Here is a 57,671-nt window from a genome sequence, read left to right as displayed (position 1 = left end):
ATAATCATGCTAAAAAAAACGTTTCGATTTCTGGCGAATATACTACTTGTGTTTTTGCCGTTTTTCCCAGTGTTAGAAAACTTTTTCTCTACGGTAAATCATGAGAATTTTCCTTCTTATCTAATGGCTTGCGGTGCGTTGGGCGTATTTATATTACTATTGTTATTTTTTCTTTATAATAGTAGTGATGAACTTAAAAACAAACATAAGTTAGATACAGCTACATGGCTATTATGCATCCTTGGTATGATGGTAATGGTGCCACTACACATGGGTCCACCAAAAGAAAGTGAAGCTTTATTAGCCTCCGCTATAGAAGAAAAATTCAGGTACATAATGCTCCTATTAGCCATTATCTTGTTTGTCGTGGCAATAGTCTTTGTCATAAAACACTATTGGTCAAAACTGACTGTACTAGAAAAGGCTATATTAATACCATTGCTTATAACAATACCTATTTCTATTTGGGATAATTATGATTCTATGATGTTCAGTACAAAGCTAAATGCTTGGATAGCCACAGGAAAACCTGCTGTCGATTTTTCCCCGAATTATGATTTTCACCATACGTGGAGGGCTGTAGGACGAATATTGTTGTATGTAGTTGCAGGATGGTTAAGTATTATATTGGTTAGGCGATTTGCTATAAAGAGATGGGTAACTGTTATACTAATTTTATTTTGTATAATAGGAATTGGTTGCTGTATTACCTTTCTTTTCCATGGATTTGCATTTTATTTCCCTTTTATGGTACCTGCTATTGCTTTGGCTCCGTCATATTGGTTGGGTTTAGCATTGTTAAATAGATTCCATGTTGAAGCTAAATAAATCTTCGCAATAATAGGGTTATATCTTAATTCTAAATGCGTTTTAATACTTCATAAATACAAAACCTATAGACAATTTCCTAATAGGTGATTACGAACATTATTGTATAAACAAAACCGCTGTATAATTCTATACAGCGGTTTTTTATTAATTTTATTGTGCTACTCAAAAAAAATGCTCATTTTTGTTTTCATTGTTTGACAATCTCAATGAAAAGGATTTGTATTATTATTGCCATTAAGACAAGTAGTTGATAATCAGCAATGTTTTTATCAGAGTGTTTGTCTTTGTATAGAGTCAAAATATACCTTAATAGTAAGCATAGTCAGCCTATTATGTTTGATTACAAATCATTCGCGCTATTATTAATATATGAATCTTAGAAAAATATATTGGCTAATGCAAATCTCAAGTTGGCTACTCATTGCCATGATGGCTTTGAAATACACCATTTTAGAGGAAGCTAGCTTTACCCTTTCATTCGAATATTTCATCTCGGTATTTGTGTATGGTCTTTTTACCACACATACTTACAAACTAGTTGTTGATAAATACCAAGTAGATGAAGCCCCCGTACAAACTTTTCTATTGTTTCCATTAATAGGCAATATCATTATAGGTTTCTTGTTTTTTATTTTAGATGTTCAGTTCACATCAGCTGATGTGATGAAAAATGAATACAAAAATTTTGGTGATTATTTTAGTTTATTCGTTGATGATATTTGGGTGACAACGCCTTGGTTTTTTTTCTTTCATATCCTTCGGTATGTAACACAGAAACAGACCATGAATGAGAAGATGATTTCGATGGAAAAAATGTTGATAAAATCGGAATTAGAAGCTTTGAAAACACAATTGCATCCTCATTTTTTTTTTAATGCTTTAAATAGTATCAAAGCATTAATGGTGATAGACCATCATGAGGCTCGTGAAGCAGTAGACCAACTTTCTGATTTATTACGTTTATCCCTTAATATTGGGGGCTCGCAATTGGTGAGGGTTGATGAAGAAATAAAGCTAACCAAAGCCTATTTGTTTTTAGAAAAAATAAGGTTTGATAAAAGACTTAAGTATCAATTTAAGGTAGATGATAAGCTAAACAATAAGATGATTATTCCTATTTCATTAAGTACGCTTATCGAAAATGCTATCAAACATGGTATTGCAAAAAATAAAAATGGAGGAGAAATTATTATTCAAATCTATGAAGAAAGAGAAAGTTTACTGATAAAAGTTAGTAATACTGGAAGTTTTATTGCGAATGATACCAAACGAACTGATGGGGGTATTGGACTGACCAATCTGAAAAAACGATTAGAATTACAATATGGAGGCGAAGGCTCATTGCATATTGAAGATATAAATGGGAATGTAGTTTCAACGATTTTAATTCCAATGTCAAAAACTAATTTTTCTTAACCTTACAACGACTAAGGTTAAATATTTTATTTTCACTCAAGAAGCACTTAAATTGCATGATACTCAACAAATTTTAAAACAAATATGAAAAAATTACTATTGTTACTATCATTTTGTAGCCTTTCGTTATTTACACAGGCACAGAAACTGACAGTCGCCCAATTGGATTCTATTTTCGTTCGTGAAAACTATGTTAAAACTCAGTACGAAATAGAAATGAGAGATGGTGTAAAGCTTTTTACCAATGTCTATACTCCCAAAGATGCCTCTTCCAATAATCAATATCCTATCTTATTAGCACGAACTTGTTATTCGGTAGCTCCATACGGGAAAAATGATTATCCATCGGTTTTATCTTATTCAAAGTATTTGATGCGTGAAAAATTCATTTTCGTTAATCAAGACGTTCGTGGACGCTGGATGTCTGAGGGCAGTTGGACCAATATGACGCCACATATCCCAAACAAGAATAGTAAGAAAGATATTGACGAAGCCACGGATACGTATGATACAATAGACTGGCTAGTGAAAAATTTACCGGGTAACAATGGTAAGGTAGGTCAATATGGTATTTCATATCCTGGTTTTTATACCATAGCTGGGGCTTTATGTGGGCATCCTGCCTTAAAAGCATCTTCTCCGCAAGCACCCGTATCTGATTTCTTTTTTGATGATTTCCATCACAATGGAGCATTCACCATGGGGTATGGCTTGACTTTCCCAGTTTTTGGTTTACAACATCCTAAACCAACTGATAAATCTTGGTATGATGAGCAGTTCCCGAAGATAAAAACATTGGATGGTTTTGAATGGTACAAAACAATGTCTCCTCTAAAAAACCTTGGAGAAAATTATACTAACAATTTCTTTTGGCAAGAACATGTAGAACATCCTAATTACGATGAATTCTGGCAGAAAAGAAGTATAGTACCACATTTGAAAAACATCAAAAATGCCCCTGCTATCATGGTTGTAGGCGGTTGGTTTGATGCAGAAGATTTGTATGGACCATTGACGATTTATAAAGCCGTTGAGAAAAACAATCCTAATATTTATAATTCAATTGTGATGGGGCCATTCGGTCATGGCGATTGGGCGCGTGAACGTGGTCACCATTTTCACTCGAATGTTTATTTTGGAGACAGTATCTCAACATACTATCAAAGAAATATTGAGCTTAAATTTTTCAAACATTTTTTGAAAGATACCGGCGATGGCAAAACAGATTTAGCTGAAGCAACACTATTTGATACGGGTAAAAAGGAGTGGAGAGAGTTTGCAGAGTATCCTGTTAAGAATGCTCAAAAAATAGATTTCTACTTGAGTCCTAATGGTAAAATTACCACTGGTACTGAGGCTAAAGGATTTGCAGAATTTATCTCTGACCCTTCAAAGCCTGTACCTTATACAGAAGACCCTAAACAGATTTTAGGATTCAGTCCAAGAAACTACATGAGCGAAGACCAACGCTTCGCAGCACGCAGAACGGATGTATTAACATTTGAGACAGATATTTTAACGGAAGATATTACTTTAGGCGGTGAGATTATGGCTAATCTTAAAATTTCGACAACGGGTACAGATGCAGATTGGTTTGTAAAATTGGTAGACGTATACCCTGGAAACGAACCTAATAGCCCATATACACCAACCCATATTACATTGGGAGGTTATCAGCAGATGGTAAGAAGCGAAATCATGCGTTCTCGTTTTAGGAATTCATTTAGCAAACCAGAGCCCTTAGTAGCAAATAAAATCACTGATGTTAATTTTCGTTTGCAAGATGTGTTGCATACTTTCAAAAAAGGACATAAAATCATGATTCAGGTGCAGTCCACAGCCTTCCCGTTGTTTGATATTAATCCTCAGAAATATGTAGATAATATCTATAAAGCCAAAGAAAGCGATTTCCAAAAAGCTACACACCGCGTATATGGCAACAGCAAAATTTCAGTAGAGGTATTGAAGTAGACTTTTGGGGGACTAGAGACTTTAGGATTAAGGACTTTAGGAATAAAGATAAAAATAAATCAAAGCGGTTGTTTCTGAGGAGGCAACCGCTTTTGTTTTTTAGTTGCTAGAAATCTGGAAGAAGTGAAAAATAATTTATTGCCAAAATAGTTTCTTTCTTAGAAAACAACAGTGCTTTTGTATCTTTGTTAGGCACGTTTATCAAATTTTACTCAAACTCATGTCCACAAAATTATACAGCTACCTATTTTTTTTCCTCCTATTGTCAAGTTGTTCAAGTAATAAAATCTCAAAGTCTTCTTCGACTTTAAAACCTACGTTTAACGTTGTAGAAGATAGCCTCAATTTATTCGATGTTTCCAGAAAGCGTTCAGTATCAGTGGCTTTGTATATGCCTAAATCAGATAAAAAAATCAAGCACTCCAAAGTCGTAATCTTTAGTCATGGTTATTACCAAAATAGAGGAGGTTCTAATAAAGCATATTCCTATATCACTGAAAAGTTAGCTTCCGAAGGCTATTTTGTTGCCAGTATTCAACATGAATTACCCACTGATGAATTGATTCCAACTAGTGGAGTTCCACAAATTGTGAGAAGACCCTTTTGGGAAAGAGGGGCTGAAAATATCCGTTTTGTAATCAATGAATTAAAAAAGACTAATCCAACCTTAGATTTCAAGCACGTAATACTTATCGGGCATTCAAATGGCGGAGATATGTCAATACTGTTTGCACACAAATATCCAAATTTGGTAGAAAAAGTAATTTCTCTGGATAATAGAAGAATGTCTTTCCCTAAGGTAAACCAACCCAGATTATACACGCTTCGTTCAAGCGACCAAGTGGCAGACGAAGGCGTTTTACCCACACCCGAAGAGCAGATAAAATATGGTATTACCATTATCAAACTGAAAAATACCATACATAATGATATGGACAACAATGCAAATACAGCACAACGAAAAGAAATTAATGATTATATTTTGAAGTTTTTAGAGTGATTTAATAATTATGATTAATACTCTTATATGTTTTCTATAGATATAAGATTAACCTTGAAATTTATGGAATCGTTATACACAGAAAATCAAATATTTATCCCTATAATATCAGATTATGGATTTAAGGCTACTTTTGGAAATGAAGCCAATACTTTGTTTCTAAGAAAAGCACTACAAGCACTTATAAAATCTAACTCACCTATCATTGAAGTTAAATTTGATAAAAATACTTTTGAAGGCATTACTCAAGATGGTAGAAGCGGTATTTTTGATTTAGCTTGTACTGATGAAAGTGGAAATCATTTTATTGTTGAAATGCAATATGGAGATGCACCTTATTTTGTACAACGAATGAAATTCTATGCACTACACAAGTTTAATTCAATGGTAAAAAAAGGTAAATATGATTATGGAACACTTCCTAGAATATACTGTGTCGCTATTTTAGCGAACAATATTCTCCCATTTTCTGATTATCATACGATTGCTAACTTAAGAAATGAAAATGGAGAACTTTTTGATGAACAAATGATGTTTGTTACAGTAGAATTAGATAAATTTGTTCTGCAAGAGTCTGATTGTCAAACTGATTTAAAAAAAATGATTTATACGATGAAAACGCTCCATACTGTTACGAAATCCACTCAATTTCCTGAGTTTTGGGATGAGGAGTGGTTAAAAGTTGCTATTGATGAATTGGATAGTCGTAAAATGAGTCCAGACGAAAAGGCTTCATTTGAAATGTTAATTGCTAGAAATGCTGAAGCTGTAAAAAATGAAAATAAGAAGATAATTGAAGCCGAAAAAAGAAAAACAACTTTTTTTGTAGAAAGTCTATTAACAAAAACCAATCATACAATTAATCAAATAGCTGACATAGCAGAAGTTTCTGTTGAATTTGTAACTAATATTCAAAAAAAGCTTTTAGAGGGCAAATAATTACTCTGGTAAAATAATATATGTTTACAAAAGACCTCTGTATCATAAGCAGAGGTCTTTTTGTATATTTGCCAATAAGTCTTTGTTACTTCATCCACCAAACCTATCACAGCAAACATGATTAATTATAATCCCAAAGAATGGTTTACATTCATTTTTAGAATCCACAAAAGCGATACGGTACGTCAGCTAACACCTATGATGATTAGTTTGTCTATTTATGTGGCGCTCATTGCTTTTTTAGAAATAGAAGTATTTAAATTAAGTGAAAATAGCCATATCAAAAATATCACCATTCTGCATGGAATGCTAGGCTTTGTAATCTCTCTTTTATTAGTTTTCAGAACGAATACTGCTTATGAACGCTGGTGGGAAGGAAGAAGAATGTGGGGAAACTTAACGAATACCTCCCGAAATCTAGCTATGAAAATCAATGCTGTTTTACCTGCGGATGATATTGCGAACAAAACATTCTTCAAAGAGCATATCGTAGAATATGCTTTTGCTTTAAAAAGACACCTCAGAGGTCACCAGAAAGATAGTGAAGTATTTACTTCTAAAATATCTCTCCATCACGATTTACATAAACCCAACCATATTGCTAAATTGATGTTTGTCCGAATAAACGACCTCTATCATCAAAAAGTAATAAGTGGTACGCAACTATTATTTTTGAACGAAGAATTTCGCACATTCACTGATATTTGTGGTGCTTGCGAGCGTATCAAGAGTACGCCGATTCCGTTCTCCTATTCAGTTTTTATCAAGAAATTTATATTTTTTTATGTTATGTCGTTGCCTTTTGGCTATGTCTTTAGCTTGGGTTATATTGCCGTGCCAATCGTTGTTTTTGTGTTTTATGTATTGGCTAGTTTAGAATTGATTGCAGAAGAAATTGAAAATCCTTTTGGGGTAGATGATAACGATTTGCCATTAACGACGATGTCTAAGAATATCCAAAAACATGTTGGCGAGATATTAAATTAGCCTAGTAATCCCTAGCAAGGTACTTAAGTACCTCGCTAGGGATTACTATTAGCTGGCGACTTAAGTCGCCAGCTAATAGTAAGAATTAGTTTTAAACTATGCTCGCTTGATTAATAACTGTTTCTTTTAAATCATCGCAACGTCCTTGTAAACCTCCTGTGTGTACAGCAACGATATTAGCATTTTCAGGAAAGTATCCTTTCTGAATTAAATCATAGATACCAAACATCATCTTGCCAGTATACACTTGTTCAAGCATGATATTAGGATTCCTTTCTTCAAAACCTTTGATGAAACTAATCAACTCAGGAGTAGTTTTGGCATAGCCGTCAAAATGATATTGTTCATTTAATTCAAACTCTTTTTCAAAAGGCAAAAGCTTTTCAATCTGCCCTTTCAATAAACCCTTACCTTTTAGCGAAGCAAAGCCTATCGCTTTAGTATTTTCTCTTAATCCACTGACGATGCCTGCTATTGTACCACCTGTGCCTACTGCACTACAAATATAGTCGGGGTTAAGTATTTCATAAATTTCATCAACCATCTCATTGACGCCCTTTATCGCCAAATCATTTGTGCCACCTTCTGGCAAAACATAAAACTTCTCTCCATACTGTCGCGTTAACCTATTCCTAAAATTATAGTCGAGTCGGGTAACAAAAATTAATTCCATACCACAATCATGAGCAAACCTTAGCGTAGCATTTGAATCAGGTGTAAGTTCGTCTCCACGAATAATGCCTACTGTTTTAAACCCAAACTCTTTACCAGCGGCGGCTGTTGCGTAGATATGGTTTGAATAGGCTCCGCCAAAGGTTAATAGCTGATCAAATCCTTGTAATTTGGCCTCAATTAAATTAAATTTTAGTTTCCTCCACTTATTTCCCGTTACTTCTGGATGAATTAAATCGTCTCTTTTTAAATAAAGTTTTACCTTAAATGAGTCAAGTATAGGATCCTTTATTAACGCTAAAGGAGACGCGGGTAATTGAAACATGGCGGTATTTGTTTAAATTTGGTTTTTAATGCCAAATATATGCAAGAAATAGAAGACGAAGAAGAAGAATTATATCAGCACCACCGATTTGAGGTTGACAAAGGACAAAGTATATTAAGGATTGATAAGTACCTTATGTCCCGATTACAGAATGCTTCTCGCAATAAAATACAAGATGCTATCGAGACTGCTGCGGTAAGAGTAAACGATGCTGTAGTAAAAGCCAATTATAAAGTAAAGCCTTTAGATGTTATCACGGTTTTATTACCAGAACCACCTCGGAATACAGAAATTATCCCACAAAATATTCCTTTGGATATTGTTTATGAAGATGATGAGTTATTAGTCGTAAACAAACCAGCAGGCATGGTTGTGCATCCTGCACATGGCAACTGGGAGGGGACTTTAGTTAATGCCTTAATTTACCATTTCCAAAATTTACCTACCCATCGTAATGGTGAAATCCGCCCAGGATTGGTACATCGTATTGATAAAGATACCTCTGGTTTATTGGTAATCGCCAAAACAGATACAGCAATGACGCATCTGGCAAAACAGTTTTACGACCATAGTATCGAGCGTACTTATAATGCCTTAATATGGGGTGAGCCTAAAGCAGATGAAGGAACAATTACGGGGCATGTGGGTAGGAGCTTAAAAGACCGTAAAGTAATGGCTGTTTTCTCGGATGGTTCAATGGGAAAAGATGCTACTACACATTATAAAGTATTGAAGAAATTACGGTATGTATCAGTAGTTCAATGTAATTTAGAAACTGGAAGAACGCATCAAATTCGGGTACATTTCAAGCATATCGGGCATCCATTGTTTAACGATGCTACTTATGGTGGCGACAGGGTATTGAGAGGAACGGTATTCTCTAAGTACGAACAGTTTGTAGCGAATTGTTTTAAAATGTGTCCTAGACAAGCATTACATGCAAAATCGCTAGGATTTATTCATCCAAAAACGGGCGAATTTTTACAATTTGATACAGAATTACCAGAAGAAATGCAACAAGTAATCCAGAAATGGGAGACTTATGTAAATAATGAATAAACAATTAATCTAACCAATTTCCAATGTCAGTCATTATCAGAAAAGGTATTCGTGAAGATGTACCAGTGATGTTTGAGCTAATCAAGGAGTTAGCGCTGTATGAAAAAGCCCCAGAGCAAGTAACGAATACCGTTGAGCAGATGTACCTTGATGGTTTTGGTCAAAACCCTATCTTCGGGTCTATTGTAGCGGAAGTGGAAGGCGAAGTAGTTGGTCTAGCTTTGTATTATTATCGATATTCTACTTGGAAGGGTAAACGATTGTATTTGGAAGATTTGATTGTTTCTGAAAAAATGAGAGGGAAGGGTTTAGGCGAAAAATTATTAGAAGCTACTATCCAACAGGGTAAAGACGATGCCTGTACGGGCGTAATGTGGCAGGTATTAGATTGGAACGAACCTGCCATTAATTTCTACAAGAAATTTGGAACAAAAATGGACGGCGAATGGATTAATGTTCATTTGGATTTTTAAAATAGAAGTAAGACTTAAGACACAAGACGCTAGACACAAGATGTAATTTATCTAATCAGTTTCCATACATTTTGTCTTTTAGCTTATTGTTTCTTTAAGCCGTTAATCTTACTTCTTAAAATCTTTTTCCCAAAGTCTTGAGTCTTAAATCTTGTGTCTTTTATCTCTAAAACAAGTGCAAAAAACCTTCAACATTTCAATAGATACTGGTGGAACTTTCACCGATTGTGTAGCATCTGATAATGATGGAAATCAATACCGCTATAAAATCCTTTCTAATAGTTCGCTTCGTGGTGAAATTATTGAACAAATCAATCTACAGACATTCAAAGTAAAATCTTCTTGGTTTTTAAAAAGAGATATTCTAGTAGGATATACTTTTAGTTTATTCAATCATAGCTTTCAAGCTCAAGTGGTGAGTTTTGATATTGAAAGTAATACATTGACTATCAATCAACCATTACCCGAATTATTGGATAGTCAAGTATTGAGTTTTGCTTTAACAGCCTTTGAAGAAGCCCCTGTACTAGGAGCAAGGTTGATAACACAAACAGGCTTGAGAGAAGCATTCCCGCCTATTCAAATTAGGATAGGTTCAACCAAAGGAACGAATGCTTTATTGGAAATGAAAGGAGCGAAGACGGCTTTTTTTGTAACAAAAGGATTTAAAGATTTATTAGTGATTGGCAATCAATCTCGTCCAGATATTTTTGCGTTGAATATTGTTCGTCTTGCGCCACTTTATAGTGAAGTAATCGAAATAAATGAACAGATTGATAAAGATGGGAATATCCTTGAATCGCTAAATGTTTCTACGCTGGAAGAACAAGCTAAACGACTTAAAAATGAAGGTATCTTGGCAATTGCAGTATGTTTGAAAAATGCTTACCGCAATAATATTCATGAAAAGCAATTAAAAGAAGTATTTTTGAAATACTTTAAATATGTAAATATCTCTACAGAACTAAGCAAGCAAATCAAGTTTTTGAACAGAGCAGAAACTACAGTTGTCAACGCTTATCTTTCTCCCATTATCAATACCTATATCAATAATATTAGCGCGCAGATTCCTGATAAGCATTTCAAGGTAATGACCAGTGCTGGGAGCTTAGTAAATGCACATCATTTCCATCCCAAAGATAGTTTACTTTCTGGTCCTGCTGGTGGCGTAGTGGGGGCAGCATATATTGCAAAAGTATCGGGATTTGAGAAAATTGTCACTTTTGACATGGGCGGAACCAGTACAGATGTAGCTCGTTATGATGGCAATTTCGATTATCAATTCTCACAAAAAATTGGCAATGGACAAATATTCAGTCCGTCGTTAGCCATTGAAACAGTTGCCGCTGGTGGAGGGTCAATTTGTTCTTTTGATGGCTTTAAATTAAGTGTAGGACCAGAAAGTGCAGGTTCTATGCCAGGGCCAGCATGTTATGGAGCTGGGGGTGAACTCACGATTACAGACGTAAATTTACTGCTAGGTCGATTAGATATTCAACAATTTAGCATTCCCGTTTTCCCTGAAAAAGCGGCTGAAAAATTACAAGAATTATGGGCTAAAATTGCTGAAAAAACGGGTGTACAACCCGAAAAAGAAGAAATTTTAGAAGGATTTAGAGCCATTGCCAATGAAAAAATGGCAGATACTGTTCGTAAAATATCCATTGCCAAAGGATATTCCATCCATGATTATGCCCTAGTAGCCTTTGGTGGGGCAGGTGGTTTACATGCCTGTGGTATTGCTAATTTATTGAATATTAGCACTATTCTTTTACCAAAAGATGCAGGTTTGCTTTCCGCTTTTGGCATTGATAAAGCACAAGTAGAAAGGTTTTCGGAAAGGTCTATTTTAGAGATTTTTAACGAAAAATTAAATGACAACCTGACTGAATTGTTTAAACAGGCTGAGGATGAGGTAGTTGCTACTTTGAAAAATGATGGCGTAGAAGCTTCAACAATTCGTTTTAAAAGTCATGCTTTGTATTTGCGTTTTAAAGGTCAAGACTCAACAATAGAAATAGCGTGGCAAAATTTCGATGCTATTTTAGCCACTTTTAAGGCTAAATATACAGCCATCTTTGGACATTGGATTGATAATAGAGCCATTGAGCTAGAAAGTATCAGGGTGAATGCTTATGAGTTTTCTGAGGAAGAACTATTGGAAGAAACAGCAACATTTGAAGAATATTTCCCACAGGCAAATCATTCAGTAGAAGCATTTTTTAATAAACAATGGCAAAATGTACCTGTTTATTTTAGAAATCAGTTAGACAACGGAGCCATCATTAAAGGCTTTGCTTTATTACTCGACCCCTTTAGCACGACTGTCATTGAACAAGGATGGACACTGAAAATTGACAATCATGGAACGGCTATTATTCAAAAAGAGGCAATAGAAGTTGTTGAAAATGAAATAGAGAATCAAGAGACACAGCTAGAGCTTTTTACCAATCGTTTTATGACGATTGCCGAGAATATGGGCTTGTTACTTCAAAGAACCGCCCTCTCTGTCAATGTCAAAGAAAGACTAGATTTCTCTTGTGCATTGCTAGATGCAGAAGGTGAATTGATAGCTAATGCTCCCCACATTCCTGTACATTTAGGAAGCTTGGGTGTATGCGTAAGAAGTGTTTTAAAGTATATCAACATCGATAAAGGCGACGTAGTAGTGACAAACCATCCAAAATTTGGAGGTTCACATTTACCTGACATTACATTGATATCTTCGGTATATTCTTTTGATAATCAATTGATTGGCTATGTGGTTAATCGTTGTCATCATTCCGAAGTTGGTGGTGTGCGTCCCGCTTCAATGCCTCCTTATTCTAAAAATTTAGCAGAAGAGGGCGTAGTAATTCCACCGATATATTTGGTAAAAAATGGAGAAATGCGTTGGGATAGTATCAAAGAATTGCTTTTATCAGGCGAGTATCCTACACGAGCCATCGAAGAAAATTTAGCAGATTTAAATGCTGCTTTGGCTGCCAATCGAAACGGAGAAGAAGCTTTACAGGCTTTGGTTCAGGAACATAGTTTATCTAAAGTTCATTTTTATATGAACCGTTTGAAAACGTATTCAGAAAGTAGGATGCGTGAAAAACTGCAACAATTTGGACAAGGAATTTATCAAGCAGAGGAATTTTTGGATAACCACGAACCTTTAAAAGTACAGGTAAATATTCAAGAAAATAGCTGTACAATTGATTTTACAGGAAGTGCCAAAACAGACTCTGGTAACTTGAATGCTAATATTGCCATCGTAAATTCTGTAGTCATTTATGTGTTAAGGTTATTATTGAACGAAAAAATACCTTTGAATGATGGCATTTTGAAGGCAGTTACATTAATAATTCCCGAAAAGTCAATCTTAAATCCTGATTATCCCGACAATCCCAAAGATTGTCCAGCCGTAGTAGGAGGGAATGTAGAATTAAGTCAAAGGCTTACGGATACTTTACTCAAAGCATTTGGCATTGTAGCTTGTTCACAAGGAACGATGAATAACTTCTTGTTCGGCAATAAAACCTTTGGATATTATGAAACCATCTGCGGAGGAAGTGGGGCAGGAGATGGTTTTGATGGTACCTCTGGTGTACATACGCACATGACCAACACAAGGATTACCGATGCTGAAATCATGGAATTACGATACCCTGTTTATCTCAATCGCTTTGAAATTCGTGAGAATTCAGGAGGGAAAGGAAAATACAAAGGGGGTAATGGTATTATACGAGAAGTTACTTTTTTAGAAGATGTTGAAGTTTCTCTACTGCGTCAGCACCTCAGTACTCAGCCTTTTGGATTAAATGGCGGAAATACAGGAGCATCAGGTAAACATTTATTAACTAGAACTGATGGAACTGTTACGGCAGATAATGAAATTACAGCACACGCAGGAGATAAACTAACCATTTGGACACCAGGTGGTGGAGGTTTCGGAACAACATAATTAAATTATGACTTGAAATAACATGATTAGTAATTGGGTATGTTGATTTTTTTGTCAACCTATTTTAGGCAAGCACAACTAATCACCAATTACTAATCACCAATCACTACATTACAATGATTTACGTTTAATAAAATATCCTTTATTCACAAACCTGCCTTTTTCTCGCGAGATAATCATTTGAGCAGCTCTTTTTCCCATCAAGGCAAAATCGTTTGAAATGACCGATACACCTTCTGCCAGAATTTCTTTGATGGGCGTATCATCATAAGACATCAGTCCAATATCACTACCAAGTTTCCAGCCTTTTTTATTCGACCAATTGATGAAGCGAACCAAATCATTTTCTCTGAAAACCAGATATGCATGGTCTTTTTGAAGGTGTTCTTCCTCTTCTAAATCAGAAATAATTTCATAAGAAATGTTGTTTTCATGACAGAATCGCTCAAAACCTTGAATAATGCCAACAGGCGTATATTGAAAACTTTTGCTACTAAGCACCAATGAAAAGGTTTGATACTTTTTGATTAGTTCTTTGGCTTCATTTAAACCTGCATAGGTATTATTCTTGAAATCTTGATACAAGATGGCATAATCTGTCCCAAAACTTGGCACATCAATATCCAATATTAATAGTTTTTCTTTAGGTATTTTTTGAAGTACGTTCGTCACATCTTGATTAAAATGTGGCATCACAATATAGAAATTGTAGGAACCCAAATGGTTGAGGATAGTATTTTCAAAAACCTTTAAGTTGTGATGATGAAAGAAAATATTAATCGTTACATTTTCTCCTAATTCTGCTACCAAGCTATCGTACAAAATCTCCTTGTAAGGTGTAAGGGCATCAAAAAGCACAAAAATATTTAGCTGACTCCTTGTGTCAGTATTTGAAACATAAAATCCTTTACCGTGGTGCGATGTAATAATTCCTTTTTCTCGAAGGTCATCATAAGCTTTGGCAACCGTCATTCTGGCCATGCCAAAATTGTGCGATACTTCATTGATAGATGGTAGTTGCTGACCTCTCACTAACTCACCTTCTTCAATTCCGTTGATAATGTATTCAATTAGCTGTTGAAATTTAGGCTTGCTAGAGTGGGCATCAATTTGAATGCTGTTTTTCATTGAATCTATTTCTTTCTATTTGAGGTAATTAAGGCAAATTAATAATATTTTTTTGGTGTATTAATAAACTATTGTCTTTTTCCTGTTTTAACTCAAATTATGGTTAAAAAATTTTGAATCGATAATTTTTTTTTTAAATTTGTAGTGGAATTAACTAGCATAGTATAGCATTGTTTTAATGTAGATTTAAACATTAAAACGAGCTTCAAGATATAAATGTTTCATTACTGCTTTTAGTGATGATTGAATTACAAGTTTTGTTTATAAAAATGGTTAATGGTGTACAGTGTCTGTCGGAGACATAACTTTGTCTCCGCAGGCAATTGTCTTCTAAACAAACTTGCTTAAAGATGCCTCCTATCTCTGAATATTTAACTTCTAAACTACTTGTTTTCAAGTAGTTTTTTTTTGTGCTTTAGCGTTAATATTGTTTTTTGGATATAAAATTTCATTTTATAATGAATTATTAATTAATATTAAAATAATATCCTTTTTTTTGATGTTAATTAATATGAATAATATAAATTGGCATCAATATCAGAAATACCAGTCCACATACTAACAGCGTTTTGATATGAAGTTTTTAAAAATCCTTTTGTTATTGTTGCTAGTTAGCTTCAAATTCATTGCTTCGCCAATGAATTCAGAAGATGCTATGCACAATCACTTCATGAAAAGGCATCTTTTAAAATCAGCTCATGACACTTCTAGAACACAACTATGTGATACTGAAATTAATGAAAGTGAAGAAAGTTCTGAAGACACCAAAGAATTCGATTTATCAAAAATTGCCTTCACTTTTAGCGAGTTTTTTACGTTTAAACTATTTGTTTTAAAGCAAACATACCTTACTTCTTGGATTTTTAAATCTAAAATTCATTCTTGCTTTCCGCTTTTTGCGTTATATCTCAATTTCCGTATTTGATCTCTTTTTTGCCAGAAGCATCATACTGATGCCTTTCCGTTTGTTTACATCATCGCTTTGTAAATCATCTGGCCATTTTTCATTACCATTTTCTTTAAAGTTTGCTCAGCTTATTCGATTATTCCGATAATGTTGTGTCATGCTTGTATTTAAACTTGATTTTAATCTTGATTGCTATAACCACTAATCAAAGATGTTGGAATTTGAGTTGCTTATATTTTGTGCTTAAAGGTTTACTTTCTAGCCAATAAAGAAATATGCTTATACGAGTTATTACAAGTTTTAATTAAATCTTAAAGTATTTGTATGAAAGCACACGATTCATCTTTTGATGAGCACGAGGTTCTTCATGAGCTAAAGCACTATTTACCTGCACAAGCTCCGTTGAAAGACTTTGTTCATCATAACACACTTCATGCGTTCCAACAGCTGAAATTTTATAAAGCCTTGAGAAAGGCATCCAAAATATTTGGATATAACGTGTTCTTGGGTTTAGACGAATTCAGAGCATTGTATCAATCTAATAGAATTAGTTTGCCAATTCTTGAAAAAGTTATTGTTGAAAGAATGGGGGAAGAGTTTTTGCTTGATTGGAAAGAGAAAGTTCTTCAAAAAACGTATGATACAACCTTAACTCCACGCATTGGTGCTTTAAGAGCAAACTGGAAATTAGTACACCATATTGATATGGATTTGTTGGTTCATCCAATTTTATTCAGAATCCTTTGTAGTTTTCTTGACCAAGGGATTTCAATCTGGAGTTTCCCTAATATTCATAAAGGGTTTTTAGCTTCCATCAGAGAAATGGAGCGAAATACCTTTACGAGTTTTTTTAAAACTGAGCGAGCAAAAAATATATTATTAAAGGGTAATTGCAAAATTGAAGACTTACTGAAGATTATTGTAGGTGACTCATCGCTGTATAAGCAATATCTTTTTGATCAGCAATTTGCACACCAAGGCTGGTCGGGAATGGTTTCTGTAGTGGAAGATATGCCACAGACATTACTTGACCTCAAGAAAATCTCAACACATGATTTAATCGTTTTTGAATTATTATTAGAGATAGATGCCCTTGATTTTAAATTTGGACAAAACTGGGTTCCTCTTGGTAGTGCTGCTAAAGAAAAAACGAAAGACATTTTTGCAGAAGTACCTGAGAGTGAATTGAATCAAGTCCTTTCAATTTGGCAAGATGCTTTTGAGTGGACTTACTACGATCAAGTATTAGCAGGTATCCAACTCGAAAAAGGAGATAAAAGAATCATTGAGCAAAAAACCTTTCAAGCAATATTTTGTATTGACGACCGCGAGTGTTCTATTCGTCGTTATCTTGAAAAACTTGATAGTAGTTGTGAAACATTTGGTACACCAGGCTTTTTTGGCGTTGAGTTTTACTATCAACCAGAACACGCTAATTCTTATACCAAACAATGTCCCGCACCTGTTACGCCCAAATTCTTGATTAAAGAAGTAGGTTCAAAAAGCAAGCAGGCGAAGGATGCACATTTTACAAAACATACGCATTCGTTATTTAGTGGCTGGTTAATTTCCCAAACACTTGGTTTCTGGTCTGCTATGCGTTTGTTTTTGAATATATTCAGACCTACCACCAGTGCCGCTGCTGTTTCTTCATTCAAACACATGGATAAAGAATCGAGCCTAACGATTGAACATAAGCATGACCACACCCATCCACGGAAAGATGAACTTCAAGTAGGTTTTACTGTGGCTGAGATGGCCCAACGTATGGAAGGTTTGTTGAAGAGCATTGGATTAGTTAAAGATTTTGCACCTGTCGTATATATCGTAGGGCATGGAGCAAGCAGTGTAAACAATACTCATTATGCTGGTTATGATTGTGGTGCTTGTTGTGGCAGACCTGGTTCTGTAAATGCCAGAGTCGCTAGCTTTATGTTGAATCATCAAGAAGTAAGAGCAATATTGGCTATCAAAGGAATCGATATTCCAGATACAACGCAGTTTGTAGGAGCTTTGCATGATACTACGCGTGATGAGATTCTATTTTTCGATGAAAATGAGCTTTCAGAAAAAAATAAAGAAGGTCATACAAAAAATGAAACGTTTTTTGTAAAAGCCCTTGATTTCAATGCTAAAGAACGTTCTAGAAGATTTGAATCAATCGATACTAAACTAACGGCTGGAGAAATTCATGAAAAAATACGCACAAGGTCGGTTTCGCTTTTCGAGCCACGACCAGAGCTAAATCATGCTACTAACGCTGTGTGTATTGTAGGACGAAGAGAATTATCGAAAGAATTATTCTTGGATAGACGGGCCTTTATGAATTCATACAATTATCAGGTTGATTTAGAAGGAAAGTTCCTATTCAATATCTTGAAAGCGGCAGCACCAGTTTGTGGAGGAATTAACTTGGAATACTATTTTTCAAGAGTCGATAATCAGAAACTAGGGGCAGGTTCAAAACTACCACACAATGTGATGGGTCTTTTTGGAGTAGCCAATGGCATCGATGGAGATTTAAGACCAGGGTTGCCAAGTCAAATGATTGAAGTACACGACCCAATTAGAATGTTATTCATTGTTGAACATTTTCCTCAAGTTGTTTTGGATACTATCAAAATATTGCCTGAAACTTATGAGTGGTTCAATAATGAATGGGTACATCTAGTGGTAGTAAACCCTGAAACCAATGAAATGTTCAGATTTCATAACGGGCATTTTGTTCCTTATCAGGCTGTTAATAAAAAAATTGATTCCGTTACCGAGATTGAACCATTGATAGAATCGCACCAAGATAATTTTCCAGTTTATTTAATAAAATAAGAATACAAGATGACTTCGATACTTCAAATTTTTATTCTTATACCAGTTATAGGTTTTATTATAAGTTTATTAATACCTGCAAAAAAAGAAGGAATTCTCTCGCGAGTGGCTTTTTTAACGGTGGGATTGCACTTAATTAGCTTTATTATATTTTCGGTTTTTTGGCTATTTCATGGTCATGAGACGCTTAATTTAAAAGAGATTGTATTGTTTAAATCGAAAGATTATGAGTTTCTAATTGATTTTTGTTTCGACGAGATTACGGTAGTGTATTTATTGGTAGGTGCATTTTTAACTTTTCTGGTGACGATATACAGTCGATATTATCTTCATAGAGAAGAAGGGTATAAACGTTTTTTTAATACTATTCTGTTTTTCTATGTAGGTTATAATGTAGCGATTCTCTCTGGAAATTTTGAAACCCTATTTATAGGATGGGAAATATTAGGAATATCATCATTCTTATTAATTGCCTTTTATAGAAACAGGTATTTGCCCGTTAAAAATGCCATCAAAGTGTTTTCAGTGTATAGAATTGGTGATATCGGATTGATACTTGCCATGTGGGCAAGTCACCATTTGTGGCATGAAAACATTACTTTCTTGAAATTGAGCAATTATGAATTAGTACACGAGCATATACTAAGTCATAGTTTCACGGGCGTATTTATTTCATTAATGATTTTGGTAGCCGCAGCCGTTAAGTCTGCTCAACTGCCTTTTTCATCATGGTTGCCAAGAGCAATGGAAGGTCCAACGCCTTCAAGTGCTATTTTCTATGGTTCACTATCGGTGCATTTGGGTGTATTCCTTTTATTAAGAACATTTCCTTTTTGGGAACACCAAATCTCTGTTAGAATATTGATTGGTCTGTTAGGGTTGACAACCAGTATCATAGCGTCATTAATTGCCAGAGTACAGTCGTCAGTTAAAAGCCAGATTGCTTACGCTTCCATCGCCCAAATTGGACTGATTTTCATTGAAGTAGCAGCAGGATTTGAAAGCTTGGCATTGTTTCACTTTGCAGGAAATGCCTTCTTAAGGACATACCAATTGCTTGTTTCACCATCAGTAGTGAGTTATATGATTCGTGAGCAGTTTTATAATTTCATTCCACGCCAACATACTATTGAAGATTCTTTCCCTAAAAAAGTAGAATATTCTATTTATGTGATGAGCTTGAAAGAATGGAATTTAGATTTATTCATGGATTACATCGTTTGGAAGCCCTTAAAAAATGTAGGTAGAAAGTTAGACTTCCTAACAATCAATAAACTATTGTTGCTGTTTATTCCTACTTATGTTGTTGGATTGGTGCTATTGTACAACCAAGAAAAGCTTGCGCTACAATTGCATGAATATTTGCCTGGTTTGTTTTCGCTAATTGGTTTTATCATGGTCTTGAAATCTTTCTCAGAAAGGAAAAGTCCTAGGATGAGTTGGCTATTAATCATCATGAACCATTTCTGGATTACCCTTGCCATTTCATTCAACGAGCATTTTAAATTAGAAGAAGCCATATTTTATTTAAGTGGCATTATCATAATGGGTGCTTTTGGATACTTCACTTTAAGTAAGTTGAAATCTATCGAGAAAACGCTCGACTTAAATCGTTTTTACGGACACGTTTACGAACATCCAAAATTTGCGATGATGTTTTTGTTGGCTTGCTTGGGGCTAACTGGCTTTCCTATCACGTCAACTTTTATTGGTGAAGATTTAATTTTCAGTCATATCCATGAAGATCAAATTTTCTTAGCATTTTTTATTTCGTCAAGTTTCATCATCGGGGGTATTTCTGTGATAAGAGTTTATGCCAGAATTTTCCTCGGCCCACATATTAAAACGTATCATGAAGTACCTTATAAGTCTTCATAAAAAAGAAATCAAATTCAATCTCAATAATTAATTAACCATTGAATCACGTCACTAAAATTCTTTAAAATATTATTTCAAAATGGAAACAAAAACAAAACTAACTGCTCCTCTTGATGGGTTAGCGGGATTAAAAGAGAACTTTTCAACCGATGCGGTCTCTGGCTTTATTGTATTTTTACTAGCCCTTCCTTTGAGTTTAGGGATTGCTAAAGCCTCAGAGTTTCCTCCTATTATGGGTTTGGTTACGGCTATCATTGGGGGTATCGTAGTAAGTTTATTAATGGGCTCTAGATTAACAATTAAAGGTCCAGCCGCTGGCTTAATCGTAATCGTAGCAGGTGCAGTAAATGAATTTGGAGGGGGCGAATCAGGTTGGCATTTAGCATTGGGTGCGATGGTAGTAGCAGGTATTGTCCAAATACTTTTTGGGGTATTTAAGTTAGGTAAACTAGCTGACTTTTTCCCACTTTCGGCTATTCATGGTATGCTTGCTGCTATTGGTTTAATTATCATTGCTAAGCAAATACCAGTATTATTAGATGTAGCACCAGCTTTGACAAAAGGAAAAGGGCCATTAGCTTTGATTGGTTCAATCCCAACATTTATTGCACATCTTGACCCTAAAGCTACTTTGATTGGCGTTGTTTGTTTAGCCATTATGTTAGGCTGGCCATTTATTAAGAATCCTATTATCAAGAAAATTCCTGCTCCATTAGTAGTGCTTATTATTGCGATTCCTGCTGAATTAGCAATGGATTTCCAAACTACTGAACCTGCTTACGCTTTGGTACACATTGGTAACTTGATGGAAAATATTAAAATCAATGTAGACTTTTCAGGTATTTCTCAAACAGGATTATTTATTAAATATGTAGTAATGTTTGCTTTGGTAGGTACGTTAGAATCATTGCTTACAGTAAAAGCCATTGATATGTTAGACCCATATCGTCGTAAATCTGATACTAACAAAGATTTAATCGCTGTAGGTGTTGGTAATACTTTAGCTGCAATTTTAGGAGGCTTACCGATGATTTCTGAAGTAGCTCGTAGTTCTTCAAACGTTAATAATGGCGCTAAAACTCGTTGGGCAAACTTCTTCCACGGATTCTTTATTTTAGGTTTTGTTTTGTTAGCATCACATTTAATTGAGCTTATTCCTAACACTGCTTTAGCAGCCATGTTGATTACTGTAGGTATTAAATTGGCTCATCCAAAAGAATTTATCCATACTTTCAAAATTGGTAAAGAGCAATTGTCAATCTTCTTGATTACTATTTTCTTTACTTTATATGAAGATTTATTAGTAGGTATTGCAGCAGGTATTGCTTTAAAAATCATTATTCACTTAGTGAATGGTTTACCAATTAGTTCATTATTTAAAGCACCGACCTTGGTATCTTTTGAAGGAGATGAATATTTAGTAGAAATCGATAAATCTGCTGTTTTTACAAACTATTTAGGAATTAAAAGTAAATTAGATGCTATTCCTGCTGGTTTTAATGTAACGATTGATTTAAAGAACACAAAATTGGTAGATCACTCTGTGATGGAAAACTTACATCACTTTGAGCATGATTATGTAGAAAGAGGGGGTACTGTTAAAATAGTAGGTCTTGATAATCACAAGCCTGTTTCTGGTCATAGGTTGGCCGCTCGTAAAGCTTAATATTCACATATTTTGTTATAATTAATACTGAGTGACATTTTGTCGCTCAGTATCTCAAAACAATCTTTTATTATTCTAATACCATGAAAAAATTACTTTTTATAGTGGCTGGACTAGTGTTGTCCTATACAAGCTTTTCTCAGACTTATAAAGACGGAAAATTATATTTGAATCAAGATGGTTCTCAGTTTTTAAAAATGACATTATTGAATCAAGTTTGGCTTCGTCATAACGAAAACAATCCTGGTTCCACAACAAATGGTTTTGATAAATCTTCGACTACTGATATTGGTATTCGTAGATTAAGATTACAATTGTTTGGACAAATCACCGACCGTACTTATATCTATTTACAAATAGGTGAGAATAACTTTAATGCGTTATCAGACCGTAAGCAGGGTTTCTTTATCCATGATGCGATTGGGGAATATGCAGTAGTAAAAAATAAACTATCACTGGGTGGAGGTTTGACAGGATGGAGCGGGTTAGCTCGTTTTGCAGCACCATCAGTAGGAGGACAATTAGGCGTAGATGCCCCTCTGTATCAACAAGCAACTAATGATGTAACCGACCAGTTTCTTCGCAAACTAAGCATTTATGCTAAAGGAAAACTAGGTTCATTTGACTATAGAGTAGCTTTATCAGACCCAATGGCAATTCAAAAAGCATCAGGGTTTAATGCGGCTACAGCTTTAACAAAAAATTCAAACTTTGCCACAACACCACCAAAATTTCAAACCCAGGGATATTTTCAGTACCAATTTTGGGATAAAGAATCTAACATGAATCCTTATACAGTAGGGACTTATTATGGTTCTAAAAAAATCTTCAATATTGGTGCTGGATTTATCTATCAACCAGATGCGATGTGGCATTTAGCAGATAATGGCAGAGATACGTTGAAAACGGCGATGACATTGTTAGCAGTTGATGCTTTTTATGATGCGCCTATCAACAAAGAAAAAGGAACAGCTTTGAGTGCTTATTTAGCACTGTCAGACTATAATTTCGGTAAAAACTATATACGCCAAAGCGGTCCGTTGAATCCAGCTACGGGTAATGCAAATGCTAGTGTGTTGAATGGTGCAGGAAATAATGCCCCATTGTATGGAACAGGGCAAACCGTTTATGGACAAGTAGGCTATAAAATGGCCAATAATATGTTGGGCAAAGCAGGTACTTTGATGCCTTATGTGAGTGTTCAGTATTCTGATTATGAAAAATTAGCTGACCCTATGGTATTTTATGATGCGGGTATCAACTGGTTGTTTACAGGCCATACTTCTAAGCTAACATTGGCTTATCAAAGTCGCCCAGTCTATACAAGTAATTCAGCAGGTGAATATCATTCAACTGACAGAAAAGGCGGTATTATTATGCAATATCAAGTATTTTTTAATTAAGTGTTACAATATTTTAGTTTGTATGTGGTTTAATATTGGATTGGGTTATCGGCTTCGATAACCCAATTTTGTTTTAATACTTTAATCTTTTATCCTATTTGTATCAATCGTAGAACGAAAATGTTTTAATTTTGGTTTTTGAAACTAAACCCCCTATGGATACCAAGAGTAAACTACATATTGCCTTTCAGACCTTTTGCTTGGTTTTGTCCTTGCATTTTGTGGCATTAAATGTAGGGGGAATTTATTATTTAAAGCTTTTTCTACCAAAAGAAAAAGTAGTCAGCCTACTAAATAAAGCCGAAACCGAAAAGAAAGCAGATACAGATGCTTCAGATGATGTACCTGAATCGGATGACATTAATGATTATAAAGTTATTTGTGTCGTTGAGTCTCTTTCCATCTTTTTGAATAACATCACTTTAAGTGATGATGCCTATTCCTCAGCATTAACACTTTTCTCCGCATATTCTTCTCGTACGCTCCGTGGTCACTATGATGTGATAATCCAGCCTCCGCAAGTATAAAATCTCTTTTTTGATGGTATAAGATTGAATGTATTCTATAGATTAGGATTACTTAATGCTATACCTTATTTGGAAGACTCTCCAAGAAAAACAGATTTTTTAAAAACTACTATGTTAAAATTATGTCAAAATTTAAATATTATCAATCGTCGTTGCTATCAACTGACTGGAAATCTGGTATTTCTGTCTTTCTAGTAGCATTGCCTCTTTGCCTAGGAATTGCCCTAGCCTCGGGGGCACCACTTTTTTCAGGTTTACTCTCGGGTATTGTTGCAGGAATAGTGGTATCAGTTTTATCAGGTTCAGAAATTTCAGTAAGTGGGCCAGCCGCTGGCTTAACCGTAATTGTGGCAACAGCCATTAAAGATTTAGGCTCTTATCAAGGGTTTCTTGTAGCCGTTATTTTAGCAGGAATTATTCAAATAGGCTTAGGATATTTAAAGGCTGGGAAGTTCAGTGCCTATTTTCCAGAGAGTGTTATCAAAGGAATGCTCGTTGCGATAGGAATCGTAATTATATTAAAACAAATTCCACATGCTTTGGGCGACGACCAAGACTATGAAGGGGAATTTGAGTTTGAACAAGTTGCTGACCACCAAAATACAATCACAGAATTGATTCGTTCTTTCATCGATTTCAATGATGGAGCCCTCATTATTTCACTTGCTTGTTTGGCATTATTGATTCTCTGGGACTATGCTTCCAAGAAAAACATCACTTTTTTCAAAGTATTTCCATCAGCCTTGGCTGCTGTAGCTTTAGGGGTAACGATTAATGAGATGTATGCGGTTTTTAAACCAGAATACTTTTTAGGAAATTCGCCTGCTCACATGGTTTCGATGCCTATCTTCAAAAATTTCCAAGATTTTAAAAATGTATTATTATTACCAGACTTTTCATTTTTAAAGAATCCGCATATATATACAGTAGCGCTTACATTGGCTATTGTAGCTAGTTTAGAATCGCTATTAAGTTTGGAAGCAGGGGATAGTATCGACCCACAAAAACGTATTTCGTCTTCGGATAAAGAATTGATTGCTCAAGGTGTAGGTAATACCATCGCTGGATTTTTAGGTGGACTCCCTGTTACATCAGTAGTTGTTAGAACTTCGGCCAACGTATATGCTGGTGCAAAAACAAGGATGTCATCAATAGTTCATGGAATATTATTATTAGCTTCTGTGGTATTAATTCCTGCCTTCATGAACAAGATTCCTTTGTCAGCTTTAGCCGCCATCTTATTAATGGTAGGGTATAAATTGGCTAATCCTTTTGTATTTAAAAGGGTTTATAAAGAAGGTTATGACCAATATATCCCTTTTGCTATTACCATTATTGTCATTATTTTCAAAGATTTACTTTTTGGTATTTTTATCGGAACATTCGTAGGGCTATTGTTTGTAGTATTTACCAACTTCCAATCAGTTATTTCTGTCATTCGTGATGGCAATAATGTATTAATCAAATTCAATAAAGATGTTTCGTTCTTGAATAAACATAGAATTAAACAAACCTTAATGAGTTTAAAAGAAGGAGATGAAGTATTGGTGGATGGTTCAAGAGCTAATTTTATTGACCATGACATTTTTACATTGCTTTATACCTTTAAAAATAGCTCGAAGAGCAAGGGTATAGAAATGGTATTTAAAAAAGTAAATCGAAAAATACAAGGTGATATTAACCAATATCATGCAGAAATTGAATCACATTAAAAATATTAAAAATATGAAAGAATACAAGCAGTTGCTTTTAGCCAATAAAGCATGGGCAAAAGAGCGTTTAGAATTAGATGAAGAGTATTTTAACATACTTTCTAAAGACCAACAACCAAAGTTTTTGTGGATTGGTTGTGCTGATAGTCGAGTACCCGCTGAAGAAATTACGCATGCACAACCAGGAGAAGTATTTGTGCATAGAAATGTAGCGAATCTGGTAGTACATACTGATATTAATTTACTTTCGGTATTGCAATATGCAGTTGAAGTACTACATGTAAAACACGTAATTGTTTGCGGACATTATGGTTGTGGTGGCGTAAAAGCTGCTATGGGTCCAAGTGACTTAGGTTTAATTAACAAGTGGTTGAGAAACATCAAAGAAGTTTATTATAAACATGACACCGAGCTTAAAGCTATTGAAGATGAAGATGCTAAATTCAGACGTTTGGTAGAATTGAATGTAGAAGAGCAAGTGAAAAACTTAGCCAAAACAACGATTGTACAACGCGCTTGGAAAAACTTTGAATTACCACATTTGCACGGATGGGTTTTTGATATGAAAACTGGTTTAATCAAAGAAGTTTTAGAAATTGAGGCTGGTTCGGAAGTAGACCCAATTTTCAAATATGAATTTCATACCAATGAATTAATTACCAATAGTTCAATTCATTAGGTTAAATCAGGATTATAAAATACTTATGTTACCTTAGCTTTCGGAAAAGAAAATTCCGAAAGCTTTTTTGTGTCTTAAGTAATCAGATCACTATTTACAACTTATTCTAAAACTTGACTATGAAAAAAATACTATTGGCTGGGCTAATCCTTTGCCAACTAAAATCATTTGCCCAAACGCCCGCAGAAAATTATCAAGACGACCCCGCTTCTATTGAACAAACAGGCGTTCCGAAAGGAGAAGTGTTGAAGTTTACCTTCGAGGATTCTAAAATTTTCCCCGGTACCTTCAGAGAATATTGGGTGTATGTGCCTGCCCAGTATCGCCCTGAAAAACCCGCTTGTGTATATGTAAATCAAGATGGAATCCAATGGAAAGCACCTACCGTTTTTGATAATTTAATTCATCAGAAAGCCATGCCTATCACCATTGGCATATTTGTAATGCATGGAAGAGTAAAAGCTGAAAACCCAGAAATGGCTAATGACCGTTTCAATAGAAGTTATGAATATGACGGTTTAGGAGATAATTATGCACGGTTTTTATTAGAAGAACTTTTGCCTGCTGTTGAAAAACAAAAGACGAGTGATGGTCGTGCGATTAGGCTTTCAAAAAGTGGAAATGATAGAGCTATAGGAGGGTCAAGCAGTGGAGCAGTTTGTGCTTTCACGGCCGCTTGGGAACGTCCAGATGCTTTTTCAAGAGTATTTAGTGCTATCGGAACTTATGTAGGCTTGCGTGGAGGAGATTCGTATGCTACCTTAATTCGTAAACATGAACCAAAGCCCATTAGAATTTTCTTGCAGGATGGTGCTAATGACCTTAATATTTATGGTGGAGATTGGTGGAAAGCCAATGAGACGATTGAAAGGGCACTGACATTTTCAGGCTATGAAGTAAATCATGTTTGGGGTGAAGGCGGACATAATGGTAAGCAAGGAACAGCCATTTTCCCAGAGGCGATGCGTTGGATTTGGAAAGATTATCCTAAGCCAGTTTCCAAAGGCAACTCAAAAAATCAAGTTTTGAGTGATATTTTAATAGAAAACGAAAATTGGGAATTAGTAGGAGAGGGCTATACTTTTACAGAAGGTACGGCGTCTAATCCAGCAGGAGAGGTATTTTATCAAGATATTCCTAATTCAAAAACGTATAAGATTGGTTTAGACGGGAAATTACAAACCTTGAACCTAGATGCTAAAAGAGGTAGCGGGACAACATTTGATGCCGATGGAAAACGCTATGTAGTAGCAGGGGGTACTAAACAAATTTTAGTGTATGATACCCAAGGAAAAGAATCGGTATTGGTGGATGACCAATCGGCGAATGATATTATTGTTGCCAAAAACGGTAATATTTATTTTACATCGCCCAACGGCATTGAAAAACCGAGTAAATTATTCTTGCTACGACCGAACGGTGAAAAATTAGAATTGGATGAAGGTTTGAAATATGCCAATGGACTTTGTCTTTCACCAGACCAAACACTATTATATGTTACAGAATCTACTTCGCATTGGCTATGGGTCTATCAGATTCAAGCAGATGGAAAATTAGCTTACAAACAAAAATATGGCTGGCTACATGTAAAAGATTCAGATAATAATGCTTGGGCGGATGGTTTGAAAGCCGATAATCAAGGAAGAATTTATGTGACGACTCGTGCAGGGATTCAAGTGCTTGACCAAACTGGTAGAGTGAATGCAATCATTCCAGTACCTACTGGTCAACCTTCCAATATTTGTTTTGGGGGAGCAAACTTTGATACGATATATGTAAGCTGTGTCGATAAAGTGTATAGAAGAAAACTAAAAACACGTGGTGCGAATGCTTTTGAAAAGCCATTCAAGCCAGCACCGCCAAGATTATAACATATTATAAGCCGTGGATTATTGCGAGTAAGGTTTAGCAATGATTCACAGCTTGTATCAATCTTTCTAATTTTTCTGGATCAAGTTTGCCATCAGTCCTTACGCCACTGCAAATATCAACTCCATAGGGCTTAACAAAGTCTATCGCTCCACGTATATTCTCTGGATTTAATCCACCTGCTAAAAATACAGGAATAGATACCATCTCTACAATTTGTTTACTAATATCCCAATCGTGCTTTCTGCCAGTTCCTCCCAATTCCTTAACTGCTAAATTTGGATTGCCCGAATCTAGCAAAATTATATCAGCCAATGATTCATACATGTTAGCTTCAATCAGGGATTCTTCCCCTGTTACGTGTATTACTTGTATGAGCTTGATATTAGGCAGATTAGCTCTTAAAATCGGATAAGCTTCTACAGCCACTGCATCTACTAATTGAATACAATTCGTACCAGTAGCCCGTTGATGTGCGATTATTTCGTAAGGGTCAGTTTTGGGCGTTAATAAGAAGCTATCAATGTGTGGAGGAATAATAGTAGCAATTTTTTGAATTAAATCATCGTCAATTGTGCCAGGACCACTTGGCATTTTTGCTACTAAACCCAGTACATCTGCCCCTGCGTCAATGGCTATTTGTGCTTCTTGTTGGCTACTTATACAACATATTTTAATTTTTGTGCCCATTATTCAAAAACCACTTTGTTTTCAATTTCTTCATTCATAAAAAGCAATTTTACTTCACTGTCGTATAGTGCATTAAAGGCAAAATGTTTCTTTTTTAAGATGTAATCGTAAATAAAAAAGTCAGTTTTAGGTGTTGGGAAACTATCAATGTGTTGAAAATTATGCCACTCTAAAATACCTTCATTGCAAACAGAAGGCTCAAAGAAGTCAACTTCGGCCTCATAAATAAAGCTCATCCAATTATATTTTACTGGTGATGTTTCCACCAATGTGCCGCAAAATCTCATTGCGGGTACTTTTATACCTGCTTCTTCCCAGACCTCACGAATAGCTGCATCATAAGGGTTTTCAAAAGCATCTACTTTTCCACCTACGGGGACGTAAGTATCTTTGTTTGGTTCATTGAATCGTTTTAGCAATAAAAAGTTAGCGCCATTTCTCAGCACACAAATTACAGCTACTCTTTTTAAACCTTCCATGTGCTATTCAGGTATTTTGGTGGTTAAAAAACTTCCTAACAAGCCTAAAATAATTAATGAAGCAAGGGCTATTTTTAATGAAAAGAATTCAGAAAGATAACCAATCATTACGGGACCAATTAAGAAACCTGCAATACCCAACGTAGAAATGGCAGCTAATGCCACACCAGCAGCCATTGTTTTTGAATGACCAGCTTCACTATAAATCAGAGGAACAATAGTAGAAAGTCCTAAGCCCGTAATGCCAAAGCCGATAATAACCGTAAAAGGTGAAGGAATAAAAATAGCAATTGACATTCCGACAAATACTAGTAAGCAATTAATAAGAAGGGTTTTTCTAAGACCAAGGGCTTGTAAGATTTTATCTCCAAATATTCTTCCTACTACCATGAGCACAGAGAATGCCGTAAACCCTGCCGTGGCAAAACCATTGGGGTTATCCATGATTTGTTTGTAATAAAGTACACTCCAGTCGGCCATTGCACCTTCGCATAACATACCACAGAAGCAGATAATGCCTAAAATGATTAAAGACTTATCAGGAATAGCGAAAAGGGGTTGATTTTCGTCTGACTTATGGTCGTTTTGTAATAAATACGAAAATGAAATAAGTCCAATCAGCAAGTCGATACTACCAATTGTTGCCAAATGTTGAAAAGTAGAAATACCCTGTTTGGCAATAATACCCCCTAAAGCCGCTCCAAGCATAAAACCTATGCTAAATACTGCATGAAAAGAGGACATAATAGAGCGTTTCTGTAGTTTTTCTACACCAACGGCTTGTACGTTCATGGCAATATTTAGTAAGTCGCTACCAAAACCAAAAATAAATAAAGAGATACCGAGGTTTATTGGACTAGCCGAAAGACCAAGCAATGGAAGGGAAATAAAATAGAAAAAGACAGCAAATAAAGTAATTTTTTTACTGCCGAATTTATGAATAATCACCCCTGCAATGGGTAATGCCGTTAAGCTACCAATAGGCATGGCAAATAATACTGTTCCCAAAGCAGCATCACTTAAATGTAATAGTTCTTTCATATCTGGAATTCGTGATGCCCATGAGGCAAAACTAATTCCACATAGAAAGAATAAAGCATTGGTAGCAATGCGAGCATTCCTTCCAATGTTATGTTGAATAATAGTAGTTTCCAAAGTGTTAATGCGATTATTATGAACTTGCTAAAAAGCATAAAGGAGCATCTTATAACAAGATACTCTCAATTTCTTTCCAAGAATGTACTCTTGTAAATTCTTTTACGTGTTGATTATGGGCGGCATCAAATAATAGACCTTTTCCTTCAAAATTAATGAGGTTTTTTTCATGATCATCAATGATATAATCAGCTTTTATCATCCATTTATGACCACAAAAAACAGTATGCGACCAGCCAATGTATGGAAAATATTTATCCAACCATTCTAATTTCTCTTCCATTGATAAAGGAAACTCAGTAGCTGCTGATACAATAAATATTTCGTGTTTGGCATGAAGCTTTTGAACAACCTCTTGCGCACCCGGAATTAATGGAATATCTGCAAAAAAACCTTTTTCCCAAAGCATTCCACGCACCGTAGTGTATTGTGCATAATAAGCCTTATAAACTTCTGGCTGTGTTAAAATTTGCTCACGAGTAAAATTTGTTCCTAATTTTTTATTCGTTTCGTTTAATAATTTTAAACTTGTGTCTGCCAACACATCATCCATGTCGATTAAGATTCTCATAAATAATAATATACTGTTTTAGTTTATACTGTAATTTCAATTCTGTTATTTTCAGGGTCTAGCACCACACTTTCGTAGTAACCATCGCCAGTTGTTCTTGGTTTACCAACAATAGTAAAGCCTTCGTTTGCTAACGTTTCTGTTAATTCATTTACTTTTTCTATACTACCAACAGCTATTGCAAAGTGTACCAATCCTTTTGTTTGAAGTAAAATATCTTTTGGAATATCTACTACTGATGGTGAATACATAATTTCTAAACGCGCTCCTTTTGTAAAACTTAAAAAATAAGATTCAAACCCTGTTTTGATATTGACATATTTTTGATTGGCTGTTGCTCCGAAGAAACGACAATAGAATGACTTCATTTTTTCCAAGTCAATCGTCCAAATAGCGATGTGTTCAATGCTCATCATGCGGTTTTTAAAATATTTAGACAAATTTACCGCAATAAACCGCATATATCAAAATATAATTTATTAAATTTGTGTAATATTCCGAATAAAAACGAATTAAACCGCAAATATGCTCAGGGAAGAAAGATTACAGGTCATCTTGAAGATGTTAGAAACTAATCAAAGGGTTTCTTCGGTTCAATTGGCAGAAATACTTAATGTTTCTGATGATACCATCCGTCGTGACTTAAATGAATTAGCCGAAGACGGGTTGCTGAAAAAAGTACATGGCGGAGCTATCCCCAAGGCGACAAGCCCTTATAAGCTAAAAGAGAGGATTCATATAGACCACGAAGAAAAGCTGATTTTAGCCAAAAAGGCTCAAAGTTTTTTTGTAAATGGACAAGTAATTATCCTTGATAATGGTTCTACTAATATGGAGGTAGCTAAATTAATGTCTCCTTCTTTAAAAGTCACCGTTTTTACAACGAGTATTGCGATTGCCCAAATTCTTTGCGAACATCCAAATATTGAATTATTTATGCTAGGGGGCAAGGTATTTAAAGATGCGCAAAATACGTATGGTACTGAAGTAATAGAGTTGTTAAGCAAAATCAGAGCAGATGTTTTATTGATTGGGGTATGTGGAATTCATCCAGAAATTGGCGTGACGATTCCAGATTGGGGCGAATGCGTAGTAAAAAAGAAAATGGTTGAAGTATCAGCCAAAGTAATTGCATTGATTACCGCTGAAAAACTAAATACAGCAGATAGTTTCGTAGTATGTCCTTATGCTGATATTGATGTAATGATTACTGATGAGATAATCACTGAAGAACAATTAGTAGCCTACAAAAGGCTTGGGACTGAAATCCAATAATTAAAATGATAAAAAAATCCCTACAATTGAATCATTGACAATTGTAGGGATTTAAGTTTTGGTCTAAGGTTGTTTTTCCTTGTGCATTTTTCCTTCGCCTTTATTGAGCTTGTTGAACAACATCGCATTAAAAAGTTGCTCCGTTTTGTATAATTCAGATACCTGACGAACATTAAGGACTTTTAGAAATTTCGACATATATTCTTTTTCTAAATCAACATCCTTTTGTTTGAGATTTAAAATTTCTTTTAAATCAGATAAGATTTTATCTTCAGAGCTAGTCGTATTTCTACTTTCAGTAGTAATCTGTCTGATACTTTTTCTGATTTCCCAGCGCTTGGTATCGAATTCGTTGTAAACTACCCAAAAACCTTTGGCTTGGTCTTCACTTAAATTTAAGCGGTTAGTGATTAAACCAACTTTAGCGGCTTTTATTTTTTCTTTGCCTTTTAATGGCTCGTCTTGTGCTTGCGCTTTTACATTTAATGAGAAGACAAAGCAAATTAAACTGATAATAATGGCTGATTTTTTCATGCGTGATATTTGATTAAATATTCTCTTCTAAGTTGTCTAAATCGATACTTTGTAAAATATCTTGTCTATTTATTTTTAAATTATCTAATAATTCAGAATCATTACTTGTTTCTTCAACCTCTACCTTATTGTTTGTTTGAACATTTTCAAATTGTTCAGCAAGGTCGGTTTGGTTAATATTCTGTTGAATTAGATAATTAATGATTTCTTGATTTTGTACTTCAGCAAGGGCTTCATTCCCCAACGCATCTTGTTTTGGCATCCAAGTAAAGTATCCTAAGATAGCAATAGCAGCACAAGCGGCTACACTTGCCCAAGTCCTTTTCATAGACCAAGTAACTAAAGGAATGGTTTTAGATTTGGCAGAAGTTTGCGATTGTATTAACATCGGAAGCTCATCAAAGTAATTGTCAGGTACTTTGAAAATATTCTCACGTGGTAGTTTTTCTATGTCAAACTTATTATTTTCCATTGTTTTAATGATTATACTGCTTTGACTGTCTTGGTCTGTAATGGTTTAAAATGATTTTAAATTTTTTTAAAGATTGAAATCATTTTATTATAGTATTGAATTTTTAAGGTATTCTTCTACTTTTTTTGCTGCTAGATGGTAAGATGCCTTTAAGGCACCCACCGAAGTACCCGTAATTTCGGCTATCTCTTCATATTTTAATTCATCATAATATTTCATGTTGAATACTAATCGTTGCTTATCGGGCAAAGTGAGTAAAGCTTTTTGAAGTTTAAGTTGTATTTCATCTCCAGAAACTAAATCGCTATCTTGTAGTTTATTAGATAGTTCTTCTGTGATATCATTAATTGGTAAAAAGAAGCGTCTTTTTTTCTTACTAAGATGGTTCAAACATTCATTTGTTGCAATTCTATATAACCATGTAAATAATTGTGAATCACCCTTAAAATTTTCAAGACCTTTCCAAGCTTTGATAAAAGTGTCTTGGGTGAGGTCATTGGCATCGTCATGGTCTATGACCATTTTACGAATATGCCAATATACTTTCTGCTGATATTGACGTACCAGTAAATTGAAAGCATAATTTCGGCTTTCGGGGTTAGCAAATTTTTCTAATAATTCTTTATCTGTCATTTTTAGGCATTTGGCTTAGAATGCTAAATGCAAAATAGGCACAAGTCATAAAATAAAAAAGGCAAAAGCCGAAAAGAATAGTAATTAGCGTATTTATTTCTTCTAATTACTTATACTTATTCGCCTTTTGCCTGATAATATGATAAATTGAAAAAATTAAGCTTGTTTGCGAGCAATCGCTTTCAATGCTTTTTCAACAATTGATGCTGCATTTAAACCATATTTTTCCATTAATTGAGCAGGAGTTCCTGATTCACCGAATGAATCCTCTACGCCAACGTATTCTAATGGAGCAAGGTGTTGTTTGATTAATACTTGAGCGATAGAATCACCTAAGCCACCTGCAATTTGGTGTTCTTCAGCAGAAACAGCACAACCAGTTTTGCGAACTGAAGCTAAGACAGCTTCTTCGTCCAAAGGTTTAATTGTGTGAATATTGATAATTTCTGCATCGATACCTTTTTCAGCTAAAATTTCACCTGCTAAGATAGCTTCCCATACCAAGTGACCAGTTGCAAAAATACTTACATCTTTCCCTTCGTTTACAGTCCAAGCTTTTCCGATGATAAATTCTTGGTCTGGATCAGTAAAGATTGGTACTACTGGACGACCAAAACGCAAATAAACTGGACCTTCATGTTCAGCCACTGCAATAGTAGCAGCTTTAGTTTGGTTATAATCGCAAGGATTGATTACTGTCATGCCTGGAAGCATTTTCATCATACCTAAATCTTCAAGAATTTGGTGAGTAGCACCATCTTCACCCAATGTCAAACCAGCGTGTGAACAAGCGATTTTAACATTTTTGTGTGAATATGCTACCGACTGACGAATTTGGTCATACACACGACCAGTACCGAAGTTAGCAAAAGTAGTAGCAAAAGGAATTTTTCCACCGATAGTTAAACCAGCAGCGATACAAATCATATTTGCCTCAGCAATACCAGTTTGGAAAAAACGCTCTGGATTTTCTTTGATAAAAGCATCCAATTTCAATGAGCCAATTAAGTCAGCACAAAGTGCTACAACATTTGGGTTGGTTTGTCCCAACACTTGCATTCCAGCACCAAAGCCAGAACGAGTATCTTTTTTTTCTGTGAAAGTATATTTTTTCATGTTGAATTTCTATGTAAATCAAAAGCTGTTAAACAGTATTTGATAGATAAATTGAGCAATAATATTAAACTTTGGGTTAAGTTAGATTAATAATCTCCCAAAGTTTCAGGTAACTGCGCTAATGCCGCAGCTAATTGCTCTTCGTTTGGAGCAACTCCATGCCATTTGTGTGAACCCATCATGAAATCAACACCAGCACCCATGTCTGTCGTCATTAAAATCATTGTAGGCTGTCCGTTTCCAGAAAATGCACGAGCTTCTGCTAATACTTTCACTACATCGGCCATGTCGTTACCATTCATTTTGATAACATTCCAACCAAAGGCAGTATATTTAGCACCTAAGTCACGGTTGTTCATAACCTTATCTGTAGGACCGTCTATTTGCTGACCGTTATAGTCAATAATTGCTACCAAGTTATCTACTTTATGGTGTGGAGCATACATCGCTGCTTCCCAAACTTGACCTTCGTTTTGTTCTCCGTCACCCATTAGTACAAATACCAATGAATTATCTTTATTTAATTTTTTTGCTTGAGCCGCACCAATCGCAACAGACATACCTTGTCCTAATGAACCCGAAGCAATACGAATACCTTCTAAATGTTCGTGTGGAGTAGGGTGACCTTGAAGACGTGAATTTAATTTACGGAAAGTTGCTAATTCAGCCGCTGGAAAATAGCCAGCACGTGCTAATACTGAATAAAGTACTGGTGAAATATGTCCATTTGATAAGAAGAAAAGATCTTCACCAATTCCGTTCATATCGAAAACTTTGTTTCCAGCTTCATCTGATTTTAAAGTCATTTGGTCGAAGTAAAGACCTACCAATAAATCAGTACAGCCTAAAGAACCGCCTGGGTGCCCAGACTGACAAGCGTGCACTTGACGTACGATGTCACGACGTACTTGCGAAGCAACTTTTTGTAATTCAGTAATTTCCATTTGTGTTTGATTAATTTTTGTAATCTTTTATAAGTCGTTTTTCTAGTTAATTATGCTTCAATAATTTGCGAGGTATGCTCTTTTGTCTTTACTTTTTCAATAATATCAGTAATGATGCCCTTTTCATCGATGACGAAAGTAGTTCTGGCAGTACCCATATAGGTTTTGCCATACATCGATTTTTCTACCCACACACCGTAAGCTTCTACTAGTTGATGGTCTTCATCCGAAAGTAAGGTAAACTTTAAATCATACTTTTTGATGAATTTCTGATGAGCCTTTTGTCCATCTACACTCACCCCAATAATCTCAAAACCTTTGGCACGCAAGGCAGGCAAGTTTTCGTTTAAATTACAAGCCTGAGCCGTACAACCAGGAGTATCATCTTTTGGATAAAAGTATAACACTACTTTTTTACCTTCAAAATCCGACAACTTAACCAAATTGCCGTGCTGGTCTTTTTGTTCAAAATCTGGTGCTTTATCTCCGACTGCTAATTTCATTTCTATCTATTTTATAAAGACAATTTTCAATGATTTGACTATAGTCTTAATGCTTTTTCTTTTTCTTCGTCCCTTTTTTGGCTTTCGCCTCAGCCTTATGTTTTGTTTTGCCCTTCTTTTCTTTCTTTGTTGCTACAACTTTCGTATGTTCGTCAACTTCAGTGACAAATGAACTTTTATTACCTTGATTATCTTCTAAATCCAAACGAAGTTTACCAACGAAATTTTGAGTAGAATCTGCTTTTACTGTCCAGAGTAATGCTCTTTTTGCATCATAATCTGTCAAGATATAAGTATCATTCAGATATGTTTTAAAGCTTTTGATACCCGAAAGATTATCATAAATTCTAATGGCTACATAATTGGGGCTTTTACTTACAAAACTTGCTTTGGGCGGAATCGTATCAGTTAATAGTGTAAACTGACCTAGTAATCCAGCTTTAAATACAATCCTATCAGAATTCCACTTGCCTCCTAAAAACCTTCTTTGATTTCGCGAAGTATAGTACACCGATGTCTTTTCGGGTAAACTTACTTTAGTATCAGGCTGGAAACTTACATTGATTGAATTACGAAGCGGTATTGTAGGTTGTCCAATTTCTATACGATTAGCAATCGTATTTGTTTCTAAATAAAGCGTATCATACAGTGTTTTAGTATCAAAAATGATTGAAAGTTTATCTGAAACATAGCTACTTGCTTGATTGGGAAGAATAGTTTTCTGTAAGTTTAGAGCCTTCTCTACACTATCAATGCGGATAGATTTAGGTAAGCCTTTCTTCAAGTCCCAAAGATACACAGCTTCATTGTTTTTTACATAACTTATTGCCAATTCTGTCGATGATTTTTCAAAATTTAAAATAGCTATCGAATTGACTGTCTTCAAGTTGCGTGCTTTAATGATTAAGGTATTATCATCAGTACTATAATTAATATTTACAGGCAATTTATTAGGACTAGCAGTAACTGAACTTTCAGGCTTTTCGCCTCTTATCGTAAAACTCAACGTACTTCCATTTTCATAAGCATCCCATATCTTAATACTTACTTGATGTGTTTTACCATCTTGTAAATTAAGTTTTCCTTTGCTCAAAATCGCTTTGTACACTGGCAATTCCTCATTTCCATCATCTTGGAACAATTTCTGGATTCTATGCCCTATTGTTTTTTCATAGGCGTAATCGGTATGCACATTAATATCATGCGATACTGCATTGGGAAATTGCTCAAGATGGAAGTAATGAATCTCTTGCCCATCTACTAGAAGCTCCGTACAAGTCAACCCATTAGAATTATGGGTATCATTCATTTTATCAACCGCCATCAATTCCAAACCGATTTCTCCAACTACCGAAACATTGGCATTAAGCGTATAAGTACCATCTGACTTTTTGATAGGGATAAAAGCCTTTCTACCAAACTCACCATTCACTCTTGCATCTGTACTCAGCGTTTTGATGTACAATTGCTGAAAAATAGGAGGGGTGTTGTCTTTTATCTCTGAAAACCCAAAATTCAGAGGATTCAGAATATTATTATTTGCATCCCTTATTTCAAAGTGTAAATGTGGCCCTGCTGACCCTCCTGTATTGCCCGAATAGCCAATTACTTGTCCTTTTTTTACGACAAACTCATTGGGTGCAGGCTTTAACTGAATCTCAAATGTCTGGCTTTCTAATCTTTTTTTCTTAACGTAAGTCGCTAATGGCTCTACAAATTCTTTTAAATGCCCATATACAGAAACATATCCATTTGGGTGGGTTAAGAAAATAACATTTCCATAGCCAGAAGTTTGCACCCTGATTTCAGAAACATAACCATCAGCCGTAGCCTGAACGGCTAAACCTTCTCTTCCTTGAGTTTTAATATCAATTCCAGCATGAAAATGGTCTGCACGCAAATCACCCATTCCACCTGCCAAATAGTTTTGTTGCTTGGGATTGATTGGAAAGAGAAAATAATCTTTCGGATAAAGAAGCTTTGTTTTTTGAGCTAAATTCTGAAATGAAAAAAGGCTACAAAACAGAAAGATTTTTAATTTCATAAATTGATGCAACGTAATTTTCAATAAGGATAATACGATAAAAGATGAAAATTGAGTTACAGTTTACTTGATTTCAAAAGATAGCATTTCTTTGCCTTCAATAAATGCACTTAATTTATTGCCGATTTTTACTTTGCCTACGCCAGCAGGAGTACCAGTAAAGATTAAATCGCCTGTTTTCAAGGTGAAATATTTTGAAATTTCCGCAATGATTTCGTCAAAATTCCAAAGCATCATCGAAGTGTTACCTGTCTGACGCGTTTCTCCATCGATTTCTAAATGGAAATTTAAATTTTTTAAATCAGGAAATTCAGTTTTTGAAACAAACCCAGAAATAGGAGCAGAGCCATTAAAGGCTTTGGCTTTTTCCCAAGGCAATCCTTTTTCTTTTAATTTTGACTGAATATCTCTTGCCGTAAAATCAATACCAATGCCTATTTCTTCATAGTATTTATTGGCAAATTTAGCCTCAATGTTTTTACCCATCTTATTGATTTTCAAGACGATTTCTACTTCATGATGAATGTCGTTTGAAAAATCAGGATGATAAAATGCCTCGTTGTCTTTTAGGATGGCTGTATCTGGTTTTATAAAAACTACAGGTTCAGACGGTCGCTCATTATTTAATTCGGCAATATGTTCAGCGTAATTTCTACCAATGCACAAAATTTTCATTTCTTTTCGTTTTATGAATTTTTTACAAAAATACCCCTAAAATATAGAAATTTAGAACCTTTTTTAGATTTTTACATCTTAATTCTAATTTGCTATATTCTTTATGCTGTGTTGGTATGATTATTTAATACTAATTTTACAGCAGAAAATCAGTATCTCTTAATCCTTTTCAGAAAATGAAAAAAATCGTTTTGTATGGAGCAATTCTCCTAACATCAATATGGGCTTGCACAAAAGTGCCCATTTCAGGTCGTAGTCAATTATTATTAGTTTCAGATGATGAAATGAATGCCATGGCTTTAACTAGTTATAAGCAGTTCTTAGATACCAATAAAGTAGTGGCTGCTAATACTCAGCAAGCTGCAATGGTTAAAAGAGTAGGTGATAAAATTGCGAAAGCTGCCCAAGCATATTTCGATCAGAATAATGCTCCAGAATATCTAAAAGGCTATCAATGGCAAACTGAACTAGTACAAAGTAGCCAAGTGAATGCTTGGTGTATGCCAGGAGGTAAAATGGTAGTATATACAGGTATTTTGCCAATTACACAGAATGAGACAGGTTTAGCTGTAGTAATGGGGCATGAGGTTTCACACGCCATTGCTAAGCATGGTAGCGAAAGAATGAGCCAAGGAATGCTAGCGCAAGGTTTGTTGTCAGCAGGACAAGCAGGCTTAGGAATTGCGATGCAAAATAAACCTAGTGCAACACAAAATTTGTGGAATAGCGTATTTAGTGTAGCTGCACCAGCGGGAGCTCAAATAGGAATGTTGGCATTCGGACGTAATCAAGAATCAGAGGCTGATCACTTAGGATTAATATTCATGGCCATGGCGGGATATAATCCAGAAGAAGCTGTTGCTTTTTGGGGAAGAATGGCAGCACAATCTGGCAGTGGTTCTAAACCTCCCGTATTTTTGTCGACTCACCCTTCAGATCAACAACGTATTGCTGATATAAAAAGACTTTTACCTGAAGCCACACAATATTATAATGGCACTAAAGGTGGAGTAAAGAGAAACTAGTATTTCACGATTGATGAATCATTAAAAAGGCGAAGAATCTTAGATTCTCCGCCTTTTTAATTTACGCTAATATAAGATTACATTGCTGCTAATACTTCTTCAACTTTAGTAGCTGCATCTTTCAATAAAACAGCCGAGAATACTTTCAAGCCTGAATCATCAATGATTTTAGCTCCTTCAGCAGCGTTAGTTCCTTGTAAACGAACAATGATTGGTACAGGAATATCACCGATAGCTTTGTAAGCTTCAACAACACCAGTAGCAACACGGTCGCAACGAACGATACCACCAAAAATATTAATCAAGATAGCTTTAACGTTTGGATCTTTCAAAATGATACGGAAACCAGCTTCTACCGTTTTAGCATTAGCTCCTCCCCCAACATCTAGGAAGTTGGCAGGCTCACCACCAGATAATTTAATGATGTCCATAGTAGCCATCGCTAAACCAGCTCCGTTTACCATACATCCAACGTTACCATCTAATTTTACGTAGTTCAAATCGTTCTTAGATGCTTCTACTTCTAATGGATCTTCCTCTTCAACATCACGCAATGGAATAAAATCTGCATGGCGATACAAAGCATTATCATCCAAATTTACTTTAGCGTCAACTGCTAAGATTTTGTTGTCTGAAGTTTTCAACACAGGGTTGATTTCAAACATCGAAGAATCAGTTTCAACATAAGCTTTGTAAAGAGAATTGATAAATTTCACCATTTCTTTGAAAGCGTCACCTGATAAACCTAAAGCAAAAGCAATTTTACGCGCTTGGAATGCTTGTAAACCTACTCTTGGATCAATCCATTCTTTAATAATTTTTTCAGGAGTATGTTCTGCTACCTCTTCAATGTCCATACCACCTTCTGTAGATGCCATGATTACATTGCAAGCTTTACCTCTATCCAACAAAATAGAAATATAGAACTCTTTTGGCTCAGATGGGCCAGGATAATAAACGTCCTCTGCAATTAAGACCTTATTAACTTTTTTACCTTCTGGTCCTGTTTGGTGAGTAATCAATTGCATTCCCAAAATCTGTTCTGATTTTTGGCGAACTTCATCTAAATTTTTAGCAAGTTTTACTCCACCACCTTTTCCACGCCCACCGGCATGAATTTGGGCTTTAATTACGTGCCACTGTGTACCAGTTTTTGCCGACAACTCTCGGGCAGCTTCTACTGCCAGTGCTGGTGTATCGACTACGATGCCCTCTTGAATACGGACACCATAACTTTTCAAAATGTCTTTACCTTGATACTCGTGAATGTTCATTTGATACAGTTTTTTATGTCGAAATTAATTCGTTTGCTAAATTACTTACAAACAATTTAATTAAGCGCTTTTATTTGGTAAATATTTATAGTTTATCAACTTTTTTGAACTCCTAAGAAAGTAATTATTCAAGACAAATATAGTAATTCCACATTTTTTATCGTTGTTTTGTTTCAGCGAATATTCATTGAAAAAGAAAAAATGTTAGTAGTTAAAAATATCACAAAGACCTACGGAAACTTAAATGTTTTGAAAGGTATTGATTTACAGATTAATCAAGGAGAAGTAGCATCTATTGTCGGAGCTTCTGGGGCAGGGAAAAGTACGCTCTTGCATATTGCGGGTACACTCGATAGACCTGATACAGGACAAGTATTTATTGATAATACAGAAATTACTAGCTTGAAAGATAGTGCTTTGGCTAAATTTAGAAATGAACGACTTGGCTTTATTTTTCAGTTTCACAACCTTTTAGGTGAATTTACAGCCCTAGAAAATGTTTGTATGCCTGCGTATATTGGAGGGAAAAGTAAAAACATTGAGCAGAAGGCCGAAGAGCTTTTAGTATTGTTGGGCTTGAAAGATAGGATTCACAATTTACCTTCGCAGATGTCTGGTGGGGAACAACAACGAACTGCCGTTGCACGTGCATTGATTAATTCGCCATCAATTATTTTTGCGGATGAACCTTCAGGAAATTTAGATTCAAAAAATGCACAAGAATTACACGAGCTTTTTTTTAACCTCCGCGACCAATTTAATCAAACGTTTGTCATTGTTACGCATAATGAAGAACTGGCCAATATGGCGGATAGAAAATTAGTCATGCAGGATGGCTTACTATTGAGTTGATTAATGAGGACTTGTTTTAACCCTCATTTTATTATTCTATTGGAATACCCACGGTTTAATCATGGGTATTTTCGTATAGTACTGGATTAATAGGAGTGTTTATTATTTCGCCAACTTTAGCACCGGGACACCAAGTTTTCCAATCGGCTTCTTGATTTTTATTATTAGGTTGTTTCAGAACCATGTCTTTATCCATATAAATCATGGTCATCACTTCCCGCATTTTATCCGTTTGGTTAGCCCCAGCTCTATGAAAAAGCCAGCCTGAATGAAAACTCACTTCTCCTAACTCGAATGGTTCAGTAATTTGTTGAAAGTCTCCCAACCTTAATTTTTGCTGGATTTCTACCTCGCTATCATCACTTATTGCTAGGTTTCTGCCTTCTTGCATCAAATGGCTTTTAGCACTGAACTCTAACGGACCCATCTCTAACGGGGTTTCCTGTAATGGTATCCAAGCCGTAACGGTTTTATCACTTGCCAAAGGCCAATAATATTGGTCGGCATGCCAAGGAGTGAAACCTCCGTGAGGTTCTTTAAAAAGTGCTTGGTCATGATATATCCTAACCCCCTCTACTTGCATTAAATCGCTAGCGATTTTTGCAATTCTTTTACTGAATACAAATTCCTTAATGGTAGCACTATGAGTCCAAATATTCATGATTTGTAAGAAAGCTTTATTATAAATATCCCTTTCGTTAAGCGGCAAATGCATGGTATTTAGTTCACGTACTTTTTCTCTTATGACAAGATTATAGAGATTAATTATATCTTTATTAAATACATTTTTGAGTTTTATATAGCGGTATTCTTGGTAAAACTCAATTTGTTCTCGACTTAAATTGTAAGGCTCTTTAAGAGCATCCAAAACGGATGTGGCGATTTCAAACATTACATTAAGGTTTTGTATTCAGCAAAGAATTGACTTGCAAAGCTATTTATAATACAAAAAACTATTCGGCACTAAAAATTCAAAACATAACACTATATTGAATTTTAAAATTTATAATCATAACTTTAGGTAAAAAATAGTGTTTAGATGAAAGCAATACTGGAAGATTTGAGTGCAGATGCCTATGTGAATTCATTCAGAATTAACCAATACAGCACGCCACATTTTGAATATAAATGGCATTATCATCCTGAATTTGAGTTGACACTTATTGAAAGTGGTGTAGGAGATAGATTTATAGGGGATTCTTTTGAACGTTTTCAAAAAGGAGATTTGGTCTTGATTGGTCCAGATTTACCCCACACATGGATGAGTGATAAAGAAAAAAACATAGTTTCAGCCGCGGTAGTCATACAATTTTCCAGTCATTTTATTGAACGTTTTTTAACCCTGAACGAATTTAATCAATTGAAAAAAATATTGACTATTTGTGGTCAAGGTTTGTATTTTCCTAAACCTACAAATGAAATTATCCATAAAATGGCAAATATTAGTCAAACACAAGGGATTGCAAGGGTTAACGCTTTACTGGAAATATTTGATATGCTTACAGTATTGGAGTATCAAGTATTAGCATCTCCGTTTTTCCAACCTATTAAAAATGAAGAAAATGAATTAAGGATTAATACAATTTTTGAGTATATGTTAAGGAATTCATCAAAAAATATGTCGTTAAAAGATGTTGCCGATTTAATTCATTTATCAGAGAGTGCGTTTTGTAAATTCTTTAAAAGAATGACGGGCAAAACTTATTCTGATTACTTAAACGAAATTAGAATAGGCAAGGCGTGTTTATTATTGACAGAATCAGATAAGACAATCGCTGAAATAGGTTTTCAAACGGGTTTTGAAAGTATTACTTACTTCAATAGAGTATTTTTAAAAAAGAAAGCCAGAACACCTAGTGAATTCAGGAAGGTAAGCAGAAATAGGATAGAAGTATTGGCATAAAAAGCCGTCAATTCTTTAGAATTGACGGCTTTTTATATGCTAAAGCAAGCTAGGTTATGTTATACTACAGCAAAACTTGACACATTTTTAGCTTCTAGTACAGATTGTCCCATCAGGTAAATATCAGCAGCACGAGCAGCTTCTCTACCTTCTGAAATAGCCCATACTACTAATGACTGTCCTCTGCGCATATCTCCAGCAGCAAATACTTTATCTATTGCTGTTTGATAGTTATAGGCCTTTACATTGCCTCTTTCGTCAAATTCTAAACCTTTTTCTTCCAATTGTGCTAAGATACCTTCACGTTGTGGATGTAAGAAACCTGCTGCAATTAATGCTAACTCAACAGGAATTTCACGGTCGTTTTTATGAACTTGATGAGCTTTACCATCAATCACTTCTAATGCAATGTCTGCAATTTTAAGGGCTTTTAGGTTACCATTTTCGTCACCAACAAACTCTTTTACTGCGATAGACCAGTGACGGTCAGCTCCTTCTTCGTGCGACGTTGAAGTACGCAACATCATTGGCCAGTTTGGCCACGGAGTATGCGCAGCTCTTTCCAATGGAGGCATTGGCATTACTTCAACCTGCGTAACAGATTTTGCTTTATGGCGGTTTGAAGTACCAACGCAGTCAGAACCAGTATCACCACCACCAATTACTACCACATTTTTATCAGTAGCATAAAGATCTCCCATAGAATAAGGCATACCCATGTGGTTTACTTCTCGTTCTATACCAGATACTCTTTTGTTTTGTTGTGATAAGAATTCCATAGCAGGATACACACCTTTCAAATCAGAACCAGGTATTCCTAATGTTCTTGGCACTGTTGAACCGCCTGAAAGAATGACTAAATCAAAATCTTCCAACAAATCGTCAGCCTTGATGTCAACACCAACATTTGTATTCGTTTTGAAAACAATTCCTTCTTGCTCCATTACTTCAACACGACGTTGAACAACCCATTTTTCTAATTTGAAATCAGGAATACCATAGCGTAAAAGTCCACCGATTCTATCAGCACGTTCAAAAACAGTGACAGTATGCCCAGCTTTGTTTAGCTGTGCCGCTGAAGCCATTCCTGCAGGACCAGAACCTACTACTGCTACTTTTTTACCTGTGCGTTTGGTAGGAATGTTTGGTTTTACTAAACCATTACCGAAAGCGTATTCGATGATAGATTTTTCGATATACTCAATCGTTACAGGAGGTTTATTGATACCTAACACACAAGCAGATTCGCAAGGTGCTGGACAAATACGTCCTGTAAATTCTGGAAAATTATTGGTAGAAGAAAGAATCTCATACGCATAAGCCCAGTTTTGATCATAAACTGCATCGTTGAATTCGGGAATAATATTGCCTAGCGGACAACCACTGTGGCAAAAAGGTACCCCACAATCCATACAACGACTTGCTTGAGCTTTTACTTTATCCGTAGTAAAATCAATATCTATTTCTTTATAGTCTGCGACACGTTCTGTTACGAGTCTTTTCTTTGGAGTTTCTCTAGTAACCTCTAAAAATCCTGTTGGTTTTCCCATTTCTTTAATTTGAAAATTTGAGGATTTGAAAATTTGAAATCAACCTTGTATAATTTTTTCTATAGTGATTGATTTTGGGATGCGTCAACTCAAATTGATTTGAATTGACGCATTTTCAAGTTTTCAAATGATATTAATGTGCAATTTCTACTTGAATATCTTTGTAAACAACATCCTTGTTTTCTAAAACCTCTGCCACACTGATATTGCGTGAAGCAAGTGCTTTTTTGAAATCTTGAGGCATTACTTTTAAAAACTGTGGTAGAGTAGTAGCCCAATTATCAAGAATCGTTTTGGCAGTATCCGAATCTGTATATTGTAAATGTTGTTCTACATACATTTTCAAGATATTTTCATCTTCAACGGTCAATTCTTCAATGGCTACCATTTCTGGGTTTAATTTAGGAGCAAAATCTCCTTTTTTGTCCCAGATATAAGCTACTCCACCAGACATACCCGCACCGAAGTTTCTACCAGTTTCGCCTAAGATAACTACTAAACCGCCCGTCATGTATTCACAACCGTGGTCGCCAATACCTTCTACAACAACTTTAGCACCCGAATTTCTTACACAGAAACGTTCACCAGCCATACCTCTTAAATATGCCTCGCCAGATGTTGCACCATAGAATGATACGTTACCAACTACGGCATTTTCAGATGGGTTGAATGTTGCTTTTTTACTAGGATATACAATTAGTTTAGCTCCACAAAGTCCTTTTCCGATATAATCGTTAGAGTCTCCTTCTAATTCAAATGTGATACCATTTACAGAGAACGCACCAAATGATTGGCCAGCAGTTCCGTTAAATTTCACATGGATAGTGTCGCTAGGTAAACCTTTTGCACCGTATTTTTTCGTGATTTCGTTTGAAAGCATCGTACCAATCGTACGATTCACGTTAATCACACTTAATTCACCCGTTACTTTTTCTCCACTTTCAAGGGCTGGTTTGGCAATTTCCAACAATTTCCAATCAATCTGGTCTTGTAAACCATGGTCTTGATCTTCTTGTTTGTATAATGCTACATCCAATGACATTGGTTGTTTGTACAAGATTGGTGATAAATCTAAATGTTTAAGTTTCCAGTTGCTTAAAGCTTCTTTCATTTCTAATCTATCAGCCTGACCAACCATTTCGTTAACCGTTCTGAAACCTAATTCAGCCATGATTTCACGGAATTCAGTTGCCAAGAACGTAAATAGATTTACTACGTGGTCTGGGTGTCCAGTATATAGTGCTCTTAAACGTGGGTCTTGCGTTGCTACACCTACTGGGCAAGTATTCACATGACATTTACGCATCATGATACAACCTGCTGTCACTAGGGCTGCTGTTGCCACACCGAATTCTTCAGCACCTAATAAAGCCGCTACTGCTAAATCTTTACCAGTTCTGATTTGTCCATCCGTTTGAACAGTAACACGTCCACGCAATTTGTTTCTTACCAATGTTTGGTGTGCCTCTGCTAAACCAAGTTCCCAAGGTAAACCAGCATGACGGATTGATGAAAGTGGAGATGCTCCAGTTCCTCCATCGTGTCCAGCAATCAAAATATGGTCAGCATGTGCTTTTGCTACACCCGCTGCAATCGTTCCTACGCCTGCTTCTGATACTAGTTTTACTGAAATTCTAGCTGCACGGTTAGCATTTTTCAAATCGAAAATTAATTGTGCTAAATCTTCGATAGAGTAAATGTCGTGGTGAGGAGGAGGAGAAATCAAACCAACCCCTGGAGTAGAGTGACGCGTCTTACCAATCCAATCATCTACTTTATGACCAGGTAACTGTCCACCTTCACCAGGCTTAGCACCCTGAGCCATTTTGATTTGTAGTTCAGTAGCATTCGTTAAATAATGCGCCGTTACACCGAAACGTCCAGAAGCTACTTGCTTGATAGCAGAGTTCATAGAATCTCCGTTTTCAAGAGGATTAAAGCGGATTGGGTCTTCACCACCTTCACCCGAGTTAGATTTACCTCCGATACGGTTCATCGCAATGGCCAAAGTAGTATGGGCTTCATACGAGATTGAACCGAATGACATCGCACCTGTAGCAAAACGTTTGAAAATACTTTCAATCGGTTCTACTTCGCTAATATCGATTGATTTACCTTTCTTGAATTTAAGCAAACCACGTAGAGTCATCGCTTTTTCAGATTGGTCATCAATTAATTTAGAATATTTTTTATACTGAGTATAGCTATTAGTCTTCGTTGATTGTTGTAAAAGGTGAATAGTATCAGGGTTGAACAAGTGGGCTTCACCACGTTGTTTCCATTGATAAATACCTCCAACTTCCAATTTAGGATTAGCCACTGGTAACTCAGGGTAACCGTTTTTGTGTTTGATTAAAGCTTCTTTAGCAATACCCTCTAAATCGATACCACCGATTCTTGAGATAGCACCTGCGAAATAAGTATCAACTACTTCTTTCCCTAAACCAACGATTTCGAAAATCTGAGCACCTTGGTATGATTGAAGTGTTGAAATACCCATTTTAGAGAATATCTTCAATAATTCACCATTAACAGCCTTGATATAATTAGCCTGTAGTTTTTCATAAGGGTAATCTACTTGTAGAATACCTTTTTCCTTCATACCATTGATTGTCTCAAATGCCATGTAAGGGTTTACTGCCGAAGCACCAAAGCCAATCAGTGTAGCGAAATGATGTGTTTCCCAAACATCACCAGCTTCTACAATCAAGCCTGTTTGGGCTCTCTTGCCTTTTCTGATTAAGTGATGATGTACAGCACCTACCGCCAATAATGATGGAATAGGAGCATGTGAAGAATCAACACCACGGTCAGTTAATAAAATGATAGCATATCCATCATCAACGGCATCTTCCGCATATTGACAAATTCTGTCTAACGCTCTTTTTAATTGACCTTTTTCTCCCGTAGCACGGAAAGTAGTATGGATAGATTTCGTTTGGAAGTTTTTGTGGTCTATCCAACGAATCTTCTCTATTTCACCATTTGTTAAAACTGGCTGACGAATTTCAATCTGACGGCAATGCTCAGGAGATTCTTTCAACAAGTTTTTCAAACCACCGATGTCTGATAAAAGCGACATTACTGTACGCTCACGGATTGAGTCAATTGGTGGGTTGGTTACCTGAGCAAACAATTGCTTAAAGTAATAAGATAAATGTTGAGCTTGGTCTGAAAGGATAGCCAATGGCGTATCTACACCCATTGAGCCTAACGCTTCTTTACCCGTTTCAACCATTTGTGAAAGAATTACTCTTAAGTCTTCAGTAGTGAAACCGAATACTTGTTGACGCAATAATAATTCACGTTCAAATGGCGTACGGTATTCAGCACCTGCGGCTGGTAAATCTTCTACTTTGATTTTATTCGTTTTCAACCACTCTCCGTAAGGATTCTGTTGACAGATTTTTTCTTTTAATTCATCGTCAGGAATAATACGACCAGCTTCCATGTCTACAACAAACATTTTACCTGGTTGTAAACGACCTTTTGATACAATTTTAGCAGGATCAATATCCAATACACCCGCTTCAGAAGCCATGATTACGAAATCGTCATCAGTAACCCAATAACGAGATGGACGTAACCCATTTCTATCTAATGTAGCCCCAATCATTTTTCCATCCGTGAATGAAATTGAAGCAGGACCATCCCAAGGCTCCATCATGGCTGCGTGATACTCATAGAAATCTTTCTTGTATTGCTCCATTTGCTCGTTGCCGTCCCAAGCTTCAGGAATCAACATCATCATCACGTGTGGAAGCGAACGGCCACTCATATACAATAATTCGATAGCATTATCCAAAATGGCAGAGTCAGATTGTCCTAATTGACAAACTGGTAAAATCATGTCCATTTCTTCCTTAGTGAAGTGCTCTGATTCAAACAATGCTGATTGAGCCTGCATCCAAGCGGCATTACCTTTTACAGTATTAATCTCACCATTGTGACCGATAAAACGGAATGGCTGAGCAAGTTTCCATTCAGGGAAGGTATTTGTTGAGAAACGTGAGTGAACAATTGCCAAAGCAGAAGTAAATTCTTCACGTTTTAAATCATCAAAATATCCTGGCACCTGCATTGTCGTTAACATACCTTTGTAAATGATAGTATGAGCAGACAATGAAGCAAAGTAAAATTTATTATCTAAACCTTTAACTGTTTCGTTGATGATACGAGCCGTGTACTGACGGAAAACATACAATTTCCTTTCAAACTCCATTTCATCCGTGATGGTAGCTGGACGTTTGATGAATAATTGCTCCATTTGTGGTTCTGTATTTCCAGATTCCGCACCTAGAATTTCAGAATTGTCACATGGAACTACACGATAACCCAAAATTTCTAAGCCTAAGCGTTTGGCCTTTCGGGTAATGATTTCCTTACATTCTTCACGAATTGTCTTGTCTTTTGGAAAGAAGGTCATACCTACTCCGTATTCACGGGCAGCAGGTAAATCAATACCTAAATTTGTACATTCTTCCAAAAAGAATTCATGAGGAATCTGTAATAAAATTCCTGCACCGTCACCTGAGTTAGGGTCACAGCCGCATGCACCACGGTGGTCCATTCGAATGAGCATCTGGATTGCATCCGTAACTACCTTATGAGACTTGCGTCCTTTCATGTTTGCTACGAAGCCGATTCCACAAGCATCATGCTCGAATTCTTTACGGTACAAACCTTTATTGTCGAAATTAGTCATGGTAATGGGTCTGTTTTAAATTTACTAACAGAGAACTTGAGATTATGTTAGTGGCAATTGTTTTGCTATAATATTGAAAAATTGTCAGTGAAATAGAGTATAATTTGTAAATAGTAAAATTGAAGTAAGATATAATATTTACTAAAACTTTATGGAAAATGAAGAATGTATTGTTATCTGTTTCGCTATTACAAAGATATACAAGAAATTCTTTGGAAAAAATAGCATTTTGCCGAATAATCATCTGAATGATATAATTTCAAGAATTCGTAAAATTTAATCTTAGTTAGATGCAATTTTTTAAAGGTATTCCTTAAAACATTGTTTTTTGAATATGATTATTATTTTCATAAAAATAAGGCTTTTTTAATCTTAAATTTTATGTTTTTACAATTTTGAATCATTTATACGTTAAAATTTAATTGAAAATATATCAAAATTTCATTTTTGTTTAATTTATAAGTTTTTTGTAAAAAAAATTACTTTTTTGTTCATTAATCACTTAAAAAGCTTCAAAAACTAAAAATGTTTAATCTTGTATCGGAATATTTTATCCTAATTGCTTGGCTATTAGCCTATTAATTCTATAGTGTTAAAATGATATAGAAATTTTTAAAACGATATAAAGATATTTAAATTTTAGCCTATTTACGAAGCGTCTTTTTTGTTTGTTCAGGCTTTTAATAATAAAAAGCTGTATTATGTATATATTTAACGTAGCTATAATTCGTTTAGAAGTCATTAACAAAACATATTACAATAATATAACTGAATTTAACAAAAATTGAAGGAATTAAGAACAACCTTTAGCACTTAAATATTGTCAGTAATATTATAGAATACTTTGTTAATCAATGATTTTGTAAACCTCCTGTTTAAAATAATATGAAAAAAACTATACTCTTAATTATAATCATTTTCTTCTCGTTTTTTCAAGTGCAGGCCACCCACATCGTTGGGGGTGAAATAGATTTACAAGTAGTGAAGAATGAAGGAGGTTTCACCCACAGGTTGAACCTTAATTTGTATTTTGACGATATTAATGGTCAAGTAGGAGCAAAAGACGCTATTATCACATTAGCTGTTTTCAGGAAAAGAGATAACTTATTCATGGGGCGTGGGGATTTATACATTGTCAGCGATAGTTTAATTAGCTACTCTAATCCAAGCTGTGTCCAGAATAATTCTGTAAGAACGCGGCTAATGCGTTACAGTAATTTAGTGTATTTAGACCCTGATAGGTATAATGATCCTGACGGCTATTACTTTGCATGGGAACGTTGTTGTAGAAATAATATTATTACTAACATTCAAAATCCAGAAGCTGCTGGTTCGGTATTTTATTTGGCTTTTCCTGCTCAGAAGCAAAACGGAAATGCATTCACTAACTCATCTCCAAAATTTGGCAAACTTACTGGTGATTATATTTGTAGAGGACGCCCCTTTGTTTTTGAATTTGGCGCTACTGATGCAGATGGAGACAGCCTAGTTTATTCTTTAGTAACGCCCTATAATGGCTATTCAAGCACACTGGCTCCTAAGCCAGACTTGCCAACAGGAAGTAGCAATTATCCGCTTGTGCGCTGGCAAACAGGTTTTGGTGTTAATAACATGATACCTGGGCCTCAGCCGCTAAGAGTAAATGCCAGAACGGGACAACTGACTGTAACGACGGATTTATTAGGCTTATATGTGTTTTGTGTGCTAACAGAAGAATATAGAAATGGCAAGAAGATAGGAGAGGTGCGAAGGGACTTTCAGTTGAAAGTGATAGACTGTCCGACAAATAATCCTCCTCAAAGCTTTTTAAGAGAGAAAGGGAAAGGTGTTTTTACGGATGTTACTCAAACCATAACAATGAAGGCTGGAGACAAGAAATGCCTAGATTTTTTGGTGACTGATTTAGACCCGAATCAAACATTAAACTTAAAGATTCAGCCAACTAATTTTACGGGGGCATTTACGTTATCCCCAACATCCATTCGTACCAATACTTATAAAGATACGCTAAGGGCTGAATTATGTTTTGATGAATGTACGGCTAGCTTTGATGGCAAGCCATTACTTTTTGATTTAATAGCCTCAGATGATGGTTGTCCGCAACCTTTGATAAGTACTTTAAAAATAAAGGTAATTATTGAACCAGCCTTGAACAATAAACCAACCATTTCTACAGATTTATTAAATAGAAAAGGCGAAACTGTCATTAATAATCTCCTGAAATTTAATTTATTCGGGCAAGATATTGATAATGATAATATCATCATTACGGCCAAAGGAAGAGGGTTTAATCTTGCTGATGTGGGAATGAATTTTGGTTCTGTTACGGGACTAGGAACGGTTAGTTCTCCTTTTACTTGGACGCCGCCCTGTACTGCCGTCAGAGCTAATGATTATATCGTAGATTTTTATGTTATCGATACACGATGTGGTAGAAATTTAAAAGATAGTATCTCCGTTAATTTAAAGGCTTTACCAATTGATAGCCGACCACCCAACGTTGTGACTTCTTTAGCCAAAAACGAGATTGAAATTATATTAGATGGAACCGATGTTCAACCTATTAATTTTGATGTTACTTCGCAAGACCCCGATGCTGACCCTATAAAATTGTATGCTATAGGCAAAGGCTTTGATTTATCGAAAATAGGAGCAGTATGGACAGATAAAAATGGTGTAGCAAAAATAATTAACCCTTTTGCATGGAAAATAGACTGTAGTTTATTGAATGGAAACGATCAGGCAAGTTATGTGATTAATTTTATTACGGAAGATAATTCCTGTAGCCCCAATAGATTTGATACAGTATCGGTGAATGTAGTATTGAAAAGTAAAATTGTTGATTACCAGACTTTTAAGCCAGTAAATGTCTTTACGCCCAACGGAGATGGAAAGAATGAATACTTTACCCTGACAGACTTACCTGAGAATAATTGTTTTGAAAAATTTGAATACATCCAAATTTTTAATCGTTGGGGGTCGATGATTTATGAATCTAAAGAGAGGGATTTCAAATGGTCTGGTGGAGAGCACGCTTCTTCAGAATATTATTACTTATTGAAATTCACTAAACGAGAGTTCAAAGGATGGGTCAATCTTATTCGGTAATTAAAGCCTGATATTAATATCACGTATTTTATGGGTTTCACCTTCTACGGCTAAATAGGTGTTCATAAATACCTCACGAGCTTCTGCTAGATGAGTATCCAATTCTTTGTATCGTGAAGAATAATGACCGATAATAAGCTTGCCTACGTGTGCTTTTTTGGCAATCAAGGCAGCTTGTTTGGTCGTAGAATGATTGGTTTGGATAGCCCTTGGTAATAATTCATCCAGAAAAGTAGCTTCATGATACAACAAATCTACATTTTTAATGATGTCAATAATGGCTTCGTTATAAAGCGTATCAGAGCAAAATGCATAGCTACCACTTTTTAAAGAAGGGATAGTATAGTCTTCATTTTTATATTTAATACTGCCATCATCATTCAAAATATCTTCCCCATCTTTCAATCGTTTGATTTGCTCAAAAGATAAATCTGTGGGTCTGGTAGTCTTAATAATTTTTCTTTTTTTCCTTCTTTCTTGAAACAAGAAACCACAACAAGGCACCCGATGAATTAATGGGATGGTGGTGATTTTTACGTGTTCGTTCGTAAAAAGTAAGTACGATTTTTCTGTTTGTGTTTCGGTAAAATGTATTTTAAAATTTAAGCGAGTATCAGAATACTTTAATTGGATAGTAATGATTTCTGCTAAACCTTTCGGTGCAAAAATCCATAAATCTTCTATTCTACGATGCATATTTAATGTAGATAAAAGTCCGATTAATCCAAAGAAATGGTCACCGTGGAGATGGGTAATAAAAATATACTTGAGTTTTGTAGTCCTGATTTTATAATGAAGTAACTGATTTTGAGTGCCTTCTCCACAGTCAATCAAATAACCATCCTGCTCAATCTGTAAGTGATGAGCCGTTGGGTTTCTCGTTAAAACGGGTGTGGCAGAGCCTGTGCCTAAAATGGTTAGTTGAAAACTCAAATTATTTGCGGATTGTGTAAATATTGAAATTAATATTAGTGTAATAATTCAATATATTGATTTATGTGCAAGAGGTCATTCCTACAAATGACCTCTTGTATATGATATTAATAATCATCGTCTGAACCGCCTTCACTGTATTCACCGTGATCGTATTCATCATCTTCATCTGATTGGAAATCATTTTCCAATTCATTCAAATATACCGCATCTATTGCTTCCTGAACCGTAGGCATTACGGTTAATTCTTCAATTTTAGCGGCATCTAATTGATCAATTATTTCATCATTTTTTGTCACGATAATTAATAAGCCTAATTCGTTCAGGCAGATTTTATTGGCTTTACGAATAACAGAAATGCCATGACCGTCTAGCTCAATAATTTGATTAAATTCAATAATGATATTACCATAGCCTTCTCTGAAAAGCTGGCGAACGATTTTCTCTAAATCAGTATAATTTTCCTGCGTTAAAGCAGTTTCTTTAAGTTCGATTAGAGCATACTGCTCATTTTTTTCTACCTTAAATTCCATAAATTGTTGTAATTTCTTGTTTTACTTCCTACAAAGACTTTAAATAATTGTTCACATTTTCCTCAACTCTAACCAAAACATCTTCAGAGTCATCTTTAATGAATTTTTTGCCAGTTACTTGTTCAAAAAGTTCAATGTAACGTTCTGAAACCTGATTTACCCATTCGTCCGTCATTTCAGGAATAACTTGACCATCTTTACCTTGAAAACCATTCGCAATTAACCATTCACGCACAAATTCTTTAGAAAGTTGCTTTTGTGCTTCATTATTGTTTTGGCGTTCTTGGTAACCTTCGGCATAAAAATAGCGAGAAGAATCTGGTGTGTGAATCTCATCAATTAAAGTGATTTGATTATCCTTTTTCCCAAATTCATATTTAGTATCCACTAAAATTAATTTTTGTTCGGCTGCCATTGCTGTTCCTTTTGCAAAAAGAGCAAGCGTATATTTTTCAAGCTGGCTGTATTCTTCTTCAGACACTAAGCCTTGGGCTAAAATTTCCTCTCTTGAAATATCCTCATCGTGCCCTTCATGAGCTTTCGTAGTTGGCGTAATAATTGGCGTAGGCAATTTGTCGTTTTCCTTCAAGCCTTCTGGCAAAGTTACACCGCATAAAGTACGCAAGCCTGATTTATAAGTACGCCAAGCATGACCAGCTAAATAGCCCCTTACGACCATTTCAACAGGGTAAGTTTCACACTTCAAGCCCACACTTACGTTAGGGTCAGGACTTGCCACTAGCCAATTTGGTACTACATCTCTGGTTGCATTCAAAAAGTGTTCTGCAATCTGGTTAAGTACTTGGCCTTTAAATGGAATCGCTTTAGGTAAAACTACATCAAAAGCTGAGATACGGTCTGAGGCAACCATTACCAACAAGTTTTCAAAAGAATATACATCACGTACTTTTCCTTTGTAGAAACCTGTTTGGTTCGGAAAATTAAAATTAGTGTTTTTAATTACTTTCATTATGTTGTTTTGCGTGTTTAATCACGCTTATTTAAAGTCTGTGTCGTTAAATAATTTTTACAAAATTATCACAAACTTTTAGAGATTACATCCTTTCAATCACAATTGATGAAGCCCCTCCGCCACCATTACAGATACCCGCGGCTCCGTATCGTGCATTTTTTTGTTTCAAAATCCAAATCAATGTAGTTACTATTCTGGCACCCGATGCTCCTAGCGGATGTCCTAACGATACAGCACCACCATTAATGTTTACTTTTTTGTGTGGAATATCCAATATTTTTTCGAATGCCAAAGGTACAACTGAAAAAGCTTCATTCACTTCAAAATAGTCAATTTCTTCTTTAATTAAATTCGCCATTTTGATAGCCTTTGGCAGTGCCACAGTTGGCGTAGTAGTAAAGAATTCTGGTTCTTGTTCTGCATCAGCCATTCCGATAATTTTTGCAATCGGTAATAAGCCCAGTTTGTCAGCTTTCTTTTTCGACATTAATACCAATGCCGATGCACCATCACTTAAATTTGAAGAACTCGCAGCCGTTACAGTACCTCTTTTTTCAAAAATAGGTTTTAAATCAGGGATTTTCTCAAATTTAACCTTTTTGTATTCTTCGTCTTCTGTAATAAAAATACTGCCTTGTTTGGTTTTTACTTCTACAGGAATGATTTCGTCTTTGAATAAGCCATTTTGTGTAGCTTCGGCAGAGCGTTTGTATGAGTCAATGCTGTATCCATCCTGCGCTTCACGGCTAATGCCATATTTACGAGCAGTTCTATCTGCAAAAAATCCCATCGCACAGTTTTCATAAGCATCAGTCAGACCATCTTTCTCCAGACCATCTACCAATGCTGATGAACCATATTTATAGCCAAATCTTGCATTGGGAACATAAAAAGGTGCATTTGACATACTTTCCATTCCACCAGCCACTACAATATCAGCTTGACCGAGCATAATACTTTGTGCCGCCAACATGATAGACTTTGTTCCTGAAGCACAAACTTTGTTAATAGTAGTACATCTAGCCTGTGGAGATAAGCCCGCACCCAAAGCCGCTTGACGAGCAGGCGCTTGGCCAATATTAGCAGAAACTACATTCCCCATTAATACTTCCTCCACGCTTTCGGGTTTAATGTTTGCTTTTTCAACAGCAGCCTTAATTGCGATACTTCCAAGTTGAGTAGCCGAGAGACTCGATAATACTCCTCCAAAACTTCCAATCGGTGTTCTCACAGCCGACATAATATAAACTTCTTGCGTATTCATAAAATTGGTTCTTACCAGTTTTGTTTTGTTATTAATTTATTAGGGTTCTTAGTATTTACTTGACGTTGCTGAATGTATTGGATTTCGCTACTTTTCATAGCATCCAATATGGTTTTAGCTTTATCAACAGTTAAGCCATAATTTTTTAATGTTTTCAGTAGTTCTTGTTGACTTTCATTTTTGGCGACTTCAACATTTTCCTGAGTAGGAGGTTTAGGAGGTGTTTTTTGAGTACTTGGTGGT

Annotated in this window: 47 protein-coding genes (1 of these 47 cut by a window edge); 23 read left to right on the top strand and 24 right to left on the bottom strand. The window is 35.5% G+C overall.

Going from position 1 to position 57,671, the window contains the following annotated elements; translation table 11 throughout:
• Positions 1-6 precede the first annotated feature (6 nt).
• The 6 genes from AC07N0_RS11155 to AC07N0_RS11130 all read left to right on the top strand — a co-directional run bounded on the left by AC07N0_RS11155 (position 7) and on the right by AC07N0_RS11130 (position 7,144).
• Positions 7-828, top strand: coding sequence for a hypothetical protein (locus AC07N0_RS11155; RefSeq protein ID WP_494589232.1), 822 nt, complete (start codon positions 7-9; stop codon positions 826-828).
• 399 nt (positions 829-1,227) lie between these two features.
• Positions 1,228-2,247 (top strand): sensor histidine kinase, encoded by a 1,020-nt coding sequence (locus AC07N0_RS11150; protein ID WP_494589231.1) that lies wholly within the window; start codon positions 1,228-1,230, stop codon positions 2,245-2,247.
• A gap of 84 nt (positions 2,248-2,331) precedes the next feature.
• The gene (locus AC07N0_RS11145) at positions 2,332-4,218 is read left to right on the top strand and encodes a CocE/NonD family hydrolase (RefSeq protein ID WP_494589230.1); all 1,887 of its coding nucleotides are present in this window, start codon (positions 2,332-2,334) and stop codon (positions 4,216-4,218) included.
• Positions 4,219-4,438: 220 nt separating this feature from the next.
• Positions 4,439-5,218: an alpha/beta hydrolase gene (locus AC07N0_RS11140; protein ID WP_494589229.1), complete on the top strand. Its 780-nt coding sequence runs from the start codon at positions 4,439-4,441 to the stop codon at positions 5,216-5,218.
• 63 nt (positions 5,219-5,281) lie between these two features.
• The gene (locus tag AC07N0_RS11135; RefSeq protein ID WP_494589228.1) at positions 5,282-6,157 is read left to right on the top strand and encodes an Rpn family recombination-promoting nuclease/putative transposase; all 876 of its coding nucleotides are present in this window, start codon (positions 5,282-5,284) and stop codon (positions 6,155-6,157) included.
• A gap of 117 nt (positions 6,158-6,274) precedes the next feature.
• Entirely contained in the window at positions 6,275-7,144 is an 870-nt protein-coding gene (locus AC07N0_RS11130) for a bestrophin family protein (RefSeq protein WP_492799743.1), read from the top strand.
• 91 nt (positions 7,145-7,235) lie between these two features.
• Here the strand turns inward: AC07N0_RS11130 and AC07N0_RS11125 are convergent, their stop codons facing one another.
• Positions 7,236-8,141: a 1-aminocyclopropane-1-carboxylate deaminase/D-cysteine desulfhydrase gene (locus AC07N0_RS11125; RefSeq protein ID WP_494589227.1), complete on the bottom strand. Its 906-nt coding sequence runs from the start codon at positions 8,139-8,141 to the stop codon at positions 7,236-7,238.
• 39 nt (positions 8,142-8,180) lie between these two features.
• Between AC07N0_RS11125 and AC07N0_RS11120 the strand changes: the two genes are divergently transcribed.
• The 3 genes from AC07N0_RS11120 to AC07N0_RS11110 all read left to right on the top strand — a co-directional run bounded on the left by AC07N0_RS11120 (position 8,181) and on the right by AC07N0_RS11110 (position 13,622).
• Complete coding sequence (locus AC07N0_RS11120; RefSeq protein ID WP_494589226.1) at positions 8,181-9,200, top strand: RluA family pseudouridine synthase; 1,020 nt, start codon at positions 8,181-8,183, stop codon at positions 9,198-9,200.
• Between the two features lie 23 nt (positions 9,201-9,223).
• Positions 9,224-9,673, top strand: coding sequence for a GNAT family N-acetyltransferase (locus tag AC07N0_RS11115; protein ID WP_494589225.1), 450 nt, complete (start codon positions 9,224-9,226; stop codon positions 9,671-9,673).
• A 175-nt stretch (positions 9,674-9,848) separates the two neighbouring features.
• Entirely contained in the window at positions 9,849-13,622 is a 3,774-nt protein-coding gene (locus AC07N0_RS11110; RefSeq protein ID WP_494589224.1) for a hydantoinase B/oxoprolinase family protein, read from the top strand.
• Positions 13,623-13,733: 111 nt separating this feature from the next.
• Here AC07N0_RS11110 and AC07N0_RS11105 read toward each other — a convergent pair whose 3' ends face one another.
• The gene (locus AC07N0_RS11105) at positions 13,734-14,750 is read right to left on the bottom strand and encodes a GntR family transcriptional regulator (protein ID WP_494589223.1); all 1,017 of its coding nucleotides are present in this window, start codon (positions 14,748-14,750) and stop codon (positions 13,734-13,736) included.
• Between the two features lie 574 nt (positions 14,751-15,324).
• Here AC07N0_RS11105 and AC07N0_RS11100 point away from each other — a divergent pair.
• The 9 genes from AC07N0_RS11100 (at position 15,325) to AC07N0_RS11060 (ending at position 28,219) form a co-directional block, all read left to right on the top strand.
• Positions 15,325-15,675 (top strand): hypothetical protein, encoded by a 351-nt coding sequence (locus AC07N0_RS11100; RefSeq protein ID WP_492799737.1) that lies wholly within the window; start codon positions 15,325-15,327, stop codon positions 15,673-15,675.
• A gap of 306 nt (positions 15,676-15,981) precedes the next feature.
• The gene (locus AC07N0_RS11095) at positions 15,982-18,483 is read left to right on the top strand and encodes a YbcC family protein (RefSeq protein WP_494589222.1); all 2,502 of its coding nucleotides are present in this window, start codon (positions 15,982-15,984) and stop codon (positions 18,481-18,483) included.
• Positions 18,484-18,492: 9 nt separating this feature from the next.
• A complete protein-coding gene (locus tag AC07N0_RS11090; protein WP_494589221.1) occupies positions 18,493-20,361 on the top strand; it encodes a proton-conducting transporter transmembrane domain-containing protein in 1,869 nt (622 codons plus the stop codon).
• Positions 20,362-20,440: 79 nt separating this feature from the next.
• On the top strand, positions 20,441-22,027 hold the full coding sequence (locus tag AC07N0_RS11085; RefSeq protein WP_492799734.1) for a SulP family inorganic anion transporter: 1,587 nt from the start codon (positions 20,441-20,443) through the stop codon (positions 22,025-22,027).
• 83 nt (positions 22,028-22,110) lie between these two features.
• Complete coding sequence (locus tag AC07N0_RS11080; RefSeq protein WP_494589220.1) at positions 22,111-23,430, top strand: hypothetical protein; 1,320 nt, start codon at positions 22,111-22,113, stop codon at positions 23,428-23,430.
• 155 nt (positions 23,431-23,585) lie between these two features.
• Complete coding sequence (locus tag AC07N0_RS11075; RefSeq protein ID WP_494589219.1) at positions 23,586-23,957, top strand: hypothetical protein; 372 nt, start codon at positions 23,586-23,588, stop codon at positions 23,955-23,957.
• Between the two features lie 122 nt (positions 23,958-24,079).
• Positions 24,080-25,669 carry a SulP family inorganic anion transporter gene (locus AC07N0_RS11070; RefSeq protein ID WP_492799731.1) on the top strand — a complete coding sequence of 530 codons (1,590 nt, stop codon included), beginning with the start codon at positions 24,080-24,082 and terminating at the stop codon, positions 25,667-25,669.
• A gap of 13 nt (positions 25,670-25,682) precedes the next feature.
• Entirely contained in the window at positions 25,683-26,348 is a 666-nt protein-coding gene (locus AC07N0_RS11065) for a carbonic anhydrase (protein ID WP_492799730.1), read from the top strand.
• Positions 26,349-26,467: 119 nt separating this feature from the next.
• Positions 26,468-28,219 (top strand): SMP-30/gluconolactonase/LRE family protein, encoded by a 1,752-nt coding sequence (locus tag AC07N0_RS11060; RefSeq protein WP_494589218.1) that lies wholly within the window; start codon positions 26,468-26,470, stop codon positions 28,217-28,219.
• A 34-nt stretch (positions 28,220-28,253) separates the two neighbouring features.
• Here the strand turns inward: AC07N0_RS11060 and AC07N0_RS11055 are convergent, their stop codons facing one another.
• From AC07N0_RS11055 to AC07N0_RS11035, 5 genes are read right to left on the bottom strand one after another with little or no spacing between them, the layout of a single operon-like run.
• Entirely contained in the window at positions 28,254-28,907 is a 654-nt protein-coding gene (locus AC07N0_RS11055) for a phosphoribosylanthranilate isomerase (protein ID WP_494589217.1), read from the bottom strand.
• Positions 28,907-29,386 (bottom strand): NUDIX domain-containing protein, encoded by a 480-nt coding sequence (locus AC07N0_RS11050; RefSeq protein ID WP_494589216.1) that lies wholly within the window; start codon positions 29,384-29,386, stop codon positions 28,907-28,909. Before AC07N0_RS11050 ends, AC07N0_RS11055 begins: the two co-directional genes overlap by 1 nt.
• 3 nt (positions 29,387-29,389) lie before the next feature.
• Entirely contained in the window at positions 29,390-30,541 is a 1,152-nt protein-coding gene (locus tag AC07N0_RS11045) for an MFS transporter (protein ID WP_492799726.1), read from the bottom strand.
• A gap of 49 nt (positions 30,542-30,590) precedes the next feature.
• Positions 30,591-31,112, bottom strand: coding sequence for a 5' nucleotidase, NT5C type (locus AC07N0_RS11040; protein ID WP_323250531.1), 522 nt, complete (start codon positions 31,110-31,112; stop codon positions 30,591-30,593).
• A 23-nt stretch (positions 31,113-31,135) separates the two neighbouring features.
• A complete protein-coding gene (locus AC07N0_RS11035) occupies positions 31,136-31,528 on the bottom strand; it encodes a VOC family protein (protein ID WP_494589215.1) in 393 nt (130 codons plus the stop codon).
• 109 nt (positions 31,529-31,637) lie between these two features.
• Between AC07N0_RS11035 and AC07N0_RS11030 the strand changes: the two genes are divergently transcribed.
• The gene (locus tag AC07N0_RS11030; RefSeq protein ID WP_494589214.1) at positions 31,638-32,387 is read left to right on the top strand and encodes a DeoR/GlpR family DNA-binding transcription regulator; all 750 of its coding nucleotides are present in this window, start codon (positions 31,638-31,640) and stop codon (positions 32,385-32,387) included.
• A gap of 63 nt (positions 32,388-32,450) precedes the next feature.
• On the opposite strand, the gene AC07N0_RS11025 is transcribed toward AC07N0_RS11030, so the two are convergent.
• From AC07N0_RS11025 to AC07N0_RS10990, 8 genes are all read right to left on the bottom strand, one after another.
• Positions 32,451-32,921 (bottom strand): hypothetical protein, encoded by a 471-nt coding sequence (locus tag AC07N0_RS11025; RefSeq protein WP_492799723.1) that lies wholly within the window; start codon positions 32,919-32,921, stop codon positions 32,451-32,453.
• 13 nt (positions 32,922-32,934) lie between these two features.
• On the bottom strand, positions 32,935-33,393 hold the full coding sequence (locus AC07N0_RS11020; RefSeq protein ID WP_494589213.1) for a hypothetical protein: 459 nt from the start codon (positions 33,391-33,393) through the stop codon (positions 32,935-32,937).
• An 87-nt stretch (positions 33,394-33,480) separates the two neighbouring features.
• Complete coding sequence (locus AC07N0_RS11015) at positions 33,481-34,026, bottom strand: RNA polymerase sigma factor (protein WP_494589212.1); 546 nt, start codon at positions 34,024-34,026, stop codon at positions 33,481-33,483.
• Positions 34,027-34,182: 156 nt separating this feature from the next.
• The gene (locus tag AC07N0_RS11010) at positions 34,183-35,142 is read right to left on the bottom strand and encodes a transketolase family protein (RefSeq protein WP_492799720.1); all 960 of its coding nucleotides are present in this window, start codon (positions 35,140-35,142) and stop codon (positions 34,183-34,185) included.
• 86 nt (positions 35,143-35,228) lie between these two features.
• On the bottom strand, positions 35,229-36,086 hold the full coding sequence (locus AC07N0_RS11005; protein WP_494589211.1) for a transketolase: 858 nt from the start codon (positions 36,084-36,086) through the stop codon (positions 35,229-35,231).
• 50 nt (positions 36,087-36,136) lie between these two features.
• Positions 36,137-36,589, bottom strand: a complete 453-nt coding sequence (bcp, locus tag AC07N0_RS11000; RefSeq protein ID WP_492799718.1) for a thioredoxin-dependent thiol peroxidase — start codon at positions 36,587-36,589, stop codon at positions 36,137-36,139.
• A gap of 46 nt (positions 36,590-36,635) precedes the next feature.
• Positions 36,636-38,633 (bottom strand): M23 family metallopeptidase, encoded by a 1,998-nt coding sequence (locus tag AC07N0_RS10995; protein WP_494589210.1) that lies wholly within the window; start codon positions 38,631-38,633, stop codon positions 36,636-36,638.
• Between the two features lie 63 nt (positions 38,634-38,696).
• Positions 38,697-39,308 carry a fumarylacetoacetate hydrolase family protein gene (locus AC07N0_RS10990; protein WP_494589209.1) on the bottom strand — a complete coding sequence of 204 codons (612 nt, stop codon included), beginning with the start codon at positions 39,306-39,308 and terminating at the stop codon, positions 38,697-38,699.
• 176 nt (positions 39,309-39,484) lie between these two features.
• Here AC07N0_RS10990 and AC07N0_RS10985 point away from each other — a divergent pair, with 176 nt between their 5' ends.
• A complete protein-coding gene (locus AC07N0_RS10985) occupies positions 39,485-40,333 on the top strand; it encodes a M48 family metallopeptidase (protein WP_492799715.1) in 849 nt (282 codons plus the stop codon).
• A gap of 77 nt (positions 40,334-40,410) precedes the next feature.
• Here AC07N0_RS10985 and sucC read toward each other — a convergent pair whose 3' ends face one another.
• A complete protein-coding gene (sucC, locus tag AC07N0_RS10980) occupies positions 40,411-41,607 on the bottom strand; it encodes an ADP-forming succinate--CoA ligase subunit beta (protein WP_323250507.1) in 1,197 nt (398 codons plus the stop codon).
• A gap of 201 nt (positions 41,608-41,808) precedes the next feature.
• Between sucC and AC07N0_RS10975 the strand changes: the two genes are divergently transcribed.
• On the top strand, positions 41,809-42,459 hold the full coding sequence (locus AC07N0_RS10975) for an ABC transporter ATP-binding protein (RefSeq protein ID WP_492799714.1): 651 nt from the start codon (positions 41,809-41,811) through the stop codon (positions 42,457-42,459).
• A gap of 55 nt (positions 42,460-42,514) precedes the next feature.
• Here AC07N0_RS10975 and AC07N0_RS10970 read toward each other — a convergent pair whose 3' ends face one another.
• Positions 42,515-43,351, bottom strand: coding sequence for a phytanoyl-CoA dioxygenase family protein (locus tag AC07N0_RS10970; protein ID WP_494589208.1), 837 nt, complete (start codon positions 43,349-43,351; stop codon positions 42,515-42,517).
• Between the two features lie 147 nt (positions 43,352-43,498).
• Here AC07N0_RS10970 and AC07N0_RS10965 point away from each other — a divergent pair, with 147 nt between their 5' ends.
• On the top strand, positions 43,499-44,362 hold the full coding sequence (locus AC07N0_RS10965; RefSeq protein ID WP_494589207.1) for an AraC family transcriptional regulator: 864 nt from the start codon (positions 43,499-43,501) through the stop codon (positions 44,360-44,362).
• A gap of 59 nt (positions 44,363-44,421) precedes the next feature.
• On the opposite strand, the gene AC07N0_RS10960 is transcribed toward AC07N0_RS10965, so the two are convergent.
• Both AC07N0_RS10960 and gltB read right to left on the bottom strand, forming a co-directional pair.
• Positions 44,422-45,912, bottom strand: a complete 1,491-nt coding sequence (locus AC07N0_RS10960) for a glutamate synthase subunit beta (RefSeq protein WP_492799711.1) — start codon at positions 45,910-45,912, stop codon at positions 44,422-44,424.
• A 133-nt stretch (positions 45,913-46,045) separates the two neighbouring features.
• Positions 46,046-50,617 (bottom strand): glutamate synthase large subunit, encoded by a 4,572-nt coding sequence (gene gltB, locus AC07N0_RS10955; RefSeq protein WP_494589206.1) that lies wholly within the window; start codon positions 50,615-50,617, stop codon positions 46,046-46,048.
• 885 nt (positions 50,618-51,502) lie between these two features.
• Here gltB and AC07N0_RS10950 point away from each other — a divergent pair.
• Entirely contained in the window at positions 51,503-53,725 is a 2,223-nt protein-coding gene (locus AC07N0_RS10950) for a T9SS type B sorting domain-containing protein (RefSeq protein WP_494589205.1), read from the top strand.
• Here AC07N0_RS10950 and AC07N0_RS10945 read toward each other — a convergent pair whose 3' ends face one another.
• From AC07N0_RS10945 to AC07N0_RS10925, 5 genes are all read right to left on the bottom strand, one after another.
• Positions 53,726-54,658 (bottom strand): ribonuclease Z, encoded by a 933-nt coding sequence (locus AC07N0_RS10945; protein WP_494589204.1) that lies wholly within the window; start codon positions 54,656-54,658, stop codon positions 53,726-53,728.
• Positions 54,659-54,765: 107 nt separating this feature from the next.
• The gene (locus AC07N0_RS10940) at positions 54,766-55,191 is read right to left on the bottom strand and encodes an STAS domain-containing protein (protein ID WP_492799707.1); all 426 of its coding nucleotides are present in this window, start codon (positions 55,189-55,191) and stop codon (positions 54,766-54,768) included.
• Positions 55,192-55,219: 28 nt separating this feature from the next.
• Positions 55,220-56,161, bottom strand: a complete 942-nt coding sequence (locus AC07N0_RS10935; RefSeq protein WP_494589203.1) for a phosphoribosylaminoimidazolesuccinocarboxamide synthase — start codon at positions 56,159-56,161, stop codon at positions 55,220-55,222.
• 85 nt (positions 56,162-56,246) lie between these two features.
• Positions 56,247-57,428: an acetyl-CoA C-acyltransferase gene (locus AC07N0_RS10930; protein ID WP_492799705.1), complete on the bottom strand. Its 1,182-nt coding sequence runs from the start codon at positions 57,426-57,428 to the stop codon at positions 56,247-56,249.
• Between the two features lie 11 nt (positions 57,429-57,439).
• Positions 57,440-57,671 carry the 3' end of a hypothetical protein gene (locus AC07N0_RS10925; protein WP_492799704.1) on the bottom strand. It continues 365 nt past the right edge of the window, so only the last 232 of its 597 coding nucleotides appear in the window; its start codon lies off the right edge, out of view; it ends in the stop codon at positions 57,440-57,442.

The organism is Arcicella sp. GW821-FHT09D11 (assembly GCF_059416265.1).
This window is presented reverse-complemented; position numbering and strand designations above follow the sequence as displayed.

What these genes read in the sequence shown, in the direction of transcription:
- AC07N0_RS11010 (WP_492799720.1), bottom strand. Translation starts at nt 35,142, where the DNA reads ATGAAAAAATATACTTTCACAGAAAAAAAAGATACTCGTTCTGGCTTT.
- AC07N0_RS11150 (WP_494589231.1), top strand. Translation starts at nt 1,228, where the DNA reads ATGCAAATCTCAAGTTGGCTACTCATTGCCATGATGGCTTTGAAATAC.
- AC07N0_RS10930 (WP_492799705.1), bottom strand. Translation starts at nt 57,428, where the DNA reads ATGAATACGCAAGAAGTTTATATTATGTCGGCTGTGAGAACACCGATT.
- AC07N0_RS11135 (WP_494589228.1), top strand. Translation starts at nt 5,282, where the DNA reads ATGGAATCGTTATACACAGAAAATCAAATATTTATCCCTATAATATCA.
- AC07N0_RS11040 (WP_323250531.1), bottom strand. Translation starts at nt 31,112, where the DNA reads ATGAGAATCTTAATCGACATGGATGATGTGTTGGCAGACACAAGTTTA.
- AC07N0_RS10950 (WP_494589205.1), top strand. Translation starts at nt 51,503, where the DNA reads ATGAAAAAAACTATACTCTTAATTATAATCATTTTCTTCTCGTTTTTT.
- AC07N0_RS11120 (WP_494589226.1), top strand. Translation starts at nt 8,181, where the DNA reads ATGCAAGAAATAGAAGACGAAGAAGAAGAATTATATCAGCACCACCGA.
- bcp (WP_492799718.1), bottom strand. Translation starts at nt 36,589, where the DNA reads ATGAAATTAGCAGTCGGAGATAAAGCACCAGATTTTGAACAAAAAGAC.
- AC07N0_RS11005 (WP_494589211.1), bottom strand. Translation starts at nt 36,086, where the DNA reads ATGGAAATTACTGAATTACAAAAAGTTGCTTCGCAAGTACGTCGTGAC.
- AC07N0_RS11055 (WP_494589217.1), bottom strand. Translation starts at nt 28,907, where the DNA reads ATGGGCACAAAAATTAAAATATGTTGTATAAGTAGCCAACAAGAAGCA.
- AC07N0_RS11050 (WP_494589216.1), bottom strand. Translation starts at nt 29,386, where the DNA reads ATGGAAGGTTTAAAAAGAGTAGCTGTAATTTGTGTGCTGAGAAATGGC.
- AC07N0_RS11065 (WP_492799730.1), top strand. Translation starts at nt 25,683, where the DNA reads ATGAAAGAATACAAGCAGTTGCTTTTAGCCAATAAAGCATGGGCAAAA.
- AC07N0_RS11130 (WP_492799743.1), top strand. Translation starts at nt 6,275, where the DNA reads ATGATTAATTATAATCCCAAAGAATGGTTTACATTCATTTTTAGAATC.
- AC07N0_RS11035 (WP_494589215.1), bottom strand. Translation starts at nt 31,528, where the DNA reads ATGATGAGCATTGAACACATCGCTATTTGGACGATTGACTTGGAAAAA.
- AC07N0_RS11020 (WP_494589213.1), bottom strand. Translation starts at nt 33,393, where the DNA reads ATGGAAAATAATAAGTTTGACATAGAAAAACTACCACGTGAGAATATT.
- AC07N0_RS11085 (WP_492799734.1), top strand. Translation starts at nt 20,441, where the DNA reads ATGGAAACAAAAACAAAACTAACTGCTCCTCTTGATGGGTTAGCGGGA.
- AC07N0_RS11145 (WP_494589230.1), top strand. Translation starts at nt 2,332, where the DNA reads ATGAAAAAATTACTATTGTTACTATCATTTTGTAGCCTTTCGTTATTT.
- AC07N0_RS11030 (WP_494589214.1), top strand. Translation starts at nt 31,638, where the DNA reads ATGCTCAGGGAAGAAAGATTACAGGTCATCTTGAAGATGTTAGAAACT.
- AC07N0_RS11080 (WP_494589220.1), top strand. Translation starts at nt 22,111, where the DNA reads ATGAAAAAATTACTTTTTATAGTGGCTGGACTAGTGTTGTCCTATACA.
- AC07N0_RS10935 (WP_494589203.1), bottom strand. Translation starts at nt 56,161, where the DNA reads ATGAAAGTAATTAAAAACACTAATTTTAATTTTCCGAACCAAACAGGT.
- AC07N0_RS10995 (WP_494589210.1), bottom strand. Translation starts at nt 38,633, where the DNA reads ATGAAATTAAAAATCTTTCTGTTTTGTAGCCTTTTTTCATTTCAGAAT.
- AC07N0_RS11070 (WP_492799731.1), top strand. Translation starts at nt 24,080, where the DNA reads ATGTCAAAATTTAAATATTATCAATCGTCGTTGCTATCAACTGACTGG.
- AC07N0_RS11140 (WP_494589229.1), top strand. Translation starts at nt 4,439, where the DNA reads ATGTCCACAAAATTATACAGCTACCTATTTTTTTTCCTCCTATTGTCA.
- AC07N0_RS11095 (WP_494589222.1), top strand. Translation starts at nt 15,982, where the DNA reads ATGAAAGCACACGATTCATCTTTTGATGAGCACGAGGTTCTTCATGAG.
- AC07N0_RS11115 (WP_494589225.1), top strand. Translation starts at nt 9,224, where the DNA reads ATGTCAGTCATTATCAGAAAAGGTATTCGTGAAGATGTACCAGTGATG.
- gltB (WP_494589206.1), bottom strand. Translation starts at nt 50,617, where the DNA reads ATGACTAATTTCGACAATAAAGGTTTGTACCGTAAAGAATTCGAGCAT.
- AC07N0_RS11100 (WP_492799737.1), top strand. Translation starts at nt 15,325, where the DNA reads ATGAAGTTTTTAAAAATCCTTTTGTTATTGTTGCTAGTTAGCTTCAAA.
- sucC (WP_323250507.1), bottom strand. Translation starts at nt 41,607, where the DNA reads ATGAACATTCACGAGTATCAAGGTAAAGACATTTTGAAAAGTTATGGT.
- AC07N0_RS10985 (WP_492799715.1), top strand. Translation starts at nt 39,485, where the DNA reads ATGAAAAAAATCGTTTTGTATGGAGCAATTCTCCTAACATCAATATGG.
- AC07N0_RS11025 (WP_492799723.1), bottom strand. Translation starts at nt 32,921, where the DNA reads ATGAAAAAATCAGCCATTATTATCAGTTTAATTTGCTTTGTCTTCTCA.
- AC07N0_RS11125 (WP_494589227.1), bottom strand. Translation starts at nt 8,141, where the DNA reads ATGTTTCAATTACCCGCGTCTCCTTTAGCGTTAATAAAGGATCCTATA.
- AC07N0_RS11105 (WP_494589223.1), bottom strand. Translation starts at nt 14,750, where the DNA reads ATGAAAAACAGCATTCAAATTGATGCCCACTCTAGCAAGCCTAAATTT.
- AC07N0_RS11155 (WP_494589232.1), top strand. Translation starts at nt 7, where the DNA reads ATGCTAAAAAAAACGTTTCGATTTCTGGCGAATATACTACTTGTGTTT.
- AC07N0_RS10970 (WP_494589208.1), bottom strand. Translation starts at nt 43,351, where the DNA reads ATGTTTGAAATCGCCACATCCGTTTTGGATGCTCTTAAAGAGCCTTAC.
- AC07N0_RS10975 (WP_492799714.1), top strand. Translation starts at nt 41,809, where the DNA reads ATGTTAGTAGTTAAAAATATCACAAAGACCTACGGAAACTTAAATGTT.
- AC07N0_RS10990 (WP_494589209.1), bottom strand. Translation starts at nt 39,308, where the DNA reads ATGAAAATTTTGTGCATTGGTAGAAATTACGCTGAACATATTGCCGAA.
- AC07N0_RS11060 (WP_494589218.1), top strand. Translation starts at nt 26,468, where the DNA reads ATGAAAAAAATACTATTGGCTGGGCTAATCCTTTGCCAACTAAAATCA.
- AC07N0_RS10965 (WP_494589207.1), top strand. Translation starts at nt 43,499, where the DNA reads ATGAAAGCAATACTGGAAGATTTGAGTGCAGATGCCTATGTGAATTCA.
- AC07N0_RS11075 (WP_494589219.1), top strand. Translation starts at nt 23,586, where the DNA reads ATGGATACCAAGAGTAAACTACATATTGCCTTTCAGACCTTTTGCTTG.
- AC07N0_RS11015 (WP_494589212.1), bottom strand. Translation starts at nt 34,026, where the DNA reads ATGACAGATAAAGAATTATTAGAAAAATTTGCTAACCCCGAAAGCCGA.
- AC07N0_RS11090 (WP_494589221.1), top strand. Translation starts at nt 18,493, where the DNA reads ATGACTTCGATACTTCAAATTTTTATTCTTATACCAGTTATAGGTTTT.
- AC07N0_RS10960 (WP_492799711.1), bottom strand. Translation starts at nt 45,912, where the DNA reads ATGGGAAAACCAACAGGATTTTTAGAGGTTACTAGAGAAACTCCAAAG.
- AC07N0_RS10940 (WP_492799707.1), bottom strand. Translation starts at nt 55,191, where the DNA reads ATGGAATTTAAGGTAGAAAAAAATGAGCAGTATGCTCTAATCGAACTT.